The following is a 57,671-nucleotide window of genomic DNA, read 5'->3' on the forward strand; positions in this document are numbered from 1 at the left end:
TTAACAAATCAGCGAGTCCAAGTGCACACCGGTAAGCCGTATCATACTTTGTTTGGATAAAAATCAGCATGTCATCGTCCATGATTTGAAATGCCTCATTCGATTCCAACCTGCCTAATGCATACCTCAAATGTGTCACAAGCCGCTGATAGGAAATACTATCCTCATCAATTGAATGCTGAAAATAGCTTTCAATATGCTCGATCATTTCTTTGATCATCGTTGTATATTTTACGGTCTTTTTCATGGACTCCGTATTCATTTTGGCCGTATGAATATGAAGTGCCACATATCCTGCCTCATCGTCCGGCAGTTCGACCCCCAGCCGCTCCTTTACATAACGAATGGCATACTTTCCAATCTCATATTCCTGCTTATATAAGACTTTGATCTCACCAAGCAATTTATTATATAACACAATGCCTTTTTGAAGGCGTTCAATGGCGAAGGACAAATGATCAGTCAGTGATATGTGGATGTGATCACTGAGCGGCATCATGAGTTTACCTTCTGCATAACTGATGATATGCTCTGCCACCTCAATATGCGCTTCTGGCAATGTGGCAAGAATTTGTTTGAATTTCTCATTTTCTTCACGCACAACAAAGATTTTCTCTATTTTTTGAAGAGGAACGACGTCATTTTTCCCCTTCTGAAAAGCAATTCCGGGTCCCATCACAATTTTCTCCTGATCGCCCTCCTTTACAACCACTGCGTTGTTATTCAATATTTTATATATCTTCAAGGGGTATCCTCTCCCAGCAGATAACATTTCTTATGTGGGATTTTACCCTGTTTCACTTTTTCTGTAAAGGTAAGAGCGGACCAGCACGCGCCTCTCGCATCGTCTTCTCTTCAAGCATCATCAGACTTTGAATCAACCGCTTCTCTGCCCTGCGTTTCTTCTTATGTTCTTCTGCCAGCTTCTCCAGCTCTCTCTCTTTCACTACTTGAAAAAATCCGACATCCGCCGCGGCCACCTGAAACCCTTGCTGCTTCATCATCACACCAGGGTTCACAAGCACATTCATCATGAAACCAAACCATACGCTCAACCAGCTTTTTAATTTCTTCACTGAACATCCCTCCGCTTTTCTTAGAATCTAGCAGCTCTAGCAAAACAACTGCTCCTATCATATCCCGAGAAAAAAGAGAGGTTTGTCACAATCTGGGTGAAAAAATAAACTAGTTTTCAGAAGTTTTGTTGAAAAGTGCAGAAGATCATCATGTGCCTAGATGTTTCATTGAAAATTTTATGCACATGCTATCCCAAAGATAAGCACACCTTATCAACAGGGTTTATCCACATATCAACACCCTCTCACTAGATTTTGTGTATGTAAATTTTTTATTTTCCATATATGTATCTTAATAATCGAGTTATCAACAGACACTTGTGAATAAGTGCGACTTTATAAACAAAATAGTTCTTTGTAACTATGTAAAATAAGACCATTTTAGTAAAGGAATTGTTTTCAACATATTGAATACTTAATAACGGGCAGTGAATCTTTCCTATTTATCCACAAAAAGAAAGGCTATCTCCCTAAAAACACAGCTAGAAAGGGGAAAATTAATGAAAAAGGTAATATCTCGTTCTTCTGTTCTATTGTTCTCCACTATTTTTATTTTATCCACATTCTTTACCGGTCAACAGGCTGCTGCTGCTCCAACTAACAAAAAGGTGGAACTAGAAAAAGCAGAAATCTTCGGTGAAATCAATGTCAACTCGAAAAAACAAACCACTGTCATTGTTGAATTAAAGGAAAAATCCTTAGTTGAAGCCAAGCAAGACGGCGAAGCACAAACAAAAGCCTCCCTCAAAAAATCTCGAACAAAAGTAAAGAACGCAGCACTCAAAGAGGTAGATAAAGCGAGTGTTCGTCAAGAATATGAAAAAGTCTTCTCTGGTTTCTCTATGAAACTTCCTGCAAACGAAATCCCGAAGCTGCTCGCAGTTGATGGAGTAAAAGCTGTTTATCCGGATGTTACATATAAAACCGATGAAGTGAAAAAGGAAAGCATCCAACTTCCAAACGAAGATGTCTCCCCGCTTATGGATAAGAGCGCTCCATTTATCGGTGCACCAAAAGCATGGGATGCCGGCTATTCTGGAAAAGGGGTCAAAGTCGCAGTCATTGATACTGGAGTAGACTATACCCACCCTGATTTAAAAGGAAACTTCGGTTTATACAAAGGCTATGATTTTGTTGATAATGATTATTCTCCGCAAGAGACACCTAAAGGAGATCCTAGAGGCGAATCCACAGATCACGGCACACACGTCGCAGGAACGATCGCGGCAAATGGACAAATTAAAGGTGTCGCAAAGGATGCCACACTTCTTGCATACCGTGTACTTGGACCCGGTGGATCTGGAACAACTGAGAACGTTCTTGCAGGCATCGACCGGGCGGTTACAGACGGAGCAGATGTCATGAACCTCTCTCTTGGAAACAGTGTCAATAACCCTGATTATGCAACGAGCATCGCTCTCGATTGGGCCATGTCTGAAGACGTCGTCGCTGTTACATCCAATGGAAACAGCGGTCCGAACAACTGGACAGTCGGTTCACCTGGCACGTCAAGAGATGCCATTTCTGTCGGAGCAACTCAGCTTCCGTACAGCCTTTACAATGTGAAATTCCCGAACTATTCAACTGCAAAAGTCATGGGCTACTACCAAGAGAGTGATTTAAAAGCGCTTGACCAAAAACAAGTCACACTCGTCCAAGCTGGAATCGGTGACGAAAAGGCATTTGAAGACATCGATGTTAAAGGAAAGGTGGCCGTGATTGAACGTGGTGCCATTGCTTTTGTGGATAAAGTCGACAATGCAAAAGCAGCTGGTGCAATCGGCGTTGTGATGTATAACAATACCGATGGAGAGATCCCAGTCGATGTACCAGGTCTCGCACTTCCTACAATTAAACTGTCAAAAGCTGATGGAACAGCGCTTATCAAAGCCATTGAGGCTGGAAACAATACAACGGCTTTCTCCATTCAATTTGTCAAAGAACTTAGTGAGCAAGTCGCTGACTTCTCGTCCCGCGGACCTGTTGTGGATACGTGGATGATTAAGCCTGATCTATCAGCACCCGGCGTCAGCATTGTGAGTACGATCCCAACGCATGATCCTTCTCAGCCTTACGGATATGGTTCTAAGCAAGGAACAAGTATGGCTTCTCCGCATGTGGCAGGAGTAGCAGCGATCATCAAACAAGCAAAACCATCGTACTCAACTGGACAAATCAAAGCATTACTGATGAATACAGCAGAAAAACTGTTTGACGCAAATGGCAGCCCATTCCCTCATAACACACAAGGAACAGGCAGCGTTCGAATCATGGAATCACTTCAAGCGTCTTCTATCGTTTCTGATGCGAGCTATTCTTACGGCACTTTCTTAAAGGAAAAAGGCGTTCAAATCAAAACGAAGAAATTCAAGGTAGAAAACCTTTCAAAAGCACCGAAAACGTATACCATTGATTACAAATTCAATGGCAGCGGCATTAGTACAAACGGAACGAAAAAAATCACCGTCAAAGGGAATTCCACTGGATCCTTTACTTCCGCAGTACAGGTGAATTACGGAAAAACCAAAAAAGGGACGTACCAAGGCAGCATAACCATTCGCGAAAATGGCAGAAAGGTCACGGAAATCCCCACTTTATTGATTGTGAAAGAGCCAGATTATCCGCGCGTCACTTCTGTTTCCGTAGAGCCTGACAACCGTGCTGGAAGCTATGTTATTAGCAGCTACCTGCCTGGCGGTGCTGAGAACCTTGCATTCCTTGTCTACTCGACAGATGGAGAGTATTTAGGTGAAGCTGGTGTTTATCAACATGTTGATAAAGGAGAGCACCGCGTAAAATGGAATGGCACGATCAATCAAGGCCAGAAGCTTGAAGCTGGTGAGTATACAATGCTTGCGTATGCAAGTTTGAAAGGAAAATCAGATACCGTACAAACGAAGGAACCTTTCGAAATTTACCCTGAATAAATGTGAATCACAAGAAAAGCCTTGTATGAGCGGATAAGCTCATCAAGGCTTTTCGATCATATATGGAAGAAAGAGAAACTCATGTTGATATTGCTATCGATCGTTTCTTTTTTTACTGCTTTTTTTCTGACGATCACCTTGGTTTATTTTCTAACCTTTTTACATACGAAGCTGCCTCGTCCTTTTCATCAAGCATGCGAACTGACTCTTTATGCTTCCTGTATCTACCCGCTCAGCCTGCTGGTGTCAGCCGCCTTCTTCCTCACTATGATGCTCCTTTTCCCCTTTTACTGGCTGCGTGAACGTTAAATATACATACGTTATGCATCAAAGGCTTCTTTTAATAAACGATACGATGTGAGCCGGTCTTGCATGTGATATGTGATGGTCACAGCAATCAATTCATCTGTTCGATAAGCCTTCGCAAGTGTGGTCAGCTGCTTTTTCACAGAAACTGGTGTTCCAATGACCATCCTTTGACGATTGGCAGCCACTCGTTTTTGTTCATATTGACTATAGGAATACGCCTGTGCCTCTTCATATGAAGGAAAACCATCAAGATTCAGCCCCTGTTCATTGGCAAGTAAAGATAAATCTAAGCTGACAGCTAGTTTTTCTGCCTGCTCCTCTGTTTCAGCACATAAAACAAAGACTGCCAGACTGACACGCGGCTGATCACCGAATACTGAAGGTTCAAACCGATTGATATATTGCTCTACAGAATCTTCTCCGCCTTCACCATTAATAAAAAGAGCAAACGTGTAGCCTGCACCTGCTTTCGCCGCAAGCCTTGCACTCCCTCCAGAGGAACCGAGCATCCAAACTTCTGGCGCGGTCTCTACCTTCGGAGAAGCAGTCAAATGAGGCAGCGGGTAAAATTCATCCGCTAGATCGTGTAAATACACCTTCAATTCTTCTACTTGCTCAGGATATTGATCACCTAAACGCTTTCGCTCCCCATGATGAAGGGCAATAGATGAAATGGGCATACCGCCAGGGGCACGTCCAATCCCAAGATCAATTCTACCAGGAGCCAACGCTTCGAGAACCCTGAAGTTCTCTGCTACTTTATAGGCGCTATAGTGGGGAAGCATGACGCCGCCCGAGCCAATGCGTATATGCGACGTAACGGCTGATAAATGGCCGAGAAGCACCTCTGGACTCGATCCTGCAAGCCGATTTGAAAAATGATGCTCTGATACCCAAAAACGGTGATAACCCCACTTTTCCGCCTGCTTCGCCAGTTCAACCGTCTGCTTCAAAGCCTCAGCAGGCGTAGCACCTCCTATCAAAGGAGATTGATCCAGTATACTTAATTTCATCATGCTGCACCTCTTACAGAAATCCCCCTCTCTTAATGGAAAGGGGGTTGTCTTATTTATTTTCGATTAAAGCCCTTCTCTTTCACAAATTCTCCAAGGAAGGCACGCTTTGGCTGGCTAAAGCCTCGCAGCATCTGCTCAGACCAAGTATCTTTTCTCTCACCGTTTGTTCGTGTTTCATAATATGCGGAAATACGATCGTCGTATTCTTTTAAATAACGATCCACATGCGCTTCATCTTGCTGATATGAATTTTCATGATATATGAGTTCAACTGGCAGTCGTTCCTTTTGAGACGACTGATTAGCTGGATGCCCAACAGCTAGACCGAATAACGGCAGCACATAAGATGGCGTTTCAAGCACTTCAGAGACTTCTCTCAGCTGATTACGCAGTCCGCCAATATAGCAGATTCCAAGTCCCATTGATTCTGCGGCAACACTGACATTTTGTGCAGCCAATGCCGCATCAATGACGCTAATGAGAAAGGCTTCTGTATTCTCAAGCGCCTCCTGATGATTCTTCCCTGCTTTTTTTGCAATATAATCATGGCGTTTCAAGTCTGCACAGAAGACAAAGAAATGCCCATTCTTCTCAACGTAATGCTGATTCCCAGCCAGTTCAGCAAGCTTGGCCTTCTTCTCCTGATCTGTTACACCAATAATACTATACGCCTGTACGTAGCTTGATGTTGAAGCAGCCTGTGCACTTTTGATCAGTGTCAGTACCTCTTCTTCTGTCAAACGCTCGTCTGTAAACGAACGGATGGATCGATGATTTAATATGGTTTCTATCGTCTTGTTCAACTCGAAGACCTCCTTCACTTCTTCTATCATAAGGCAAAGACATAGGGCTTTTCAAAAATTAAAACTCGCAATAAAAAAGACAGCCTATACTTAGACTGCCCTTACCCGTTTTATTTAAATAAATAACTTTGATATTTCGTTAATTGAACACTTGCGTTATAGGCAATTCCGAAACCAATCAGAACGGACAAGACAGAGCTTCCTCCAAAACTGATAAATAAGAGTGGAATCCCTGTTACAGGCATCACACCTATGTTCATTCCAATATTCTGGAACGTATGGATCACAATCAAGGCTGTATATCCGACGCAGAAGAATGACGCAAATCGGCTATAAGGATGTATTCGGTCAATCAGTACGACCAGCCGGTAGATCAAGAAGAAGAACATGATCACAACAAACGCACAGCCAATAAAGCCAAAGGCTTCACCTATAATGGAGAAAATCATATCCGTTTGTGCTTCAGGAACGTAGACCTTTAAGTTTTTAATGCCATTCCCAAAAATCTGCCCTGCACCAATGGCCATAATCGCCTGTTCCACTTGATATTTATCAGATCCAGATGCATCCTGCGTCTGTGCTTGGTTGGCTGTCGAAGAACTATCAGGCAGCCAAGCGGTAATCCGGTTGATCTGGTACTGCTGAATGCCAATTGTTTTCGCAAAATCAGGGAATAAGATAATCACGGCTAAAACAGAGGCAACTAAAAACACAACCACTGAGCCGATGAGTGAGATCAGTTTCCAATTGACCCCTGATAAAAATACCATCACCACAACAATAAACATACAAACAGCCGCAGTCCCTGCATCCTGCAAGAAAATCAGTCCAACTGGTACAGCTGACACCCCAGCAATTTTTAATAGTAGAAAGATATCATCTTCTAATGTCCGTTTTCCTCTAGGTGTAGACTTTCCGATGACAGATGCGAGCATCATAATCAAACCAATTTTCATGAACTCTGAGGGCTGAAGTGTTCCAACCCCTGGTATCACAAACCAGCTTTTTGCACCATTTTTAATTGGAGCAAAATCATGACTTCCAATTTTTGCAGGAGCAACTTTCAGAAGAAGTAACAGCAGTATGCCACCTATAAAAATATAGAGACTTAGCTTCTCTAATTGCTCCAAATCAAAATAATTTATGGCTACAATACATATAACTCCGACCATATAGTATATGATCTGCCTCGTCCATGCATTAGATCCATACTGCCCAAATTGACCCGCAGCATAAATCGCAATGACACTGATGGCAAAGAAGGCTAAAAATATAAAAATCAAATCTCCTTGATAGTAAGGAGATGTATTCTGCTTGTTCATGAACTAACCACCCTTATTACAAAACATAAAAGCCCTTATTTATATTAGATTGAAATTTTCACAAAATCAACTCACCTTAAATATGACGGAAGATACATCCGAAAGGTTCCATTCAATTTTCAAAAAATGAAATACTTTTCATCCTAACAATAGGAAAAAATTCCTCTATACACTTTTCATTCAACCGATCTCAAGTCCTTTAAAAAGTTTATTTTACAGATTTTAAGGGGAAAATTCAATGACCTATGTGGCGATATGAAAAGTAAACATCAGATGAGATAAGCTGCACTGAGGAATGAGGATTAAAACCATTTTGTATGGAATAAGGCCCATTTTCCAATTATTACGTTTACTTCAAAGTCAATTATGGTATAATATTTGTAACAAAATGTTCACAATATATCCTAAAAACAGACACAATTGCATCCTGACCTCTCATTTGATTTGAACATCAACTTACAAAGGAGTTGGATACGATGGATATGTTCTTTGCGTACCTATGTATTGCAACGGCTACACCCCTGTTTTTATGGCTGGAAAACAGAAAGATTGCATTAGCATCTATTCCACCCATTATGATTATGTGGATTTTCTTCGGTCTTTACATGACAAGCAGTTTATCTCCAGCAGGACATACCTTCATGATCGCATTCTTTGCCATTAACGTGATTTTGGCTCACATTGCAGCGTTCCTCATCTACGGACTTCCATTCATTCGCAAAAGATTCAGCAGCAGATAGATATCGCCCAACTATTGGAAGCGTTATCACTATCATGATAAAAACCACTCACCTTCAAGAGATGAGTGGTTTTTTTATTATTTCTCTGAATGCTCAGACTGCTTTGGTGCAGACGGTGAATAACCGTCTTTACTGTTCTCTCCGTGGCTGTAGTGAGCCGCAAAGATCCAAACAGATCCGATGACGAAGATAATCGCACAGAACAGACCAAACAAAGTATTTCCGACTTGAACAGTTCCGTTCTCGCTCTCTGTCATGTGCATAAACATGAACAGCTGCAAGAATGCTTGAATGAACGCAAAACCAAAGATAATCCATAGTTTTGCGGAACTGCCAATTTCAGCTCCAATGGCAATCCAGAATGCTAAAATTGTCAGCACAATGGATAGAATGAAGCCAACTACGTGTTTCCAAGGGAAGTGTTCGTGCTCTGCTGAGGAATGTGTTTTTCCAGCCATATCACAAAAGCCCCCCTAATCCGATCAAGTAAACAGCTGTGAAGATGAAAATCCATACAACATCAAGGAAATGCCAGTATAGACTTGAGATGAAAATCTTCGCTGCTGTTTGTGGAGTTAATCCACGTTTTTTAATTTGGAACAAGATTCCGGTAATCCAGAAGATACCGATCGATACGTGTAGTCCGTGAGTTCCTAAGAGTACAAAGAATGCAGACCAGTACGCACTTGTATGGATGCTCGCACCCTCATGTACATAATGGAAGAACTCAAAAATCTCAAATCCAACGAAGCCTGCACCTAGAAGCAGTGTGAGAATCGTCCAGATGACAACCCCTTTTGTACTTCCACGACGCATTTCATGAACGGCAATCCCGCATGTAAATGAACTAACCAATAGCAGGAATGTCATGATCAATACAAGTTTCATATCAAACAGCTCAGCTGGTAAAACGCCACCAGCTGTTCTGCCATGTAGAACAAAGTAGGTCGCAAAAAGTGTTGAGAATAACACGATTTCCGCGCCAAGGAATATCCAGAAACCAAGGATGTTTAAACGTCCGGTTTCAGAGCGATATTCAAGCGGTGCATTTGCATAGCTGCTATCATTATGTCCCATTACTTCTGCGCCTCCTTATTCTTTTTCTCTGTTTCAATGACTTCTTCAACAGGAATATAGTAGCCATCGTCATATTCGAATGAACGTAAAATCATCGTTGCGAATACACCGATTAAGCCAATAACGCCAATCCAGTACCATTCAAATACAAGACCGAATGCACCAAGTCCAAAGAATGCAGACATGATCAGCGGTCTGCCTGAATTGTGCGGCATGTGAATTTTCTTGAATTCTTTTTCAGGATGAACGTCTACATTGTTTTGCTTCCAATGATGGAATGCATCTGGTGTTGTCACTTCTGGAAGTGCTGCAAAGTTATAATGCGGCGGAATTGCAGAAGATGTCGCCCAGTCAAGTGTACGTCCTTCTCCCCAGCTGTCTCCAGACACTTCACGTTTTGCGTGTCTCCAGCTGTAGTAAATGTTGTAGCAAAGGATGATGAATCCGATACCCATCATAAATGCACCAATTGTTGAAATAAAGTTTAGTGCAGTCCAGCCATCTTCTGGTCCATACGTATAAATACGTCTTGGCATTCCTTGCAGTCCTAAGAAGTACTGCGGGAAGAAACAGATGTTAAATCCGATCATGAATACCCAGAAGAACCATTTGCCGATTCTTTCGTTTAACTTGTAACCAAACATTTTTGGATACCAGAAAACAAGACCAGCAAAACAAGCAAATACAGTACCTGCGATTAATACATAGTGGAAGTGGGATACAAGGAAGTACGTGTTATGGTACTGGTAATCCGCAGCTGCCATCGCAAGCATAACCCCAGTTACACCACCGATTACGAAGTTCGGGATGAAACCAAGTGCCCAAAGCATTGGTGATGTAAAGCTGATACGGCCTCGATACATCGTAAAGAGCCAGTTAAAGATTTTCACACCTGTTGGTACAGAAATCGCCATTGTTGTAATCGAGAAGAATGAGTTAACCGCTGCACTGTTCCCCATTGTAAAGAAGTGGTGAACCCACACAAGGAAACTAAGAACAGAGATTGCCACAATCGAGACAACCATCGCTTTGTAACCAAACAACTGCTTTCTTGAGAACGTCGCAAAAATTTCTGAGAAAATACCGAAAGCCGGCAGGATAACAATATATACCTCAGGATGTCCCCAAATCCAGAATAGGTTCGCCCAAAGCATCGGCATACCGCCTGCTTCGAGTGTAAAGAATGCAGAACCGAATAAACGATCAAATGTCATAAGTGCTAAAGCAACTGTTAGTACAGGGAATGCAAAAACGATGATGACAGACGTAATCAATGTTGTCCATGTAAACATTGGCATACGCATAAGTGTCATACCTTTTGTACGCATTTTTAAGATGGTCACCATGAAGTTAATACCTGTCATAAGTGTACCAATACCTGCAATTTGGAGCCCGAGCAAGTAGTAGTTCTGTCCAGGTCCTGGTGAGAAATCATTTCCGGCGAGCGGCATGTAACTCGTCCAGCCTGCACTTGGTGATCCTCCAATAACGAAGGAAATGTTGAACAGCATTGCTCCGACCATGAATGTCCAGAAGCTAAGGTTGTTCAAATAAGGGAATGCAACGTCACGTGCACCAATTTGAAGAGGAACAACGACGTTGATTAAACCAATTAAAAATGGCATCGCCATGAATAGAATCATGATCGTACCATGCGTTGTAAAGATTTCATTATAGTGGTTTGAATCTAAAAACGTATTATTAGGAAGCGCCAGCTGCGCGCGCATCATCAGTCCGTCTACCCCACCGCGGAAGAACATAATCACAGCAGCAAGGATATACATGATTCCAAGCTTTTTATGATCAACTGATGTCAGCCATTCTTTCCAGAGCCATTTCCACTTTTTAAAGTAGGTTAAAACAAACACGATGGCAATGGAGGTAAGAGCGATAGAAATTTGCGCACCAAGAATTAATGGGTCTCCAGTTACAAAAAACTCATCCCATTTTAAATGCATAACGGCCTCCTCCTTTCCTTAGTCAGTTTATTCTGTTTCTAATTTTCTTTTATAGTTCTTCACATTCTCGAAAGGATCTGTCTTGGAATGCGGAGAAACTGCTTGGTAACCTAAACGTTTGCGTGCTTGGAGTGCATATTCAGAATCCTCTCCGTGCTTCGCAAAGGATAAATGTGTTGATGAGAATGTCTGCACATCTGCAGCATCAGGAAGCATCAAGTAGTCATACGTTTTCTTCGTTAACTTCGGTGCTTCTTTCTTTGTTTTATTTACCCATTTATCATAGTCAGACTGCGTCATCGCATTGACTTTGAATTTTTGCTGAGCAAAGCCCTCGCCTGTGAAGTTGGCGTTTCTTCCTTGATATGTGCCAACTTGATCAGCTTGAAGGTATTGTTCCATCTCCATTCCAGCCATCGCATACTTCTCCCCGCCTAGCTGAGGAATCCATAGTGATGCCATTGTATCAGCGGAAGTGATTTTGAATAAAACCGGCTGATCTTTTGGAATGTTTAAGTAGTTCACTGTCTCAATATTTTCCTCTGGATAGCTAAAGATCCATTTCCAATCAACAGCTGTCGCATAAACGACAAGAGGATCTTTATGGCTTGTTGCTTGAGGTGCCTCTTCCAAAGAGTAAATTGTTTTTACAGTTGGAACTGAAAGGGCAGCAACGATTAATATTGGGATCACTGTCCAGACAACTTCTAGAAGCGTGTTCCCGTGTATTTCTGGGTTATAAGAGGCGTTTCCAACGTCCTTACGCTCACGGTATTTAACCAAAATGATGGTAAACATTACAAATACCGCACCAACGATAAAGAGCATAAATCCGATAGATAAAAGGATTAAGTCTTTTTGTTGTGCTGCGACTGGTCCTTTAGGATCTAAAACAGCGATATTGCTGCAACCTCCTAATACAAAAACACTCACGAGCATCGCTAATAAAAGCATAGGTTTAATGGCTCTGAACAAGAAGATCACCATCCTTCCTTAGATAATGTATAAATTGCTGAATAATTGTGAAAAGCCATCTGCCTTCGAAAACTTTTCTTCCCTTTGTAATGCTATCAAAATCTGTTAGAGTTAGCTTCCCTTTTTTCAAAAGTTCATTTATTTTTCAACAGATTTCTTTTAAAATGTCATAAATTCGACATAAATTTATATTATTGCACACACAATAAATTTCTAGGATTTTGAAAAGTTGAGAGTTGAAGGCAAAGGACAAACAATCAAGAACTTTGTCAAATTTAGGTTTACCACAATAAAAAAGTTTGGTCAAATTTCAATTTAACTTAATGAAATTTTATCTAGGTAAACAATTTCAAAATAGGTATCCCCACATTTAACAAAAACCTTACTTATTTTAACGCAAGTTGATAAGAAAAGAAAGTATCGATCCTCTGACTATACGCTGTAAGAATTGGTAATCATGTTGAATATGTGGAATCCCACTTAATGACTTCCAGCAAAAAACCGGCTTAGCGCCGGCATTCTGCAATTATTCATCTCTTACTAAAATATCAGGGCGCCTATAGATGTCCCCTTCATGTTCAACGTCAATGTATGTCCACTTGCCTGTATAGGTTAAAAAGCGGTTCCCCTCTTTCTCTACGACCATCGTATCCTCTGATTTCAATCCAGGCAATGAAGGGTTCCATGTAAACACTTGCTGCAGCTGAATTTCTTCCTTCGATGAAGGCACTGCAATCATTTCTCTAGATACAAAGCCCGTTTTCCCTCCTTGATGAAGCTTTTTCCAGCTTTCAGGGAAGCCCTCTTTTTCATACTGAGCAATACCTGCTTTCAACACATCTCCCAAAGTCTTACCGGGGCGCGTAGCGGCATTCATGACCGTGTCAATTCGTGCAAGCCGCTCTTTGTTCTCTTCAAGCTCCTGTGGAAGCTGACCGAAGTAAACAGACCTTGTGACATTCGCCACGAGTCCATGCCGTTCAGCGCAAAGGACAACAAGCGCATGCTTTTGAAGTTTTTTGTCTGTTGGAATTGGATGACGGTATTGATGAATCCGGTCATCTGTTGCTACAAGCAGCACTTCAATCGTCATTCCCTGCGCGATCGCTTTTTGAGCCGCAAGCGAAGCGATTTGGTGCTCCGTCTGTCCTGGAACGATTTCTTTACAAACACTCTCTACAATGACCGCTGTTTCATGACAAAGCGTTTCATACTGGCGGAGCTGTGATGCAGAAAGAATGGATCGAACTTGCGACAAATCCGGCTCAACCGATTCGAATCCATCCATTTGAATGTCTGACCCGATTCGTTTGTCTTTTGTGAGTGTTTGAATGTGTGCCGTATCATCCTCAAACCAATCCATCGTCACCACTTGAAATGGGTGATCGATATACGCCATCTCTTCTTCAATGATCCGCTTTTCTTCCATTTGATTCACAATGAGGACGATGTCGTCTTTTAACACAAGCAGCTTGCAAACACCCTCTGGTGTATTTAACACGATATGATTTCTTCTTCCTCCTGTCAGCCAGGAGAAGTTATTTCGCTTTTGAATTAAGACACCGTCGAGCTGTTTTTCTTCCATTATTTTTCTTACTTGTTCAATCATCTAATCACCTGCCTATATGAGTGTATGAATGAAACGTTTAAAAGCTGTTTTCCCTTGCTCGGTTCTTTTAAACACACCCGCCTGTGAGAGAATTCGAGAAAAAATCATGCCGACTTCTTTTTGTAAAATGGCTTCTGTATTCTCCTCTGTAAAGGTGTTCTCTTCAAGCAGACGCTTTGCCCATGCTTCATGTTTCGTGATAGCAGGACGGGCTTTGATTTCTTCAAGGGGGTTTTGGGATAACAGCGCTTCTTTTAATTGGCTTAATTCCTCTGCTAATCTACCAGGAAGAACTGCAAGACCCATCACTTCAATTAATCCGATATTCTCTTTTTTAATATGATGGACTTCTTCGTGTGGGTGGAAAATTCCGTCCGGGTGCTGCTTGTTTGTGCGATTATTACGCAGCACTAGATCTAATTCATAGTCATCTCCATGGCGGCGTGCAATTGGAGTAATGGTATTATGCGGCGTCTCTCCTGTATGAGCTAGCAGCTCCACTTCTTCATCTGAATACATTTTCCACTCGTTTAAGATAAAGTCTGCGGCGTCTGCAAGCGTCTGCCTATCGCTGCTTCGAAGGCGGATCACAGACATCGGCCATTTCACAATCCCGGCCCTCACATTCGGAAAGGCACTCAGAGAAAAAATATCTTCAAGTTCCGCTTTCGCCATCGGAAATTCATGCGCACCGCCCTGAAAATGGTCATGACTTAATATACTTCCCCCGACAATCGGAAGGTCGGCGTTCGATCCGATGAAATAATGCGGGTATATATATATGAAAGAAAGCAATCGTTCAAAGGTCTTTTTGGTGATACTCATCGGCTCATGTTCGCCTTTGAACACAATGCAGTGCTCGTTGTAGTACACATAAGGTGAAAATTGTAGAAACCAAGATTCATCTGTGAGTGTCACAGGAATAATCCGGTGATTCTGTCTCGCTGGATGGTTGATCCGTCCCCCAAACCCAACGTTTTCTTTACAAAGGAGACAAAGAGGATATTGCTTTTGACTAAGTTTTTTGGCTTCAGCGATTGCTTTTGGGTCCTTTTCCGGCTTCGATAGATTAATTGTGATCTCCAGCTCGCCATCATCTGTTGGTGTAAACCACTGCACATTTTTGGCGATTCTGCCAGTATGAATATAGTGTGCGTGCTGCTGCATTTCATAGAACCAGCTTGTAGCCGCCTCTGGCCCTTCATGCTGGCGTTTCTCTTCAAACTTCGCGTAGATGACACTTGGAGGCGCCACCAAGCATCCCATGATTTTCGCATCTAGTAAATCGCGATACGTATCCGTCTCCTCAGGGATAAGGCCAGTCTCTACTGCCCAATCCAGCATTGGCATTAAGATGTCTTCAAGTTCCGCATCCCCTGAGACTGTTCTTGCCTCAGCTTCATCCAGCCCAAGCACCTCAAGCAGCCGATTTCTCGTATAATCGATATCTAGTGGTGTAATCAGCTCTTGATTGACTCCGTATTGAATCAGCTGTTCCAGTTTTCCAAAAATATCTACCGCCATTCTCTCTGTCCCCTCTCTTGCCTGCCTGTTACGCGTTATTTACTCTGGTAGCCGTCTGGATGCTTCTGAAACCAATCCCACGCACTTTGAATAATGGTGTGAAGATCAGCATATTGAGGTGCCCACCCTAATTCTTGCAGCGCTTTTTCAGAAGAAGCAATCAGCTTTGCTGGATCTCCCGCGCGTCTGTCAGCCACCTGTGCTGGAATCGCATGCCCCGTGACGTTTCTTACAGCATCTACTACCTGCTTCACGGAGAAACCTGTGCCATTCCCTAAGTTATATGTTGCACTTCCTTTTCCAGCACGCAGACGATCAACTGCTAAGATGTGCGCCTCTACTAAATCCATGACATGAATGTAATCTCTAATACACGTGCCGTCCTCTGTCTCATAATCATCACCGTAAATCATGATCTGATCTCGTTTTCCTAATGCCACTTGCAGAATGATCGGAATGAGGTGTGTCTCAGGCTGATGATCCTCTCCGACAAGTCCTTCTGTATGAGCGCCAGCTACATTAAAGTAGCGAAGCACGACGTATTTCATTCCATATGCCTGCTCAGACCACTGCAGCATTTTTTCAATCGCAAGTTTTGTTTCTCCATAAGGATTGGTTGGGTTCGTCTCATCCGTTTCAACGATCGGCACACGCTTTGGTTCACCATACGCAGCTGCGGTTGAAGAGAAAACGATGTGTTTCACATCAAATTCATTCATCACCTGAAGTAAAGCTGTTGCTCCCCCAACGTTGTTGTCATAGTACTTTAGCGGGTTTGTTACACTCTCACCTACAAGTGAATCTGCGGCAAAGTGCATAACCGCTTCTATTTGATGCGTTTTGAAAACCTGTCTTAAAAAATCTTGATCTCGTAAATCTCCCTCTTCTAAAACAGCTCCCTCCAAAACAGCTTCTTTGTGGCCTGTCTGCAAATTATCCACTACTACTACTTGTTCACCTTTCGCTAAAAGAGCCGCTACAGCATGACTGCCAATGTACCCTGCTCCTCCGCATACTAAAATCGTCATAACACTTCCTCCTTCGTGAGTTCTCTTGCGCCGCCTCCAATTCCAGCTATGTAAAAAGAGGCTTCAATACCTGTCTTCTCTTGATAAATCGTACCCGTTTCTTCTATAAACGATGCCAGCTGCTTTTCTTTTACAATACTGATCGTGCAGCCGCCAAAACCCGCGCCCGTCATACGGGAGCCAATCGTTCCAGGATGGAGCCAAGCGGCTTCTGCCAGAGTATCCAGTTCAAATCCAGTCACTTCATAATCATTCTTTAAAGAAAGATGAGATGCCTTCATGAGGGCGCCTAGCTTTTCAATTTTATCATCTTTCAAAAAATTTATCGCTCTCATCGTCCGCTCATTTTCTGTCACCACGTGCCTTGCACGTTTGCGGCATGTTTCATCCTGAATCAAGTGGGCATGATCGGCAAATTCATCAGCCGTGAGCTCACATAAGTGGGCAAGATCGATTTCTTTTCGCAAATCGTTTAAAGCGGATTGACACTCTGACCGACGTTCATTGTATTTGGAGTCTGCCAGTGTCCGCTTTTTGTTTGTATTGGCAATGACAAGCGCCAGCCCCTCTTGCCGAAACGGACTGTATTCAAAATCAAGGGTATCGCAATTGAGCAAGATGGCGTGATCTTCTTTTCCAAGAGCGATTGAAAACTGATCCATAATGCCGCAATTGACGCCAATAAATTCATTTTCTGCACGCTGCGAAAGGAGGGCAAGACGGGCATTTGAAACGCCGAATGAATGCCATTTATTGATAAAGACAGCGGTGACAAGTTCGATGGAGGCAGAGGAAGACAGCCCTGCGCCATTGGGAATATTTCCGCCGTATACTATGTCAAATCCTTCTTCTATCTTCATCCCTGCTTCGATAAACTGATGGAACACGCCCTTCGGATAATTCGCCCAGCCGTCTGACTCCAAGTAAGCGATTTCAAAAAGGTCGAATTCTTTCACACCATCGCCATCAAAGTTCAAGGAATACATTCTCACGCGGCCATCTGACCGCTTGGCACATGCTGCATATGTACCGAGAGTGAGCGCACAAGGGAATACATGACCTCCATTGTAATCTGTATGTTCACCAATCAGGTTCACTCTTCCCGGGGCAAAAAAATAGCGAAGTTCTTCTTCTCTATCCCCAAATTGCTGGTGAAATGCCGTGCGTAACATATCGATCATATCCATTCCCCTTTTCTCTTCTGATACTCTTATTTTAGTTGCCTGAACTGCGTAAGTTCAATGGTAAAAAAATCGTTAAAAAATACCCTTTTTTTGCTGTGAATGGTACGATGTGATATGAGGTGTACCATGATTCAAAATAGAAAAAGGTTGTTTTTTGCTGTGAAGGAGGTTTTCCAATTTGAAGAAGGAAGCATTTGCATTTCGTTTTCACCATTCTGATGTTACATTGCCGGCACAAATATGGTCTGTTGGCTGGGAGGTTCAATCATCTTCTTTATACAGCTGGAATGGCGTGGAGCGGAAGGATCAGGGCAAGTGCATCTTTCAGCTCACACTGTCTGGACACGGCATGATTGAAATCGGACAGAAGCGGTTCAAAGTCTTGCCAGGGCAGGCCTTTCTTGTGAAAAGCCCAAGTGCCTATCAATATTATTTTCCAGAAGACAGTGAGCATTGGGAATTTCTCTATTTGACGCTTTATGGGGAAGCCTGCGATCTTTGCTTTGACCAATTTATAGATCAAGGAAAGCAGGTCATGCGTTTTCATCCTAATTCCAAACCGATCCGCCTGCTGAAGAAAATTTATGATGAAGCCAGTGAAAGACGGATTACCAATCCATTTGAGGGGTCTAGCCTTGCTTATCAATTTGTCATGGAACTGTATTCATATTTGCCAAAGCTTGAGGGACAAATGGAGAAATGGCCTGAGCCTATCGTTCAAGCGGCCTTGTTTGCCAGCCATCATTTTCACGAGGAAATTGGCCCAGACGATATGGCAGCTGCGGCACGTTTATCCAAAAGTCATTTTACGAGGGAATTCAAAAAGGCCACTGGCTTCACACCTATTCACTACTTAACCAATATCCGGTTAGAGAAGGCGGAAACATTACTAAAAACAACGAAATACTCGATTGAAGAAATTTCCATACAGTGCGGCTACCGAAATGCGAATTACTTGAATAAAGTCTTTCGAAAGAAAATCGGCATGTCTCCAAAGCAACTACGGGAAACAAGCGATGCATAATAAAAAGCAGCCGCTTTATCATTGGCTGCTTCTTTTACGCTTTTGACAGGTCAACATGAATTCTCCCTTGTCTTAAAACAATGGTCATTTGCGTATCAGGGGTCATTAAGTTTTCTAAAATGTCCGTTGCCGTTTGAAGCGCAATGTCCATTCGGTTGATCTTTTCCTTTTCTTGTTCCGAAAACACTTCTGGATGTGCGGTCATTTCTTTGACTAGCCTCAGCACTTGTTCATGCTGCTTTTCTGCTTGTTGATATATGACATCATATAAGTCGTCTGGCCTGCTGCTCATTTCACATCACCTATCTTTTTTATGTGTTAAATCGCATCTTCTTTTGTTTTCTTGAAGACGAACCATTTACTGGCGACATAATTGACCACCACAATCACAAAGTTGACGAGAATTTTTGCGACGGTTTCATTGAGCGCCATTTGGCTCACAAATAAAATCATCAGCCCCAGATCTACACCTAGAGACATGAGACGAACACTAAAAAATGAAGAAAGTTCACGCATGAGGCTTTTTGTGTCACGAGCCTTTTGCTTGAAGACATACTTCTTATTGGTGATATAAGCAAAGAGAACAGCAAATACCCATGAAACAACCGTAGCTGTTTTGTAATCCATGGAAAACATCTCAACGAATAAATAGAAGCTGACGATATTGACAATGGTTGTACACACACCCATCACAAGATACATGACAACTTCTCGATACTTTTGAAAAAGGCTATACATGTCTTTCTTCATTCCTTCTTGGTGGTTTCTGTTTCTTTTAGAATACCATCTTAAGAAGAACTTCCCAAACGAACAATATGTACGTCCTGTAAAGATGAAATTTGTTCTACTCGATGGCAAATGTCAACACAATTGGTTTATATGAGTCAAATGTTTTAGGTCTTTTTCATTATTTTAATTTATAATCTTTCAACTGACTTTACAATTGTTTATTATTAGAAGTAAGATTTCAATATTTATGGGTTTTTTAGTCATTTTTTTAGGAACGTGGTAGGTGATAGATTTTACAAAATAGGTTAAATGTCATCATTTTTCGACAAAAATTTATTTTGTGCTGTTTTCAACCACACGTACAGTTACTAGACGGTTTGTTCAAGTCATTGGTTGCAGTGAATATGTCTTATTGAACTGGAGGATATTATGGATACGCAAGTGAAAAGAAGAGTTGACGAAGAGTGGGTTTATTTGATTCAGGAAGCGAAAAAAATTGGACTAGGCATCGAAGAAATACAAGCTTTTTTAACATCCAACGGTGATCAGAAGATGATAAACAAACCGTAAATCAACGCCGTTATCCTTTGTCTTTCAGACTGCTTTGGCTAAAAGTTCTGACCTGTCAATTGACCTTTTGAAAATCCTTTCATGACGATACGCTACAATAATTGAACACCTCTCCATACCAATCCCTTCACTCAATGGGGTTCTGTCTTTCTATATTAGGAGGACAGTCCACTTCCCGTTCTCTATATGATCCCTTTTTAGTTGCATTCATGAAAATTGTCCTTCTCTCGTTATAAAACCAAGCTGCCCACCCATATATTAACCATGAAAACAATGAGAAAGCAGAAAGGTGGGTAGAGCGTGAGTTCAGATTCCCTTTCGTATTATCACCAAAAAAAGGATCAGTATTATCATGGGGTAAACCCGGTCATCGTCAGTCGTATTCGCGCGGAATGGACGTCTTTATTGGATATCGGATGCGGCACAGGCAAGCTTGGAAAAGTCCTGAAACAAAAGGGCCGAACCATCTATGGCATTGAGTCATTTGAAGACGCAGCAAAAGAGGCTGAGCAAGAGCTAAATCATGTTCTCTGCGGAAATATTGAACAGATGGCTCTCCCTTATGACCATGAACAATTTGACTGCATTATTTTCGGAGATGTCCTCGAGCACTTATTGGACCCTTGGGCCGTTTTAAAAAAGGTGAAACCCTTCCTTAAAAAAGAGGGTGCCATCTTGTCATCTATTCCAAATATCGGCCACATTTCAACGGTTTTAGAATTACTAGCCGGCAGATTTACTTATACAGATGCAGGGTTAATGGATCAAACCCATTTACGCTTCTTCACGCTTCACGAAATACATGCACTCTTTCATTCAGCGGGTTTTCGCATTCGCGAATTCGAGGCTATTCGCGTACAGCATCCTTCCTATGCAGGCGTGTTGAATGACCTACATGAATTACTCATGAAACACGGCATTCGTTCTGATTTTCACGAGGCTGCTACAGCCTATCAATATGTAGTCGAGGCGGTTCCATTTCATGAGTAATCCGACCATCCTGTTTGTTTTATGTGTAAATGATGAATCGATGTTTCAGGCTTGTTTCCGGCAGCTCGCTTCGCTTCCGGCTCCTCATGGATACCATGTGGAGGTCTTACCAATCAGACAGGCATCAAGTATGACCTCTGCCTATAATGAAGCCATCACTCATCCAGCTCAGTTTAAAATCTACCTTCATCAGGATACCTTGATTGTCAAACAGCATATGCTGCTCGAGCTCATCCCCCTTTTTTTACAAAATCCATCACTTGGCCTGGTGGGCGTGATTGGAGCAGAAAGCGTGCCTGACAATGGAATTTGGTGGGAGAGTGCTGATTGCAGGGGTAAAGTCATTGAATATCGCCACGACACCTATCAGCTGCTTTCGTTTGAAAAAGACCGTCAGCAGCCCGAAGTGCAAGATTATATCAAAGCTGCGGCTATTGATGGTCTATTCATGGCAACACAATACGATGTGAGGTGGCGTGAGGACCTCTTTGATGGCTTTCATTTTTATGATGTCTCGCAGTCCTTTGAATTCACTCAGCAGGGCTATGAAGTTGGGATTGCAAAACAAGAAGAGCCTTGGTGTATTCATAAATGCGGAGATCATTTTGACGCAGAAGCGTATGAAAAAGCGAGAGAACAATTTCTTGCAAATTATCGATAGAAAGCACCCTTTTCGGGTGCCTTTTTTATGATATACTGTCATAAACAGCCAGATCGTCTCATATGCATTGGAGTACCTTGTCCCTAATTCGTACAAAGGAGGAAACAATGGCAGACAAAAAAGTTCATTATAAGAAGGTTGCCGCTTCAGAGGATTTTCGAAAACTTCTTGAGGAAAAACGCAGATTTATCGTACCGATGACGATTTTCTTTTTTCTCTTTTACTTTTCACTTCCGGTTGCTACATCCTACTTCACCTTTTTGAACACGCCGGCAATTGGCGCGATCTCATGGGCTTGGTTATTCGCCCTCACACAATTTGTCATGACCTGGGTTTTATGTGGACTTTATGCAAAAAAAGCGGCTAAGTTCGACAATTATGTAAGCGCTTTAAAAACTGAATCAAGAGGTGATGACGAATGAGCATGACCGCTTTTATTTTGTTCGTAGCGATCGTAGGTCTCACATTGGTCATCACATATTTTGCTGCAAAAAAAACAAGCAATGCGAGTGATTTTTACACAGCAGGCGGAGGTTTGACCGGGTTTCAAAACGGCCTTGCCATTGCTGGCGACTATATGTCTGCTGCATCCTTTTTAGGGATTGCTGGAATGATCGCGTTAAACGGATTTGACGGCTTTTTCTATAGCATTGGTTTTCTAGTAGCGTATCTTGTCGTTCTTTACGTTGTGGCTGAACCGCTACGAAATCTAGGGAAATATACGATGGCAGACATGATCGCTGCACGATTTAAGCGCCCTGCCATTCGAGGGGTTGCCGCCTTTAATACCATTACAGTCTCCACTTTTTATATGATTGCACAGCTTGTTGGAGCAGGTGCGTTAATCAAGCTGCTTCTTGGCATTGATTACTGGATCGCAGTGCTGATCGTGGGTGTCCTGATGACCATTTATGTCGTGTTTGGCGGCATGATTGCGACCAGCTGGGTACAGATCACAAAGGCTGTGCTTCTCATGCTTGGGACGCTCATTATTTCTCTGCTTGTGTTTGCAAAGTTTGATTTTAGTCTGCTAAAGATGTTTGAACAGATGAAAACTGTAACCCCGCTTGGTGAATCGTTTCTTCACCCGGGAAATAAATATGATGTGCCTTTAGAAACCTTGTCTCTTAACCTCGCCTTAGTGCTTGGGACAGCAGGTCTGCCGCACATTTTGATTCGTTTTTATACAGTAAAGGATGCGATTTCTGCGCGAAAATCGGTTCTTTCTGCTACTTGGATCATCGGGATTTTTTATTTAATGACGGTTTTCCTTGGCTTTGGTGCTGCTGCCTTTGTTGGAACAGAAGCGATCACAGCAGCAGATGCAGCCGGAAATATGGCCGCACCTCTTCTGGCACAAGCCCTTGGAGGAGATTTATTATTTGCCTTTGTTTCCGCTATCGCCTTTGCGACCATATTGGCAGTGGTGACTGGTCTTGTTTTATCCGCCGCGTCAGCTTTTGCCCATGACTTTTATAGTCAGATTATCCGCAAAGGAAAAGCGAGTGAGCGGGAGCAGGTGAAGGCGGCACGCTTTGCTTCAATCGGCGTGGCGATCCTCTCTATCATTCTTGCATTATTTGCCCAGTCCTTAAACGTCGCTTTTCTTGTGTCTCTTGCCTTCGCAGTCGCAGCGAGTGCGAATTTACCTTTAATTATCTTCACTGTTTTTTGGAAACGATTTAACTCTACGGGTGCTATCGCCGGAAGCTTAACAGGCCTTCTAAGCGCACTGATTATCGTCTCGCTCAGCCCAAGCGTCTGGGACCCATCAGGAGCAGCCATCTTCACAGGAGAGCCGCTCATCCCGCTGTCGAACCCTGGGATTATCTCGATTCCACTCGGATTCCTTGCCGCATACTTAGGCACGATATTCTCGTCTGAAAAAGCAGATGAAGACACCTTTTCGGAAATTCAAGTAAAGGCACATACAGGCATGCATATGGATACTGATTCATAAGGAAAAGCCGGCTGCTCAGCCGGCTTTTTTGTGTTCTTCTGTTCAAGTCTCAGTAAGGTATAAATTGGCTTTTCAACTTATTTTTATACTTCTCTAACCTGGCAACCCTTCTAAACGTGATGAGAGAGCAGCATGTAATGATGATTAACAGAATTTCATGAACTTCCCCTATGTTATCAACCACACTCTTCATTCCTATCCCTCCCCGTAATGAATCTATTTATCGTTATGTATTTCCTGCAAGATGTCATTCCTATGTTATCATGTTATACACATACTGGAAATTATTTAAAACGATAAGAAAGAAGTAGGATGACGTATGCAAAGGATTTATTCCGCAAAATTATTATTCGAATCCATCTCATCACCAAGCAGTATACCCGATAAAATCTTTGAAGAACGAATCGTCTTGGTAAAAGCTAAGAACCAACGTCAAGTGAAGAAAATAGTCAAACAAGCCTTCCCAGAGGAAACCTATGATAATGCAGAAGGTGGCCAAACTAACATAAAATTAGCAGCCATTCTAGATATTTTTGAGCTTGTAGATCACTTAGAGCAAAAATCACTACACTTGAGTGAAGTGTACAGCCGCCACCTTATTTTTGATGAAGAAACATCTGTTCAAGAAGCCATCGAGGCCTATGCTTTAGACAAATAAAAAAGCCGGCTGCTCAGCCGGCTTTTTAATAGCGCTGGAATAACTCTGGGTTTTTCGGAACGTTTTCTAAATAAACGATCTTCCCTTGGTCGTCCAGCTCTGCGATATCAATTCCTTCTGCTGTATAGACACGGCCATCAGAAAGCTTTCCGCACACGGCCCAGTTTGTTTCATACTTCCCATCTTCTCTTTTAACCCATCCATCCCACATATGCTTAATGTCATCATGTACGTGGAAAAATGTGTTCAAAAATTGTGTGAATGCTTGGATTCCAGGCTTCTGGGCGCCATTTAAGACAATCATGACATCGTCAGAAAACAATGCCAGCAATTCATCCAGCTGCTCCTGCCCTTTTCCTGCTTCATCGTATCGGCGAAAATATGTATCGAGCACTTCCATGTTCATTCTCCTTTATTTACCTGTCATTTCGAAAACAATCGAACTATATAATTGTACACATTTGTTTCTCTCCTGTCTATTTTCCCCGACATAAGAAAAGACATGAATTGATTCAATCCATGTCTCCCTCAGATCAAAGAGATGCTTTTTCTGCTTCAACAAGTGATTTCAGCTTTTCTGCTGCTTTTTTTGGATCGGTGCTCTGGCTAATGGCGCTAATGATGCTAATGCCATCTGCCCCCGCTTGTATGACTGGTGCAGCGTTGTCGTATGTGATCCCTCCGATACCCACAATCGGAATTTGAAGGCCATGACGGCGGACTTCAGTAATCAAAGACACCCCCTGGACACTGCGTGTATCCTTTTTCGTTTCCGTTGGATAGACTGGGCCCATCCCGACATAATCTGCTCCGTCTTTCATGGCTTGTTTCACTTCATCTAGGTTATGCGTCGACACGCCTAATATTTTATTACCGATCCTTTGTCTGACGTGTTTTGCGTTTGTGTCTTCCTGTCCAACATGAACGCCATCTGCATCTAGATCAATCGCTAGCTGTACATCATCATTCACAATAAAAGGAACATTTGCTTCTTGGCAAAGCGCTTGAATTTGACGAGCCAATTGTTTCTTCTCTTCACCCTGCAAGACTTTTTCACCCTTTTCACGAAATTGAAACATGGTGATTCCGCCTTGAATGGCCTCGTTCACAACATCAAGCGGCTGTCTCGTTGAATTTGCTGTTCCCATAATAAAATAAACCGATAATTGCTGTTTGATTTGCTCTTGATCAGCCTTTGTCATGTGAAACTCCCCCTAATTTCCCTAGTGTCAGAACATCATCGCCGGTTGTGTGTTCTAGTGCGTTTAACAATTCCATTTGAAAGGTCCCCGGTCCTTTATCCTTTGTGTGCAGAGCTGCCTTTTCAGCTGCCACACCATAAAACAGCAATGCAGCGGCCGACGCATGAAGCGGCCTTTCACCTGCTGCACAAAATGCTCCTATGATAGATGTCAGCAAGCAGCCGGTTCCCGTCACCTTGGTGAGCCATTCATGTCCATTATGAATGGACAGTACCTCATTTCCATCTGACACCACATCGACTTTTCCTGTGATCACCACTATTGTCTGAAGTACAACGGACGCTTGTTTGGCTAATGCCAATACATCTCCATTCGCCGCTTTCGCATCAACGCCTTTTGATTCCCAGCCATCCACTCCAAGTAAATGAGCCACCTCAGCAGCATTTCCTCTGACCACGGTCATTTTCACATTCTCTAACAGCTGTTTAGCTGCATTCGCTCGAAACGTTGTCGCACCGACGCCGACAGGATCTAACAAAACAGGTACACCTTTTTCATTGGCGGCTTGTCCAGCGAGAATCATGGCTTCCACCGTCTCCTTGGTCAGTGTGCCAATATTAAGCACAAGTGCATCCGCTAATTGCGCCATTTCAGCTACTTCTTCTTTGGCGTTTGCCATGACTGGCGAAGCACCTAAAGCAAGCAGTCCATTCGCTGTGAAATTCGTCACGACTTGATTCGTGATATTATGAACGAGTGGATTTTCCTCTCGAACCTTCTCCAATAAATGAGACGCGCGGCTTGTCTTCATCTGTATCATCCTCCCTTTTACTCTGCATCCCACACGTAAGATTTCGTATGCTTTAACCATTCTCTTGCCGCAAACGACAAATAGCGGTCTTTTCGCCAAATGACACCTAAATGCCACGGGATTGATGGGTTTAGGGAAATGACCTTTACTTTTTCAGGATCAAGATCACGGCAGATTCGTTCTGGCAGAAGTCCAATCCCTAAGTTTTCAGCTACCATTTCACTAATGAAATCCCACTGAGACGTTTCATAAATGACATTTGGCCGGAATCCCGCATTCATACATTCATTTAAAATCCGGCTGTGCAGAACAAAATCTTCTCTAAAGAAAATAAACGACTCTTCCCTTAAATCAGCTAAATGTACCTCCTCACGACCGGCCATCGGATGGGATGGATGCGTCACGAGCTTCATGTTCTCTTTAATAATGGTGTACGTATGAAAAATTTTATCATTTGCAGGCAGAACAATGACACCAATATCTAACGACCCATCCTCGACCCCTTCCTCTACTTTAATGGAGCCGTGCTCGACCAATTGAAATGTGACATCTGGATATTGCTGGCGGAATTCTCCCATGACATTCGGGAAGAAACTTGACCCAATCATCGGGGGCAGTCCGATTCGGATATGCCCTTTTTTCACATTCATTAAATCATTTAATTCGCTCGTTAAATTCTGAAATGACTGCGTGATTTCACTCGCCTGTGTATACATGGTTTGGCCGGCATCTGTCATTTCAACCTGCCGTCCATTTCGGTAAAACAACTGCACCCCCAGCTCATCCTCCAAGTTTTTGACCATCTTGGAAATGGTCGGCTGTGATACGTAAAGGGACTGCGATGCTTTCGTGAAGCTCTTTAATCTTGCCACTTCTAAGAAATATGTTAAATGTCTAATGTCCACATACTTCATCCTTCCTATAGACAAAAGGAATAATTACTATTCGATATATGTATTTTACCTATAACTAAACGTGCTGTACACTTTAAAGTAAGCTCATCAATTGGAACGTTGTCATGTTTTTGTGAAATAGTGAACAATTTATATAGAAAAAGGAGTGAACAGAAAGTGAAATTGCTCAAAAAGCCGCTGATTGCTGCCCTTCAGATTATGGTCTTGTTTATTTTTGCGAAATTCATGAATGTGCTGGCGGCCTTTTTGCATTTAAGAATCCCGGGCACGATCTTAGGCATTCTTGTCATTTTCTTATTACTTCATTTTAAGATCATTCAATTAAAATGGATAGAACTTGGCGCCGTATGGCTGCTCGGAGAACTGCTGCTTTTCTTTATTCCATCAGCAGTTGGTGTCATTGATTATGGAAAACTGCTTTCTCAATCTGGCACAAGTATTGTCCTTGTCGTCTTAATTAGTACGTTTGTGGTCATGCTCTCAACTGGTATCATGACGCAAATGATTGCGAAACGAAAGGAGCGAAAAAAGCTATGTTAGTTGGCGGACTATTTCTGATCTTAACAGTTCTTTTATATCTCGGATCAAAAGCGGTGTACAAACGGCATCCAAAGGTTTATGTCTCACCATTACTTGTCACTCCGCTTGTTCTTGTCGTCTTGCTGTTAATCGTCAACATTCCTTACGATGCTTACAATCAAGGCGGGAAATGGCTCACGAATATGCTGCAGCCTGCGACTGTTGCTTTTGCCATTCCTTTATATAAGTATTTTCATATCCTGAAGAAGCATGCAGTGGAAATTCTTTTGAATGTGGCTTGCGGCTCTATCATTGCGATTTTATCAACGGCATTTATCGCCAAGTTATTTCATCTGGACACAGGCCTTATTGAGAGCCTTGTCCCAAGATCGGTCACAACGCCTGTAGCAATGAGTGTGTCAGAAATGATCGGCGGCATGCCGTCTGTTACGGCTGTCTTCGTCATTTTAACCGCACTGTTTGGATCGATTATCGGTCCAATGGTGATCCGTTACTTCCGCATCGATAATGACATTGCCATGGGCGTCCTGCTTGGAACAGGTGCACACGGTGCAGGAACATCGAAAGCCTTTGAAATGAGCTCCGTCTCAGGGACGATCTCAAGTGTATCGATGATTATTTCAGCCATTATTACATTATGTGCAGCGCCGCTCCTCATGTCGTTTGCCTTATAGAAAAAAGCCATTCCTTATCGGAAATGGCTTTTTCTTATGCTTGTATGAAGACAACCTTTAAATAGTTTCCTTCGGGATAATCCTTCGTTGTACGAAAATCCTCAGGAAGTGTATATTCTTCAAGAATCCGATAGGTTTTCCCTGATTCTTTAAAGGCCTGCGCAATAAATCCTTTGAACTTCTTCATGCCAAATGCACTGCTATTCGTTGATGCCACAATGACGCCGTTCTCAGCTGTGATTTGGATGGCTTCTTTTAATAGCTTCTTATAATCCTTCGCCGCACTGAATGTGTGCTTTTTCGTTCGTGCAAAGGAAGGCGGATCTAAAATGACGAGATCATAGGTCCAGCCTTTTTTCGCTGCAAACGGAAAATATTTAAAGACATCCATGACTTTGATATCCTGCCCGTCCACATCAATATCATTGACTTCAAACTGCTCAGATGTTTTTTTCAAGCTACGGTTTGCAACATCCACACTTGTCGTACGGCTCGCTCCACCAAGCGCAGCTGCTACTGAGAAAGCGCCTGTGTAGGAAAACGTATTGAGCACAGTCTTTCCCTTTGCATAACGATCTCGAATCGCTTTTCTCACATGACGCTGATCAAGGAAAATGCCCGTCATCGCACCATCATTTAAGTAAACTGCTACGTTCATGCCGTTTTCTTTCACGATGAGAGGAAATTCACCTTTCTCTCCCTTCACAAAATCATCATCTTCAATATACTGTCCAGACGTATCAAATCGTTTCTTCTCATAAATACCTTTATAGTCTGGATAGACGTGCTCAAGTGCAGCCAATACTTCTGCCTTTAATGTATAGACTCCTTCGCTATACCATTGGATGAGGTAGAATCCGTCGTAATGATCAATCGTGACGCCGCCAATTCCATCCCCTTCTCCGTTGAACACACGAAAAGCAGTCGTCTGTGCATCACGAAATAAATGCGTTCTGCTTTTCGCTGCCTGCTCAAGCCTAGAGACAAAAAAAGCTTGATCTATTTTTTCGTTTGCATCAAAGGTCAGTACCCAGCCGATTCCTTTATTTTGCACACCATAATACCCTTTTCCTAAAAAAGTGCCCCGCTCATCTACCCATTCAATGAGCTCGCCTTCCCGTACACCGTTCACATGCGATACTGCATCTTTAGAAATGAGCGGATATCCCTTCTTCACTTGTTCCGCAAATGTTTGTTTTAATGAGATTTTTTTCATTTGTGTCATCCTTATCCTAAATTGACTCTCTCTATCCTACCATATGAATGTATACGTTACTTCTATTATGATAAGATGAGGAGAAAAATATCAACATGACATAGAGGAGGCACTTCGTTTGACGACATTACGCTTAGATCATACAGGTATTATGGTTTCGAATATTGATCAGTCGATTGATTTTTATGAAAAAGTGGTGGGGATGAAATTAAAGGACCGCATCACTCATACAAATGGAGTGATTGAGCTTGCATTTCTCGGTTTTAAAGATGAAACCGAAACGGAAATTGAGCTCATCCAAGGCTACAGCAGTGACCTGCCATCTGAAGGGAAAGTCCATCATCTCGCCTTCACAACAGACAATATTCATGCTGAATTCAATCGTATTCAAAAGCTGCAAATTGAATTAATCGATGAAGAAATCACAACATTACCAAATGGATATTGCTACTTCTTTTTCAGAGGACCAGACCAAGAATGGATCGAATTCTTCCAGCGCTAATATTTCCTAGGAAATCGGGCCGCTAAATCTATCTTCCATTTATTCACAAAGAAAAGAGTAAGAGCATATACATGCCCTTACTCTTTTTTATAACACCTTACTAAGAAATGATTTTGTACGCTCATGCTGCGGGTTTCCAAAGAGAGCCTCCGGTTTATCTTCCTCGACAATATATCCGCCATCCATAAAGATGACACGGTCTCCTACCTCTCTTGCAAAGCCCATTTCATGTGTCACTACAATCATGGTCATGCCTTCCACAGCTAATTGTTTCATTACAGCTAATACATCCCCTACAACTTCAGGATCAAGAGCTGATGTCGGCTCATCGAATAATAGTACTTTCGGGTCCATTGCCAAGGCTCTTGCAATGGCAACACGCTGTTTTTGTCCACCGGATAATTGGTTAGGGTAGCTTTGGGCTTTGTCTTTTAAGCCGACCTTTTCAAGCAAGTCTAACGCTTTTTCGGCCGCTGCCTTCTTTTCAATGCCTTTTACCTTTATCGGTGCGATCGTAATGTTTTCTAAAACGGTTTTATGAGGAAATAAATTAAAGTGCTGAAACACCATGCCTACTTCTTGTCGTACTTTATTGATATTCACCTTCGGGTCTGTAATCGTGTGTCCGTGGACAACGACTTCTCCAGCAGTGATATCTTCTAATTTATTGAGGCATCTTAGAAACGTGCTTTTCCCTGATCCAGAAGGACCAATGACACACACTACTTCCTTTTCCTCGATGACTGCATTAATATCCTTTAACACTTCGTGATCGCCAAAGGATTTCTTTAAGTTTTTCACCGTAATCATACTCATTTGATATCAAATCTCCTTTCTGCGTAGCTAGCCAGTAGAGAAAGTAAATAAATGATCACGAAATAAATGACACCGACAATGAGCCAGACATTCAATGGATCAAATGTAGCCGATGCTTGAACTTGTCCTCGCTGCATAATATCGGCAATCCCGATAATAGATAAGAGAGATGTATCTTTCAAGCTGATGATGGCTTGGTTTGTAATCGCTGGGAGCATGCGGCGGAAGGCCTGCGGAAGGACGATAAAACGCATGTTTTGTCCCCCTGTAAAGCCTAATGAGCGCGCAGCTTCTGTTTGCCCTTTATCAATGGACTGAATCCCTGCACGAATAATTTCAGAGAAATAAGCCCCTGCATTAATCGCTACTGTAATAATCCCTGCTGGCACTCGATCAAGCGAAATGAATTCCAGTGTATTCAAACCAAAATAAATGAAGAATAGCTGTACGATAAATGGTGTGCCTCGAATGGCATTCACAAAGACGAGTGCGATGAAATTTAAGATTTTAAATGGTGACAGACGGAATAATGCCACAATTAACCCGATGATAAAACCTAAAATGATGGCAACAACAAAGATATATAAAGTGGTTTGCAGACCATCCATTAAATATGGAAATGCATTAATAATTGTATCCATGTTTCTCCCTCCCTAATTCACATACGGCTGACACATAAAGAAAGCGCGCTCGGAGCGCACCTCGCTTGTGTTATGACTTCAAATATTTATCAATAATTTTGTCATATTCACCGTTTTTCTTTAGGTTCTCCAGACCTTTATTGATTTTCTTCAATAGGTCTTGATTTTTCCCCTTCATGACAGAGATACCATACTGATCTCCATTCAAGCGGTCTCCAACTGTTTTCAATTTTAAATCTTGTTGTGCGATCGCATACGTAATGACAGGATAATCCTCAATTAAGGCATCTGCATTTCCGTTTGATACTTCTTGGAACATAGATGGGCTGTCATTAAATTGAACGACTTCATACCCATATTTATCTGCGTTATCAGATGCAAACTTTGCACCAGTCGTCCCGTTTTTAACAGCTAGCTTTTTCCCCTTTAAATCATTAATTGATTTGATGCTGCTGTCCTTTTTCACAACAACTGTCAGCCCAGCGTCAAAGTAAGGATCTGAGAAATCTACTTTCTTCTTACGCTCATCTGTAATACTCATCCCGCCCATTCCAACATCAAGCTGTCCTGCCTGCATTGCTGGAATGATACCTGAGAAGTCCATAGCTTCCAGCTTCACTTTGAAACCTTGATCTTTTGCGATTGCATTAATTAAATCAACGTCTATGCCTTCATATTTACCGCCCTTTTCAAATTCAAATGGCGGATACGTTGTATCTATCCCAATTTTATATGTGCCTTTGCCTTCTCCCGAACCACTGTCTGATTTTGATCCACAGGCTGCCATGACAAGCACAACAATTAGTCCCATGATCAATAACATCGATTTCTTCATAAAACACGACCCCCATTGTCAGTTTTGTCTAAATATTCGCAATAACAATAATACTATAACACGCTAAAGCTATAGTGTGTGATATTTTTTATCAATACCAAAGATCCATACAATTCTAGATCAATAGTCTCTTTAAATTTTACTTTTTTGCGAATAACTCATTTTATTCTAAAAGAAGAGTCATTCACAATTATAATGTAAGATAATCTTACAAAAAAATGAGGCATCACCTTGATTAATGATGTTTTTTTCTAGTATACGAAAGCAAACTCAACAACCGGCTTCCTCGCTTTATTGATATTGTAATATATTTTTTTCAAAACCCTCTTTTTACCTAAAAATATGTAAGCGTATACATAATGTCGCCTTCTCCCTATTTCTTTCACTACTGGTTTAATTTACATCAAAAAACATGTTTTACAAACTGCATGAGAGAGCTTAAAATATAAGAATATACTGGAATATGGAAAGTTGATTCAAAAGAACGGATTTTGATAGATGAAGAAAGGAGGATATGAATTGGCAGAAGCAGGTGTTTTGTCGTCCGTAGATGTAGCAAATATGCTCAATGATTGGTATGTCATGATGAAGAAAAGAGAGATACAAGGTGCCATCCAGTTAAAAGAAGACATTCTTCAAGCGTTTGATCGAATGGAAGAAAATCAAGACGTCTTACTTTACTATCAACTGCTAGAGTACCGTTTTAAAGATCTAATAGAAGATACAGCTTCGTTAGATCATAGTCTTTTTGTTGATGAAAATGCCATCCGTACGGATGATATGCTCAGCTATTATTTCTATTTCTTTAAAGGGATGTATGAAATGCGCAGAGGCAATCAGGATACGGCATTTCACCATTTAAAATTGGCCGAGGATAAATTAGATCTCGTGCACGATGACATTGAAAAAGCCGAATTTCATTATAAAACAGGGTGTCTTTACTATAATATCAGGTCCACGCTTCTCTCCATCCACCACTTAAAGATGGCTTCATCTATTTACGACGCAGATCCATGTTATGTGAAAAAATCAATCAGCTGTCAAATGATGCTTGCTTTGAATTATGCGGATCAGTCAAAATATGATGAGGCAGAATCGTTGTTCGAAGAAGTGATTCATTCACTAGAAAAGATGGAAGATCCAGATTTACTTGGACACGCCTATTGCAATGCAGCCTTTATTAAAAGTCTAAGAAATGAATACAGTGAAGCTGTGCCACTCCTTGAAAAGGCTTTAATGATAGAATCATTCGAAACTTCTTCTCCAGGCGGCTATTTACTTGCCATGTACGCCTACACAAAAGCACTATTTAAGCTGAAAAAGCCAGGTTTGTTCCACTATTATGTACAGCTTTCACTTCAAAAAGCAGAAAATTTAAAACAACGAAACATTTCACTTAAATTATCCATTTTAGAAACACTTATGATTCAGCCAGACAACATGATTGAGCAAATCAAGTCTTATTGTGATCAATTAGAATCGATGAATTTCCTTGTTGATCTTGAAGCTATTTGTCAGGATGCAGCTGCTTACTTAATGGATCTTGGACTTCATGAAGAATCCTCTTATTTTAGAAACAAGGCATTATCCTTAAAAACTTGTTAAGAATATGGAGTGATGTATGATGAAGAAATGGCTTATCACAAGTGCGATTTTTACCCTCTTGATAACAGGTGTTTCTATTGGTGCTTCCGTTCAAAAAGACAGCAAATCTGCACTATCTCAAGATATCATTCAAAAGAGGGATCGTGGAACCAACCCTTAATATGAAAAAAGCAGCTGTGAACAAAACAGCTGCTTTTTTATGTGTTAATCAATTTCTCGTTTGATATTTTGCATTTTTTCATCTAAGTAATGGGCAATATCTGCGGCTTCCTTCAGTTCATCAGTCAGTTGATGAGGAACATCGTTTTGCAGTTTATAATAGATTTTATGCTCTAGACTCGCCCAAAAATCCATCGCTATGGTCCGCACCTGAATCTCAACCTTCACATACTCCACACGATTCGTTAAGTAGACAGGAATCTCAACAATTAAGTGAAGGCTTCTGTAGCCATTTGGTTTCGGATGTTGAATGTAGTCTTTCACCTCAAGGATCTTTAAATCCTCTCTTTGCCTCAATACATCCATAATATTATAGATATCTTGAATAAAAGAACAGATGATGCGGACACCTGCGATATCATGGATATGCTCCTTGGCACATTGTGTCGTGATGTCGCATCCTTTTCTGGCTAGTTTATTCACTATGCTTTCAAAGGATTTGATCCGTGATTTTGTATGCTCTATTGGGTTGTGTCCATGGATTAAATTATACTCCTGGCTGATAATTGAAAACTTTGTATCCATTTCATCTAATGCAAATTTATATACTAATAGTTCATTTTTCCAGTCTTCCATGACATTTTTCAAATCTTCTACATGAGTTGCTGACATATTCATTTTCTTTGTCATCTCCTTTTGGGAAACGGCAACTGTACCGCTTTCCGTTTACTAGACGGAGAGAGGACTCGAATGGTTTTAAAAAATACGCAGTTAGCCTCTTTGTTTGTAATATGTCAGCGCCAGTGCAAGAGCCAGCACAGAACCTTTCACAATATCCATTGCATAATAAGGAACAGACATCATCACAAGCCCATTTTGTAAGATTCCGATGAGTACAGCTCCGATAAAAGTACCAAATGCGTTTGGCTTACCTGCTCCCATGACGGAAAAGCCAATAAAAGCAGCCGCTACTCCATCCATTAAATATGGTGCCCCAGCATTAATTTCTGCTGTCATCACCCTTGATGCCAGCACAATACCTCCAATCGCTGCAAATAACGCAGAAAGCAGATAGGCCGCAATTTTGTATTTGTTCACATGAATGCCAGACAATCGAGCCGCTTCTTTATTCCCACCGATGATGTACATGAATCGGCCGTGCTTTGTGTAGGTCATGAAAACATGCGCAAATAGAACAATGGCAGCCATAATGAGAATGATATATGGCACCTGTCCGATTTTGCTGAAAAAGGCAGGGATCGTTCCTGTTGAAAACGTACCATCAGGCAGCACCATATTTTCAGAAATGGTCGCCCCTTTCGTATACGTTTGAGCCAGCCCTTGAATGATAAACATCATGGCTAATGTCATGAGCATATCTGGAATTTTCATTTTGACGATCATCCATGCATTTAACAATCCAACAATGATAGAAGCCGCTAGTGCAGAAAGGATTGCAATCAGTGGGTTTTGCGAGAACCATACGAACATAGAAATGACAATGGCATTTGACAGCGTAGCGACTGATCCAACTGATAAATCAAAACCGTTTACTGCCAATGAGATGGTTAAACCCACCGCAATGATGGTCACTATTGAGATAGACCGTAAAATATTAATGATATTTCCCGATTGCAAAAACGCTGGATTCGCTGCCGCAAATACCACAATCAACACAACAATGGTTAAAATCGTCCCATATCGATAAAAGAAATCAAACAGATGAAAGGATGGCCGCTGTTTTTTGATTTGCTGCACAGGGGCTGGAATTTGTTGTTCGCTCATGATTGTCCTCCTGTTGAATGATATAAAAGCTCCTCTTCAGTCGTCGGTGCAGTCATTTCCCGGGCAATGCTGCCATCATATAACACGTATACTCGGTCAGCGATACCTGCAATCTCTGACAGCTCACTCGACGCATAAATGACAGATTTTCCGCGGGCGGCAAGCTCTGCAATCAAAGTGAAAATATCTTTTTTCGCTCCAACGTCTACACCTTTAGTTGGTTCATCAAAGAGATACACATCTGCCTCAGCCAGCAGCCATTTTCCGATGGCAACCTTTTGCTGATTTCCACCAGATAGGTGCTTCACCTTTGCTTCAAGAGACGGCGTTTTGACACCAAGCCGTTTGACGATGTCGCCTGCTTCCCGCTTTTCCTTCGAACGATGTAAGAAGCTGAATACCCGTGAAAATGAATGAAGACTTGCAGCCGTTAAATTCCACCCCACGCTCTCTTCGGTCAGAACCCCTTCTTTTCTCCGCTCTTCAGGCACAAGGGCTATTCCAGCTCTCACAGCTTGATGAGGCGATGTGATGTGAATGGTTTGACCATGCAGCTGCACAGTCCCCGTCTTTTTTTCTGAGGCACCGAAAAGGGCTTTGCACAATTCTGTTTTTCCAGCACCGACAAGTCCTGCGATCCCGAGAATTTCTCCTTTCTTGACATAAAAGTGAATGTTGTTTAATTTGTGTTGATCATTTAAGTCTTTCACTTCAAGCACAATAGGTGCATCCTTCAAAGGTTTGCGAGACGGGAATTGTTCCTCTAATGGCGCACCTAGCATTTCTTCAATGACTTGCTGCGGATTTGTGTCTTTGACAAGGTGGGCTGCAACATCCGTTCCATTTCGCATCACTGTCAGTTCATCACAGATGGTGAAAATTTCGGGCATGCGATGGGAGATAAACACGATCCCTGTCCCATACTGTTTCAGCCGATCAATCATTGAGAATAATTTGCTTGTTTCTGCATGACTAAGCGGAGCTGTTGGTTCATCTAAGATTAAAATGCTGCATTGAATGGAAACGGCCTTAGCAATGAGCACCATCTGTTTTTCAGCAAGGGTCAGATCGCTGACAAGTCGTTTTGTGGAGATGTCGATGTCCATTTCTTTTAATAGCTGAGCCGCCTTGCGATGCAGCTCTTTCCAGCTGACAAATGTTTTTTTCTCAATCTCATGCATCATCATATTCTCGCCAACACTTAAGTAGGGAACAAGAGCCGTATCCACTTCTTGATGAACCGTCTGCACACCATATGAGGATGCATCCTTTGGGGTTTGAATGGTTGCCGCCTGGCCATTGATGTGGATGGTTCCGTCGAAGTGGGAATGAGCGCCAGAAAGAACTTTCATTAACGTGGACTTCCCAGCACCATTCGCTCCAATTAGTGCATGGACCGTCCCTTTTTTTAATGTGAAATTCACTTGATCTAAAGCTTTGACCCCTGGGAATTCAATTGAAATATTTTTCATACGAACAAGCGGCGCTGTCATAGGTGTCCTCCTTTTCTTGATATCATCTGAAAAACGAAACACCCTCTATGGAAAGAGAGTGCACGTCGCTTATTTTGTATAATGCTTCTTCAAGGTCTTCATCCAGTCTTCCTCAAAAGCAGTCGATGAACCGAATCCCTTCACCTCGTCTGCAAGATTGACCATGTTAATGGCTTTTCCTGCTTGTTGAAGCTGCTTTTGCGAGATGAGAGAGGCCTCAAGGTCATAGGAAGATGGTGTTTTCTCACCAGCTATTTTCTTCGCAAGAATCCTCACGTCGACTGCGCCGATGAGCTTCGGATCAACCGCTGCTGTGTACTTCCATGGACTGTCCTTCGCTGTCATTTCTTGAAGATCAGCATTTGACACATCAATCCCATAAATCTTCACTTCTGTTCTTCCTGCTTCCTTTAACGCTCTTGCTGCCCCAATGGCAAAGGCATCCCATGTGGCAAAAATAGCGTCCAGTTTGCCCTTTGGATACTTATTCAGCATGGCTGCTACTGCATTTTGCGTTTGAACAGACGTATCAGAAGAGGCTACACCAAAGCGGTCAAGCTCCTTGATCCCTGAATGTTGTTTAAGCGTTTCTTGATAGACCTTGTTTCGTCTCACCATTGGCGGGAATCCATCTACCCACAGGTACGCAATATTTGCTTTTCCTTTAAAATCAGACACGAGCGCGTCTAATGATTTTTTCGCTAATTGTTCGTCATCTTGAGACGTCACTGTGACCCCTTTGATGTCCTTTAGCTTAGGATTCGAATCAAACGCTACAACCGGAATGCCTTTCGCTGTGATCTTTTTCACATCAGCCACTGTCGCCTCGTCGTCCCCGTGAGAGATGATAAAGCCATCATAATTTTCTTCCAGCGCCTGAGAGATGGCATCATGGAATTTTGCTGTATCACCATTTGCGGTGTAGACATCTACCGTAAAGCCGAGTGCTTCACCTTCTGCCTTCGTTCCAGCTAAAAATTGAGCTGTATGATCGTCTCCTCCAATTTTGCGGATCACTTTAATTTTTGCCCCCTGTCCCTTTGCAAATCGCTTCGGTACATTGTCAAAAGAGACTTTTTCGTTTGCATTTGCCTTTGAGCCTGCACTTGATCCAGTGCCGCAGCCAGATAATAGGACGGTTAATGCCGTTAATAAGACAAGAAATGATGTAAAATGCTTACGCTTCATTGCTGTTCCTCCTCAAGTTGTTTTAAATTTTTCACATCGGAAAACTAGGTAAAAAAGTGGAAATACGCCTGTCAAACAGGCATTTGATTCGAAAAAGAGACGAAAAAAAGCCTCTCTTGGAAAGAGAGGCTTTATCACCGTTGCATGAAACATGTATCGGGAAGTCTTCCTCTCTTATCTGTCAAAGCTGTAACAGCTTTGCAGGAATTAGCACCAATTTCTACAATAGAAACGGTTGCTGGGCGTCATAGGGCCAGTCCCTCTGCCTCTCTTGATAAGAGATCCGTTATGAAATTTGTTTTCGTTGAAATGTCTTCTTTACTTTAATGTGATGTCACATCAATGTCAATGACTTTTTTGAAAATTTCTAAAATATCATCAGCTTCCGATAATTTTCTTAGCAGGTGATGATTTCTTCAGACGGAAATCATATTTTTTCTCATTCACAAATTGTGGGTTGAGATGGGCTGATCCTTTATCTTGACCGCTTTTAGAGAGATAGGTTTTGTAGCCTTCCATCCATTTCCCGCGCCAAATCCACTGTGATGCTTTCGCACCTTTGCGGTCATCATAAACGTTCTTCTGGAAGGTATTCTTTTGGTTCACTTGATAAAGATTCACGACTAAGTAATGCGAGGCGCTAGCCGTCATGATATTATTCGTGATTCGATTGTTCACCGCTTGATACTGCATTAGCAATTGGCCGCCTTCTAAGCCGGCTGTGTCATTTTTGTACAAAATATTATGTGAAATCGTCGTATTGGTTGTACCGCCACGCTTCTTATCATAGCCGCCAATAGAAATGCCTGTATAACGGTTTAAATATACTTGATTGTGTTCGATGCGGATGCGATCTGCCATTTTTCCTTTATGTTCGCTTGTGACTTCAATCCCCAGGTCATTGTGATGTGAGATGTTATGATCGATCACAATGTCTTTGCCGCCATCAACATAAATTCCGCCAGCGGAGATGTCGGTGCCGTAGGCTGGATTCCCTGCACTCGTAATCTCATATACTTTGTTTCTAGAGACGACACCATTTCTAACTTGATCATACTTTTTAGAGGGTGCTACGTTCTCGAAACCAATTAAATCAATGCCAATATTGTCAGTGTGCCGGACCGTGTTATGTGTCACACGGAACTTTTTGACGTTTCCATTTAGCACAAGCGCTTCGCTGAAGCCCAGTTTTAATTTTTCAACGGTATTTCCTTTGATTTCAATGTCTTCTATTGCTGCAGGAGCTTTTGTCCCATAGACAGCAATTCCATGTGCATTTCCATTTTCATGTTTCGTCTGAATGTCATACACTCGGTTATTGAGCAATTTAACGCCTTTACCGCTTCCTTTGATGAAAATACCAACTGGTGTTAAATCTTCTTTATTCGTCTTAAGATGTCCTACAGTCAGGCCTTTGAGGGTGATGTAGCTCTTTTGATCGACCGTGACAAGACCGCCATCGGCTTGATTTCCTTTAAGGGATGCCCCGCTAATCACAGGTTTTTCTTTTCCGTAAGCTTGAAAGACAACGGGTGCTTTCTTTGTTCCGGAATGACGGACAATCAATTTCTCTTTGTATGTACCGCCTCTCATGTAAATGGTTGTCCCAGCCTTCGCCATACTTGCTGCTTTTTTCAGCGTGCGGAAAGGTTTTTGCTTTGTTCCCGGGTTTTTGTCGTTTCCGTTTACCGCTACGTAATAAGATGTGCTTTGCTTAGCACCAGCTTCCTCTGTCATCGCCTGACAGCCAAAACTGATCATGGACATGAATACAATGAGTAAAATGCTTGGTATCGCTCGTTTCATCTTGTTGTTTGCTCCTTTCCCTTCTCTTCTTCCTTTATCGGTTAAAAAAAAAGAGGATTAAAATATGACAATGTCCCTTGCAATGTACTAGTCAAAAGGTGTATGGTTGAAAGAATATCTTACAGGAAAACCATTCGTTTTTAAATTGTCAGATTAATCAGTTAATAATGTATTTGGATTTTATTTCTTTTTTAAAAAGGGGGGACATAAGCCAAACTGACAGCAGAGAGAAGGAAAGCGCTTTAACAGATTTTTCTTGTCTGAATTCCAGAAAACCTATTGCTAATATTTTGTGAAGGTATAGAATAGAATCATAATTATTTCATATTATTAGAATTTTCAAATAATCAAACAGCAAGGAGATTTACAATGCCAAAACAACCCATCCGCGTTGAACTTAGTTCAACAAAAAAACCAAAACCTCAATCTGATCAACTTGAATTCGGAAAAATCTTCACAGATCACATGTTTGTGATGGATTATTCAATTGATAAAGGCTGGTATGATCCAAGAATCATTCCTTATCAGGCTATTCCAATGGACCCAGCTTCGATGGTCTACCATTATGGTCAATCTGTTTTTGAAGGCTTAAAGGCTTATGTTTCTGAGGATCAAAAAATTCTCTTATTCCGTCCGGAAAAGAACATGGAACGCTTAAACAGATCCAATGACCGCCTGTGTATTCCGCAAATTGATTCAGAAACAGTATTAGAGGGCTTAAATGAACTCATTCGCATTGATAAGGATTGGGTACCTGATGCAGAGGGCACTTCCTTGTATATTCGTCCATTCATTATTTCCACTGAGCCGTATTTAGGCGTTGCACCGTCTAGCACGTATAAGCTGATCATTATCTTATCTCCAGTGGGATCATACTATAAAGAAGGCATTCATCCGGTCAAAATTGCTGTTGAAAATGAGTTTGTCCGTGCCGTTAAGGGTGGAACAGGAAATGCCAAAACAGCTGGAAACTATGCATCAAGCCTTAAAGCACAGCAAGTGGCTGAAACGAAAGGATTTTCACAAGTTCTTTGGCTTGATGGAGTCGAGAAAAAATACATTGAAGAAGTCGGCAGCATGAATATCTTCTTTAAAATCAACGGAGAAATCGTGACGCCTGAATTGAACGGCAGCATTTTAGAAGGCATCACACGTAACTCTGTACTTGAGCTGTTAAAGCATTGGGGAATTCCAGTCACAGAGCGCAAAATTTCAATTGATGAGTTAATTGAAGCACATCAATCTGGCGAGCTTGAAGAAATCTTTGGGACTGGAACGGCAGCCGTGATCTCTCCTGTCGGGGAATTAATTTATCATGATCAGCCATATGTGATCCAAAATGGTCAAACAGGCGAAGTATCCAAGAAATTGTATGAAGCCATTACTGGCATCCAAAAAGGAACACAGCCAGATATCTTCGGCTGGACAGTTGAAGTTGACTCGGTCGTCAAGCAAGCATAATCATGTAAAAGAACCTTTCATTCACGAAGGGTTCTTTTTTGTTTATTAACCTCTCCAATATACCTTATAATGGTAATAAATTAAGGAGGGATGGTATGTTTTTTACTTATCTATTAGCGTTCATTGGGATCTGTATCGGATCGATGATCGTCGCTACTGGTTTCGACGATTCACCGTTCCTCACCCGATTTCTATTTAAGGCGTTTGGGATTTCTATCCTTGCTCTTTCCATCTCTTTTGTAAAGGTTAGACGAAAGAAGTTACAGAAACAAAAAGCGAAAAAGACTTAGTTGACTCGTCTCCTTGCCATCAAATCGTGCACCAAAACAAGACCGATACCGCAACAATTGCCCCGACGTATATCCACTGTTTCCCCTTGATGCTCCGCTTTCTTTCGATCAGTAAAAAAATCTCTGGCAAAAAGATGATCATGATTTCTAGGATAAAGACAAGATAGTAAACAAGCGGCATCGGCTGGAAATCAAACTTTCTTGCATCTCCTCCAATCGTTGCGAAATACATCAATAGATTGGTCACTGGAATGGTGAAACAAACAAGCAGACGGAGAACATAGATCCACACATAGCCCTTATGCCGAATGAGACCAACAAATGAAGCAATAAGGCCATACAAAAACAAGATCACTGTGCCATAACTCATGATAGGCTGTACGACAAACCCGTAAAGCATTAAACCAATTGCAACCATATTCCAACAGTCCTTTCTTTGAAGCCATACATGCTGTTTTTTCTATCATACACTTCTTTCTCCAGTTTCCATATGAAGAAATCATAAAAAATGACCCCATAAAAGGGGTCACTCATTATGTGTTAAGCATTGACTGATTTGAAGAATTGCGGTAAATATTCACGATGCGCTTCAAGCATTTCATCTAAAATTTGCTTTGCAATCTCGTCAGATGGGACGAGCGGGTTGATTGTCATCGCAACAAGAGCCGTCTCGTAATCTCCAGTCACAGCTGCTTCGGCTGCCACACGCTCGAATGATTTGATTTGTTGAACGAGCCCTCTGACAGCTACAGGCAGATCACCTGTCGCGATTGGCTTTGGTCCGTCCTTCGTAATGATACAGTTTACTTCAACCGCTGATTCAGCCGGAATGCTGGCAATCGCCCCTCTGTTCACTGTATTAACTGGTTGAATGTCATGCTTATCATTATAGATGGAGCTGATTAAGTTACAAGCCGCATCGCTGTAATAGGCCCCGCCTCTTTTTTCGAGCTGCGGTGGTTTAATCGACAAATCAGGATCTTTATAGAGTTCAAATAGTTCCCGCTCAACCTGCTGTACAACCTCCGCTCGTGTTCCTTTTTCTTGAGCCGCCTTTTGTTCTTCTTCCAGCATATCTTTCGTTTTATAGTAATAGCGGTGATACGGACATGGGATGACCCCTAATCCTTTCACAAAAGAAGGTTCCCAGTTTTTCGCTTCAATGTTTTTCATGGACCACTGGCTGTTTGGATTTCCTAGTTCATCAAGCACTTGATCCATAATGCTGACCCCGTCTAAATATACGTCTAATCCATAGACCATGTGATTGAGACCGGCAAACTGTACCTCAATGCGTTCTACATCCACTTCAAGCGCCTTAGCGATTCCCATTTTGATCCCAATCGGCACATTGCATAGACCGACGACTTTTTTGAGATTCGTGTAGCGTAAAACAGCTTCTGTGACCATGCCGGCTGGATTCGTAAAGTTCACAAGCCATGCGTCTGGGCAAAGCTCTTCCATATCCTTCACAATGTCTAAAATGACTGGGATGGTCCGAAGGCCTTTAAATAAACCGCCTGGTCCATTCGTCTCCTGACCGATGACGCCGTATTTAAGCGGTATTCTCTCATCCTTTGCCCGTGCTTCCAGAAGTCCTACACGAAATTGTGTCGTCACAAAATCTGCGTCCTTCAAGGCTTCCCGGCGGTCAAGAGTCAGGTGTACCTCAATCGGCAGACCTGCTTTTTCGACCATACGTTTCGCCAGAGCGCCCACGATGTTTAACTTTTCCTGACCCGCTTCAATATCCACAAGCCATAATTCCTTTACAGGCAATTCATGATATCGTTTAATAAACCCTTCGACGAGCTCAGGCGTATAGCTCGATCCACCGCCTATTGTGACAATTTTGATTCCTTCTTTCATGAATTGACACCTCCGAGTTGCTTCATTTTTTCATGGAGCTCAATGATTTCTGCTGCGAGCTCCTTAACGGTCATTGCGTTCATGAGATGATCCTGCGCATGAATCATTAGGAGGCTAATATCCGTCTTTTCGCCCCTGATTTCTCCTTGGATCAGCTCTGTCTGTGCGTGATGCGCCTCATTTAACGCGTCTTGTGCTTCCTGCATTTTTTGCTTCGCCTCATCAAAATTACCTTGCTTTGCACACGTAATGGCTTCCATCGCTGAGCTTCTGCCATTCCCGCCGTGCAGGATGAGTTGAAACACAATTTGTTCCATTTCCATCGGCCGCATCCCCCTTGTTCCCTCTATTACATGCTGACGACATTTTCATCAGTTGATGCTTTTGTTTCTAGCTCACTTTCTTCTTTCAATTTCTGCTTATCCCACATTCTAAAGAATGGGTAGTATAGAGCAAATGACAACGCAAGGTTAATCAGCTGCATGACAGCACCAGAGATTTTACCTCCTGTGGCGAGATAGCCTGAAATGATTGGCGGCATAGTCCATGGGACAGCAATCCCTGCCGGTTTTGCCACAAGGCCTGTGCTCATTCCGATATATGTGGTGATGATCATCATGATTGGCGTAAGGATAAACGGAATGAGAAGCATTGGGTTCATCACAATCGGCATTCCAAAAATGATCGGTTCGTTGATGTTAAAGATGGCTGGCCCAATGGCAAGGCGGCCAAGCTGTTTCATTTGTTTACTTCTGGCACGTAAGATCATGGTCAGCACCAAAGCAAGCGTTGCACCGCTTCCGCCGACGTTGATGAAGATTTCAAAGAACTGTGCTGTGAAAATATTCGGCAGCACTTCTCCTGCTTGGAATGCAAGACGGTTCTCATCCATTGCACCGAGCCAAATTGGCCCCATAACGCCCCCGACAATAGTTGCTCCGTGAATACCACATGCCCATAGGAGCATTTGCACACCCATCGCAACGATACTGCCGCCTAAGCTACCACCAAGAATGGAAAGCGGTGTGCCAATTAAGACCGTGATGATATTATGAATACTCTCAAAAGGTGTCATCTCAATCACAAGTCTAGCGACCCAGATCAGCGTGATGACCACAAAACCTGGAATAAGTGCAATAAACGATTTACTGACTGCTGGCGGTACACCATCAGGCATTTTGATGACGATATTCCGCTGTACAATAAAGCGGTAAATTTCGGTTGAAAGCATGGCAATAATCATGGCAACGAATAAACCTTTACTGCCCATCAGTGTGACAGGAATTCCCCCGCCCACTAGGATAGCTTCTGTTGAGCCTTCAGGTGTGAAAGGTACTTGATATGGAGTAGCCAACAGGAAAGCCGCAACAGCGATCGCACCAGATGATAGTGCATCAACCGCATACTTTTCAGCTAGCCTGTAAGCAATCCCGAAGGTCGCAACAAGTGCCATAATGTCAAAGGTTGCATTAACAGGATAGGATAGTTTCGTGGCCCATTCTGCTCCGAAGATACTTGCCATAAAATCGCTGTATCCTGGGATCGGAAGGTTGGCTAAAATGAGAAACAGTGAACCGACAATAATGAGAGGCATCGTTAAAACAATTCCGTCACGCAATGCTTGTAAATGTCTTTGAGCGGCAATCTTCCCTGCAAACGGCATGACCTTCTCTTCTAGAAATCGGTTGAATCCATTCATCCCCTCCGCCCCCTTTATCCGTTCACTAGCTGTTCAGCAGATTTTAAAACCTCGGCGCCATTACATACGCCATAATGCACGGTATTAATTACGTCTACTGGTATTCCTTTTTCTTCTCCAAGCTTTTTCATTTGTGGTAATAAATATCGAACCTGAGGTCCTAATAAAAGCACATCGGCTTGATCAATATGATTTTTCGCAGAATCTCCAGATACTGCCCAAATACGATAATCTTTTCCTTGTTCTTGTGCGCTTTTCTCCATTTTTGTGACAAGTAAGCTTGTGGACATACCTGCTGCGCAAACCAATAAGATATTCATGTGTAAACGCCCCCTTTTCAAAGTGTGAAGCTATTCTTTACACATTCATCATATTATGAAACCGCTTTCATAAACACCCATACTTTTTCCTTTAGGAAGCGGAAAAAGTTAATATCACACAGTTAGTTCTTGTACGAAGGAGCCTTTTTATACATGATATCAAGCATGTCTTCAAATGTATCACAGGCGATCAGGTGCTGAATGAATTTCACATTATGCACAAGCTCCCCCAGCAGGCGGTACATGCCTTTTAAATCTTTGGCATTCTCTTTTTCGACACAAAGCAGACAGACAAATTGAACCTTTTTCTCTCCCCAAATGATTGGTTTTTCTAATGTACAAATCGCCCAAAACGTCTCATCTGTCAGCGGCGTCATCGGGTGCGGAATCGCCGTATAATGTCCAAAAGAGGTAGGAGCAGCCTCTTCTCTTTCCATAACAGATGGTGTGAGCTCAGCTGGCGCTAATCCCATATCGATGATTTTTTGCGTTAAAAAGGTGATGACCTCTTCCTTTGTGTGAAAGGCGCGCTTTGTAAAAACCAATTCCTTTTTCATATATTGCGAGGCCAATGTCACCCTTGTTTCACTCGTCAGGGCTTCTTCAATTTTTAAAAAATCGCCGCCTCCCAAAATGGTGTTCACTTGAATGACTGGAACCGGTAATTCCATATGAATTGGAATCGTTGTAATAATCAAATCCAGGGCATGTAAAGAGACATGTGGAAGTGAATATAGCTCTGCTGTTCCTAAAATGGTCAGCTTTGACCCAAATTGTGAACGCAAACGATCCTGCAGCAGCCTTGCACTCCCTGCACCAGACGCACAGACAATGAGACACCGCTTCGGCGGGATCTCCATTTTCCTCCGCTCTAAAGCCGCACCAAAATGAAGCGCCATATATCCGATTTCGTTCTCATGAATACTCAGCCCCTCCTCTTCTTCAAGGACCCTGCTGGCGATAATCCCCGCTTCAAAGGCAAGTGGATACCCGGCTTTTATTTCATCAAGCATCGGATTTCTTAAGTTCATTCCATATTTACATCGGTTGATGGCAGGCTTTAAGTGCAGACTCAATCCAATCATTAGTTCCGTATCGCCGGCTAAATCAAGCTGCAATTTTTGATCAATGGCCTTCAGCATGAACTGTACAAGCCGGCTCGTGTCATCATCGACAATTTGTTTTTGACCGCTCGAGGAAAAGGACTGTACCATTTTGGCTGTTCCTAGTAAATGAATGGTGATATAGACGATTTCCTCTTGTGGAAATGAGACACCCAGCAGCCCTTCAAGACGCTCCACCATTTTTTTAGCGACCCTGTATTCCTTTGCCCGCGGAATTTCGCTGATTTCCTCTGGAAGAACAGATACATAGTTTCCGTGTCTAATTCGTTTGCAGGCAATAGCAACATGAACAATTAAATTATTCATGCAAATGTCTGATAGATTCATGCCTTCCTCATTGATATAATCGATCATTGTTTTCTGAATCAATTCGAGTTCATGCTTTGGCAAAATGGTAACAGCTGTGTTCAGCATCGTTTGATAAGAACGACGTTCATTGAATAAATATTCTGACATGCAATAACGAATTTTCATCTCTGATCCCTTGATCCGACAGCCTTTGCTCGGCTTCGCTTCCAGCTTCAGATCAAAGGGCTCCAGCTTACGTTTGACCGATTTCACATCGTTGCTCATCGTCGATTTACTAATAAACAGCTGCTCCTGTAAATCCTCCAGCTTCACATAGGATTCTGCCAAAAGAAGCCTTTTTAAAATAAACCGAACTCGCTCCTCTGGCAGCACAGCAAGCGGCTCTTCCTGCTCAACCTCCTCCTTCATAAAACGGCGAAAGGCATTCTCATCGTTGATCAACAGCTCATAGCCAGCTCCTCTTACAGCTGTTACAGCTGCTTGATAAGGGGCAAGACGGTCGTTCAGTTCCTTTATGTCTGTACGAATGGTGCGGCTTGTCACTTGTAAACTGGCAGATAGTGCAGCGCTTGTGAGCGGGGTCTCAGCTGCCATGAGCTGACTTAAGATGTGCGCCAGTCTTTTACTCAGCATCAGATCGGCCTCCTTATGTAGGGTGGAGAATCTGCCTTGTCTGGACAGGTTGTAAACGCTTGCAGTTCTCTTCATTACTCATATTCTACTGAAAAGAAATAAAAATTGCCATCTCATTTATATGACAAATGCCCCTATTTATACAACTAACCATATCTAATGTCCTATGAATCTTTTTGAAAGAAACTTGCGAACCACGAAAAAAAGGCGTACACCATCGTGTATCCGCCTTCTTTATGAAGAGATCATCTGGGTAAAGACAACCAATCTTTTTTCATGCGTGCCTGCAGCATGATCAAATGTCCCTGTACAAGTGATTAAATTGAGATTCCGTGTAAAGGCGTATCCAAAAAACGCATTAGGCTTCTCTTCACGCGGATAGCTTCTAACTTTTATGACTTCAAAGCTTCGCTTTTTTCCCGATGAGGACGTAACGATCACCTTGTCTCCCTTTTTCAGCTCCTTTAATCGATAAAAAACCGATGGCCCCCATTTATTATCTACATGGCCATTCATGACGGCATTCCCTTTATCTCCTGGTTTTGGACCATCTTTAAACCAAGCTGTGTTGTCTGTATCCCGAGGGACACCCATACTGCCATCCTTTAATAAAGCTGTTTTCTCCACTTTTGCTTTGACATCAATAGCGGGAATGGCGATTTCAGATGGTACTATACCAGATGGCTCGTCTTTAAATGTTTCGTGTGAGTGGTTCTGTTTCTCAGCTTGATGTGTGGTCATTTCCTTAGAAGCTGATATGTTTTTTGAGGATGACGATTCATCCATTGACTGTGATGAACAGCCTGTGATGATGAGAAATGAAAATATGCTGAGCAGCCAATTCTTCATCTAAGCCGGCCTCCTTTTGAAGAAAGGAACGGCACGATTGTGCACGTTCCCGTCTGTCTTTATGAGTTAGAATTTGATGCCTTACGGCGATTAAGGAAGAATGCACCTGCCACGCCGCCTGCGAGGATCAAACTTGCGATCATTCCCACAAATGCTTCATAGGACATGCCTAAAGGACCGGCTGTGCCCCCCATACCTGTTTTCGGCATTTCATTAGGCATGTTCGATTTGAACAGCTCAGGATGCTGGTCAACAATCGCTGCTGCGACATCCTGACCAACCATGAACATATGACCATAAGCCTCTCTCACTGTCGGGTAAAGCTGATCATATTCACCACTATGATAAGACGTATATGTTTTGATCAGCTCATCAATATGTGTTTTCAAACCAGCTTCTAAATCAGCTGCCTTCAAACGTCCATCTGTCGCTTGATCTAGGAATTTCGCTTGCTTCATTCGATACGCATCTAAATCTTTGACAGCCTTTTCTTTTGCTTGATGATCCCCTGATGCATCCGCTTTGACATAATCAACTAAGTAACCGATATGGCTTGACCAAATGTCTTTGAATTGTTTGCCTGCATCCTTACCATAAACAGATGCAATTGCAGCAGATAAATCATTTGTGTTTTCATTTAAAGCCGCTGCTGCTTGCTCAAAGTCCTTACTGCCATCATTTCCTTTTTGCATGGCAACTACTGCGAGTGCCAAATGCTCTGAAAACAAGTAGTTTAAATCTTCACGAAGATCCGCTGCTGGTGTATCCACTGACTTTTGATCAAATTTCCCAGGAAATTGATCTGTGATGGCCCATGACACGCCTTTTCCTACCTCAAACATATGATGAATGGATTTTCTCACCGTTTCATAGGTCGTATCAAAATCCTTTTCATTATAGCTGTCAAACGCTTTTAGCAGTTCGTTCACATGCATCTTCAAGCCTTCTTCAAGCTCACTTGCTTTCAGTCTCCCGTCTGTTGCTTGATCGAGCATATCGGCTTGTTTCATTCGATATTGGTCAAGCTGCTTGATCGCTTTCTTTTTACCTGCATCATCTTTTTTCGCTGTGGCTTGTACATAGTCAACAAAGTAGCCGATATGACTTGACCAAATGTCTTTGAATTGTTTGCCTGCTTTTTTACCATACACAGAGGCTATTGCATCTGATAAGTCATTCGTGTTGTCATTTAAAGCCGCCGCTGCTTGATCGAAGTCTTTACTGCCGTCAATTCCTTTTTGCATCGTGATCACCGCTAAATAGGCATGCTCTGAAAACAGCTGATCTAGTGCTGCTCGAAGATCTGTTGCTTTATTTGAAACCTCTTGTGACGAAGACGTCTTCTTCGCCTCCCCATGCATATGTCCTTCGTGTGCACTTGCGCTTTGAGCCGCTGGGAATAGTAACGCTGCGCTCAGTGGAATGGTTAACATTGCTTTCTTCATGTTCATCTTTTATTTCCTCCTCTTTCCGTTTGTTATGTACTTAACGGAGAGAGGGATGAAATGGATCATTCGATTCTATTATTTTTTTTACAACACAGGATCTGTATGTTTGCATAAAAAAAAGCCGGATTATCCGGCTGATACGTTACGACGTTTAGATGCTTTTCGCTCTTTATATATTTTCCTCACCACTGGATAAATCACAGGTGCCCATTTGACAATTTGTTTCAGCCATTTTTTCATTTCTCCCGCGCCTCCTTATTGTCATTCTTAAAGGACGATTCCCCATCTTGTCATGAAATAAACAGGTGCGGGAGAGCAGGAGTTAAATCACGCCTTGTGCGATCATGGCATCTGCCACCTTACGAAATCCTGCAATATTTGCTCCAACCATGATGTTCCCTGAGTGTCCATATTCGTCCGCTGTCTCTGTACACTGACGATAAATAGACTGCATCATTTGTTTCAGCTGATCATCTACTTCTTCAAATGTCCAAGACATTCTTGCACTGTTTTGCGCCATTTCCAGTGCTGAGACACCTACTCCGCCAGCATTCGCTGCTTTTGCTGGCGCAAACAAAATACGATTCTCTTCAAATACTTTGACTGCCTTAAGAGTGGACGGCATATTGGCTCCTTCTCCAACAGCGATGACACCATTTGCCACAAGCTGCTGTGCATGCGCCTCTGATATTTCATTTTGTGTTGCACATGGCAGCGCAATATCACAAGGAACGGACCAAATTTGTTCGCAATCTTCAATTAATTCAGCATGCGGGTGAATGTCTATGTATGCCCCAATCCGCTGATTCTCGACTTCCTTCAACTGTTTGATGGTCTCCAGTGAAATCCCTTGAGGATCATAAATCGCTCCGCTTGAATCACTGCAAGCCACAACCTTACCGCCTAATTCCATTACTTTTTCCATTGCATAAATAGACACATTTCCTGAGCCTGACACAACAACTGAACGCCCTTCAAATTGGAGCCCATGTGCTTTCAGCATTTCCTCCATGAAGTACACCAGTCCGTAGCCTGTCGCCTCTTTTCTCGCTAAGCTACCTCCGAACCCAGGGCTTTTCCCCGTGAGTACACCCGCTTCATAAGCACCGCGCATTTTCTTATACTGTCCGAACATATAGCCAATTTCGCGTGCTCCTACACCAATATCACCTGCTGGCACATCTTGATCAGGTCCGATATATCGGCCGAGTTCACTCATAAAGTTTTGAACGAAACGCATGATTTCTCCATCAGACTTGCCTTTAGGGTCAAAATCCGATCCTCCTTTCCCTCCGCCGATCGGCATACCAGTCAGAGCGTTTTTAAAGATTTGTTCAAACCCTAAAAACTTGATAATGCTTGCATTGACGGTTGGATGGAAACGAATGCCTCCTTTATAAGGACCGATGGCACTATTGAATTGAACCCTAAACCCTCGATTGACTTGTACTTTGCCCTCATCGTCTACCCATGGCACTCGAAATACCACAAGCCGCTCAGGCTCAATGAGCCGTTCTAAAATGCCCTGTTTTTCATACTCTGGATGCTTCGCAAAAACTGGGACGAGTGATTCCAGAATTTCTTTTACCGCTTGCTGGAATTCCTCCTCGCCGGGATTTCGTTTTTCCACCTCTTCTAACACACGGTGGATGTAGCTTTGTGCTGTTTGTGCTGCTCGATCTAAGGTCAACATGTCGCATCTGCCTCCTTGTAGATATCTCCACACTTTTAATTGTTAGATTTTCTAACGCATATTGAGATTAATTTAACACCAATTGTAAAATCTGATCAATATTGATAACAGATGAAAATGATGCCGAATTGAGATAGATCAAGCAGCCTCAGCATTTAACTTTAAAAATAAGCGCTCAAGGAATGACTAATGTGCTAGAAATGAACAAGCGGATGTTTCTCGTCCCGTTTTCTTTGACAAATACATGAATCATGATGAATTTCTAGCTTGTTTTCCAACGAAAAAAGGGTCAAAAGTTTGATCGGATGCACTCAATCTTTTCGAAGCTTCTCGCCTCTTTTTCGATCAGGTAGCACGACACAAAGCCAATATAAAATAGAAGACGATGGAAAGTTAATGAGACCGACAATACCCCAGAACCACTTGTAACGCCCTCTTTTCTTTGCATCCATAAATAAAAGAAAGCCCTGTGCAAACAATAACGGCAAGACGCACAATAAGATGATCATTTCCGTCTGACTCATAAGGAAGACCCTCCTTTGATATGTTGATATTCCTTGTAGCCAACAATAAAGCAGATGGGTATGCTCACTATTTGGAGAAGAATGAAGATGATAGGCAAATGGGTAATGGCAGCTGCAAAGAGTGCCAGAATGGTCAAACTGATCAAAACGTATGCCAGCACTTCTTGTTTAAAACGCCTTTTCTCTTGTTCCTTCGCCTGTTTCAACATCATCATGACAGCTTGCTCACTTGGCTTTTCCACTTCAATTTGTTCATCTAGCTGCTGCAGCTCTTCTTTTAAACGTTCGGTCAAACGATCTTCCTTCATACATCCCACTCCTTTCGAATTTTCTTTAATCCATGATGAACCCTCGATTTCACAGTGCCTTCTCTCATTCCAAGCATTGAAGCGATTTCTGGGTAGGTAAAGCCATAATAATAGTGCAGAATAATTGGTGCTCGCTCCTGAGCCTTTAATTCATTTAAAGCATCCCACATGTCATGCCATGTGTTCCCCTTTTGCTGAACGTCCCATTTGAAACGGCGTATGGCCTCCTGATTTGCTTTTCCTTCTCTCATTTGTTCACGTTTTCTTTTCTTCTGGTGATCTAAAAATTGCCTAGATGCAATCGAAATGAGCCAGGTTGAAAATAAAGAATCTCCTCTAAATGAAGAAAGTTTCATATACGCTTTCAGCATCGTTTCTTGCATGATTTCCTCTGCCAGCTCTTGTTGAAGGGTCAGCTTCAGCATATATCGGTAAAGGAAGGAATAATGATGTCGATAAAGGGCTGTAAACGCAGCATCATCGCCCTGTTTTGCCCGCTGAATCAATAATGCCTCTTCTGTCTGCTCCAAACACGCCCCTCCTTCCTTTTCTTCTCTTACTCATGAGACGACACGAATGACAATACCGTTTAAAATAGACCTTATTTTTTAGCATAACTTCTATGAAACCCATTTTATATGCCATTTTTTCTTATGTAATGATTATGGCATTCCTTCTTCTCTAACAAAATGATGCGTTTTGATTTTCTAGCAAATGGAGAGCCTCCTCTCCATAATCATGATGTCATCCACATACCTATCGACAATGGTCCTTATCTCATGAAGATGAAATAAAATAATCATTGGCTTAGCTTCCTAGAAAATCATGGAATACGCTGCGCCTATCCTTAGCCGATGATACCTTTTTGCATGCTATGCTCTTCCTACATTCCGAATGAGGCGATGCTTGTGAAGGAAGGAGGATTGGGTGAATCACAGCTTATTTTGGAAACGTTTTCATTAAAACAAAATAGAGAATGGAGATGTTGACTTTGAAGAGAAAATTTCCAATGTTAGCCGGTGTATTAGCTGTTGGTCTCGTCACTTCATTATTTGCACCAAACGGGGAGGCAAAGGCAGCAGCCAAATACCCAGAAAGCCCTTCTATAATGGCCAACTTTAATCAACAAGGCTTCTCCACATTAAATGGCGGCACAACAGGCGGTGAGGGCGGTAAAACCGTCACAGTCAAGACTGGAAATGAATTATTGGCTGCCCTCAAAAATAAAGGAACAAACGAAAAATTAAAAATTGTAGTAGACGGGACGATTACCCCTTCTAATACATCAGCCAATAAAATCGATGTGAAAGATACAAATAATGTTTCGATCGTCGGTAAAGGGACGAACGGCGAATTTAATGGGATTGGTATTAAAGTATGGCGTGCCAATAACATCATCATCCGCAACTTGAAAATCCACCACAGCAAAATCGGTGACAAAGATGCGATCGGGATCGAAGGCGGTTCTAAAAACATATGGGTCGACCATAATGAACTGTATAACACATTGAATTCTGGGAAGGATGACTACGATGGTTTATTTGATGTGAAAAATGACTCTGACTATATTACCTTCTCGTGGAACTATGTACATGACAGCTGGAAAACAATGCTCATGGGCAGCTCCGATAACGATAACTACAATCGAAAAATTACGTTCCACAACAACCGTTTTGAAAACCTGAACTCTCGTGTACCGTCTATGCGCTTCGGGGAGGGCCATGTCTATAACAACTATTACAAAGGCATCTTGGCAACAGCGATTAACTCACGTATGGGCGCAAAGATGAGAATTGAACACAACGTATTTGAAAACACCAATAATGCCATTGGAAGCTGGGACAGCCGTCAAGTAGGAACATGGCATGTCATCAACAACTCTTATATTAACAGCACAGGCAGTCTGCCAACATCTTCAACAGGTACGTATAACCCTCCTTATAACTACTCTTTGCTTAACGTGAACAATGTGAAATCAGAAGTGATCTCAAATGCAGGTGTTGGTAAAGTAAACCCTTAAACCACAAAACGTTCGGACAGAGATTTCCTGTCCGAACGTTTTTGTCATTTCATTTATATTGTAGAAAAAGGACGATCCATTTCGTACAGTTTTTGATAACGCTTGTTTTCTTTTAGTAAATCCTGATGCTGACCCTGCATCTCAATGCGTCCGGCTTCAATAAACATGATGCGGTCACACGCCTCACAGCCAGTCAGATGATGGGTTATCCAAATAACTGTTTTCCCTTTTAACACACGGAAGATGGTTTCAAGCAATTCACGCTCTGTCCGTGGATCAAGCCCGACGGTCGGTTCATCTAATACAACAACCGGCGTATCCTGCAGCAAAATCCGAGCTAATGCCATACGCTGTCTTTCTCCACCTGAAAATCGAACCCCTGTCTCCTGAACACCTGTGTGATAACCTTCTGGCAAAGACTCGATGTAATCATGCAGTTGCACTTGTCTAGCTGCTTCTTTTACCTGCTCTTCTGTCGCCTCTGGAGATCCTAAACGGATATTGTTTAAAACAGACGTATCAAATAAATAAGGCTGTTGATTGAGCACAGACACATAGGCAGACACCTTCTCTTGAATGCTTTGAACCGGTTTTCCTTGAATGCTGACAGCTCCTTGATTTGGAACGACTGCCCCTTCTAACAATTTTAAAATGGTCGATTTGCCTGCACCGCTTTTTCCTAATAGTGCGAGTGATTCCCCTTGCTTCAGAGAAAAGGACAGGTCTTGAAGTACATATTGATGCGTGTCATACCGAAAGGACACTTGATTGAAACAGACCGCTTCATCGTGAGAAAGGGTTGACTGATTCACTGCCTCGCTCTCAGTTTCTCCTTCATATGACTGCTTTTCATAATGATGTAATCTGCTGACAGCATGCTGATAGACAGGGATATCACCTGCTGCATCTGACAGCGGAAGAAAGGCTTCTGTTAATGGAAACAGCACAAGTACAAAGGCTGCAATCAGGGTGTGTGACATGGATCCTGACTGAACGACCGATCCGCTCCAATACACGACAAGTACGACAGCTCCTCCAATGATCAGCTGTGCAAAAAATTGGCGCAGGCGGATAAACCGGTGCTTGGCTGCTTCAAGCGCTAACAGCTGCGCTTCTTTTTGTTCATAACCATCAACAAAATCTTTCTGCCTGCCGCTGAACAACCAGTCACTAACGCCCATGACTGCATCTGTTAAATGGCTGTACAGTTCATTTCTGCCTTTTTTCATTTGAATTTGTCTTGCCCGGTTCACAAGCACTGTGACGTATGGGAAAACGAATACGAGGAGTGCCATATAAAGCAGCATCAGTCCAGCAAAAGGCCATGAGAAAAGGCCAAGTGCTCCAATGGATGCGGCATATAAAAGCAGTGCACCGATGGATGGAAAGATGGTTTTTAAATAGGCATCCTGCAGTCTCTCCACATCATCTGACAAGAGGCCAAGCATTTCACCTGTCCCCAGCTTTGTCTGTTTGGCACTTCGTTCAGCCATGTCATACAGACGCACACGCATTTTTTCAATCATTGTCAAAATGAGCTGATGGCTCGCCAGCCTTTCTGCATAGCGGGCAGCAGAGCGCGAAATACCAAAGGTACGTACAGCCACGATTGGGACGTAGACCATGAGTATATTCTCAGGTCTTGTCGCGGCTTTTGAAATGAGAAAGCCCGACGTGTACATCAGCATAGAAGCAGAGAATACCGCAATGGCTCCTAAAAATAAAACCAAGGCAAACAGCTTTCGATTCTCCTTGATATAAGGTATAAACCAGCCTTTACTGATCATGTGTGACCGCCCCCATTTGCTCCTGTACCAATTCATAATACACGCCTTTTCTTTGCATTAATGATTCATGTGTCCCCATTTCTGCGACGGTTCCTTGATCCATGACAATGATTTCATCCATGTCCGGCATCCAATGGAGTCTGTGTGTCGCTAAGAACACAAGTTTATGTTCAAACAGTGGAAGCATTGTTTTTTTCAATTCATACTCTGTTTCAATATCGAGATGCGCCGTTGGTTCATCTAACAGCATAATCGACCGCTGGCCCAGCACAGTTCGAGCAAGGGCAATTCTTTGCGCCTGTCCGCCGCTTAGCCCTCTTCCCTGTTCTCCAATGACCTCATCCAGGCCATTTGGCAGCTGCGTGACAAGCTGAGTTAAACCAGCCTCATGCACAGCTCTTTCCACTTCTTCATCTGTTGCATTCGGTTCATAAAAACGAATGTTTTCTCTTAATGTCATGTGAAATAAATAGGGATGCTGCGGCATATAGACAACTTCCTTTTGCCATTCCTTCATCTGTAAATGAACAAGCGGCTGGCCGTTTAGCGTGATTTGACCCGAAGACGGTTCAACAAAGCCGCCGAGGACATCGGTTAACGTCGATTTCCCTGAACCACTGGCACCAATAATGCCGATTTTTTTCTTCCCTTTGACAATGAGATCTACATCCTGAATGGAATAAGGGGCATGTTCATCATGCTGGACACAAACATCTTGCAGCGTGAGCACGGATTGTGCATCCCACTTGTCCAGCTGCACAGATTGTGTCTCCTGCGTGCGGAAGCGCTTTTCTTCTAAAATGACCTGCATAGCTTCATTCGCTTCTTTTCCATTTAACGTCGCATGATAATCATTTCCTACTTCACGTACCGGCAGGAAATACTCTGGCGCCAGCATAAGCGCCGTCAAAGCCGGCAATAAGAGAAGCTCTCCTTCAATTAATCGCAAGCCAAGAAAAACAGCGACGGTTGCAATTGATAGCATGGAAAAGAAATCGAGCGCAAACGAT

General features: G+C 42.4%; 60 protein-coding genes and 1 riboswitch (2 of these 61 running past the window's edge). Of the genes, 17 read left to right on the forward strand and 43 right to left on the reverse strand.

Annotated features, from left to right (window positions below):
• Both QSJ46_RS03555 and QSJ46_RS03560 read right to left on the reverse strand, forming a co-directional pair.
• Nucleotides 1–745, reverse strand: the 5' portion of a protein-coding gene (locus tag QSJ46_RS03555) for a PRD domain-containing protein (RefSeq protein WP_039182354.1). Its footprint begins 89 nt before the window's first position; the window shows 745 of its 834 coding nt (coding positions 1–745); it begins with the start codon at nt 743–745; its stop codon lies beyond the left edge, outside the window.
• Between the two features lie 52 nt (nt 746–797).
• Entirely contained in the window at nt 798–1,076 is a 279-nt protein-coding gene (locus QSJ46_RS03560; protein ID WP_107162882.1) for a hypothetical protein, read from the reverse strand.
• A 500-nt stretch (nt 1,077–1,576) separates the two neighbouring features.
• On the opposite strand from QSJ46_RS03560, the gene QSJ46_RS03565 reads away from it, so the two are divergent.
• A complete protein-coding gene (locus QSJ46_RS03565; protein WP_285604287.1) occupies nt 1,577–4,003 on the forward strand; it encodes a S8 family peptidase in 2,427 nt (808 codons plus the stop codon).
• A 320-nt stretch (nt 4,004–4,323) separates the two neighbouring features.
• Here QSJ46_RS03565 and QSJ46_RS03570 read toward each other — a convergent pair whose 3' ends face one another.
• From QSJ46_RS03570 to QSJ46_RS03580, 3 genes are all read right to left on the reverse strand, one after another.
• The gene (locus QSJ46_RS03570; RefSeq protein WP_285604288.1) at nt 4,324–5,328 is read right to left on the reverse strand and encodes an LLM class flavin-dependent oxidoreductase; all 1,005 of its coding nucleotides are present in this window, start codon (nt 5,326–5,328) and stop codon (nt 4,324–4,326) included.
• Between the two features lie 53 nt (nt 5,329–5,381).
• A complete protein-coding gene (nfsA, locus tag QSJ46_RS03575; RefSeq protein ID WP_285604289.1) occupies nt 5,382–6,131 on the reverse strand; it encodes an oxygen-insensitive NADPH nitroreductase in 750 nt (249 codons plus the stop codon).
• A gap of 110 nt (nt 6,132–6,241) precedes the next feature.
• Nucleotides 6,242–7,453 (reverse strand): FtsW/RodA/SpoVE family cell cycle protein, encoded by a 1,212-nt coding sequence (locus tag QSJ46_RS03580; RefSeq protein WP_047203655.1) that lies wholly within the window; start codon nt 7,451–7,453, stop codon nt 6,242–6,244.
• Between the two features lie 476 nt (nt 7,454–7,929).
• Here QSJ46_RS03580 and QSJ46_RS03585 point away from each other — a divergent pair, with 476 nt between their 5' ends.
• Entirely contained in the window at nt 7,930–8,193 is a 264-nt protein-coding gene (locus QSJ46_RS03585; RefSeq protein ID WP_008345491.1) for a spore morphogenesis/germination protein YwcE, read from the forward strand.
• 77 nt (nt 8,194–8,270) lie between these two features.
• Here the strand turns inward: QSJ46_RS03585 and qoxD are convergent, their stop codons facing one another.
• From qoxD to QSJ46_RS03625, 8 genes are all read right to left on the reverse strand, one after another.
• Nucleotides 8,271–8,651, reverse strand: coding sequence for a cytochrome aa3 quinol oxidase subunit IV (qoxD, locus tag QSJ46_RS03590; protein ID WP_007497818.1), 381 nt, complete (start codon nt 8,649–8,651; stop codon nt 8,271–8,273).
• Between the two features lies 1 nt (nt 8,652).
• Nucleotides 8,653–9,270 carry a cytochrome aa3 quinol oxidase subunit III gene (qoxC, locus tag QSJ46_RS03595; protein WP_039182371.1) on the reverse strand — a complete coding sequence of 206 codons (618 nt, stop codon included), beginning with the start codon at nt 9,268–9,270 and terminating at the stop codon, nt 8,653–8,655.
• Nucleotides 9,270–11,228: a cytochrome aa3 quinol oxidase subunit I gene (gene qoxB, locus QSJ46_RS03600; RefSeq protein ID WP_007497822.1), complete on the reverse strand. Its 1,959-nt coding sequence runs from the start codon at nt 11,226–11,228 to the stop codon at nt 9,270–9,272. Before qoxB ends, qoxC begins: the two co-directional genes overlap by 1 nt.
• A gap of 27 nt (nt 11,229–11,255) precedes the next feature.
• Nucleotides 11,256–12,212 carry a cytochrome aa3 quinol oxidase subunit II gene (gene qoxA / locus QSJ46_RS03605; protein ID WP_106025645.1) on the reverse strand — a complete coding sequence of 319 codons (957 nt, stop codon included), beginning with the start codon at nt 12,210–12,212 and terminating at the stop codon, nt 11,256–11,258.
• Between the two features lie 517 nt (nt 12,213–12,729).
• Nucleotides 12,730–13,812, reverse strand: coding sequence for a M24 family metallopeptidase (locus QSJ46_RS03610; RefSeq protein ID WP_285604290.1), 1,083 nt, complete (start codon nt 13,810–13,812; stop codon nt 12,730–12,732).
• A gap of 12 nt (nt 13,813–13,824) precedes the next feature.
• Nucleotides 13,825–15,336, reverse strand: coding sequence for a UDP-glucose--hexose-1-phosphate uridylyltransferase (galT, locus tag QSJ46_RS03615; protein WP_285604291.1), 1,512 nt, complete (start codon nt 15,334–15,336; stop codon nt 13,825–13,827).
• A gap of 35 nt (nt 15,337–15,371) precedes the next feature.
• Entirely contained in the window at nt 15,372–16,364 is a 993-nt protein-coding gene (gene galE / locus QSJ46_RS03620; protein WP_047203660.1) for a UDP-glucose 4-epimerase GalE, read from the reverse strand.
• Nucleotides 16,361–17,545 carry a galactokinase gene (locus tag QSJ46_RS03625; RefSeq protein WP_047203671.1) on the reverse strand — a complete coding sequence of 395 codons (1,185 nt, stop codon included), beginning with the start codon at nt 17,543–17,545 and terminating at the stop codon, nt 16,361–16,363. The genes galE and QSJ46_RS03625 overlap by 4 nt, the downstream gene beginning before the upstream one ends.
• A 181-nt stretch (nt 17,546–17,726) precedes the next feature.
• Between QSJ46_RS03625 and QSJ46_RS03630 the strand changes: the two genes are divergently transcribed.
• A complete protein-coding gene (locus QSJ46_RS03630) occupies nt 17,727–18,572 on the forward strand; it encodes an AraC family transcriptional regulator (RefSeq protein ID WP_285604292.1) in 846 nt (281 codons plus the stop codon).
• A gap of 34 nt (nt 18,573–18,606) precedes the next feature.
• Here the strand turns inward: QSJ46_RS03630 and QSJ46_RS03635 are convergent, their stop codons facing one another.
• Nucleotides 18,607–18,864, reverse strand: coding sequence for a hypothetical protein (locus QSJ46_RS03635; protein ID WP_285604293.1), 258 nt, complete (start codon nt 18,862–18,864; stop codon nt 18,607–18,609).
• Between the two features lie 26 nt (nt 18,865–18,890).
• The gene (locus QSJ46_RS03640; RefSeq protein WP_039182392.1) at nt 18,891–19,322 is read right to left on the reverse strand and encodes a GtrA family protein; all 432 of its coding nucleotides are present in this window, start codon (nt 19,320–19,322) and stop codon (nt 18,891–18,893) included.
• A gap of 408 nt (nt 19,323–19,730) precedes the next feature.
• Between QSJ46_RS03640 and QSJ46_RS03645 the strand changes: the two genes are divergently transcribed.
• The 6 genes from QSJ46_RS03645 (at nt 19,731) to QSJ46_RS03670 (ending at nt 24,140) form a co-directional block, all read left to right on the forward strand.
• On the forward strand, nt 19,731–19,871 hold the full coding sequence (locus tag QSJ46_RS03645; protein WP_008345506.1) for an anti-repressor SinI family protein: 141 nt from the start codon (nt 19,731–19,733) through the stop codon (nt 19,869–19,871).
• Between the two features lie 300 nt (nt 19,872–20,171).
• Nucleotides 20,172–20,861: a class I SAM-dependent methyltransferase gene (locus QSJ46_RS03650; protein ID WP_144489854.1), complete on the forward strand. Its 690-nt coding sequence runs from the start codon at nt 20,172–20,174 to the stop codon at nt 20,859–20,861.
• Nucleotides 20,854–21,522, forward strand: coding sequence for a glycosyltransferase family protein (locus tag QSJ46_RS03655; RefSeq protein WP_107162873.1), 669 nt, complete (start codon nt 20,854–20,856; stop codon nt 21,520–21,522). The genes QSJ46_RS03650 and QSJ46_RS03655 overlap by 8 nt, the downstream gene beginning before the upstream one ends.
• 107 nt (nt 21,523–21,629) lie before the next feature.
• Nucleotides 21,630–21,944, forward strand: a complete 315-nt coding sequence (locus QSJ46_RS03660) for a DUF485 domain-containing protein (protein ID WP_024423845.1) — start codon at nt 21,630–21,632, stop codon at nt 21,942–21,944.
• Nucleotides 21,941–23,482 carry a solute symporter family protein gene (locus QSJ46_RS03665; protein ID WP_285604294.1) on the forward strand — a complete coding sequence of 514 codons (1,542 nt, stop codon included), beginning with the start codon at nt 21,941–21,943 and terminating at the stop codon, nt 23,480–23,482. Before QSJ46_RS03660 ends, QSJ46_RS03665 begins: the two co-directional genes overlap by 4 nt.
• Before the next feature lie 319 nt (nt 23,483–23,801).
• Nucleotides 23,802–24,140, forward strand: a complete 339-nt coding sequence (locus tag QSJ46_RS03670) for a DUF4288 domain-containing protein (RefSeq protein ID WP_047203664.1) — start codon at nt 23,802–23,804, stop codon at nt 24,138–24,140.
• A gap of 25 nt (nt 24,141–24,165) precedes the next feature.
• On the opposite strand, the gene QSJ46_RS03675 is transcribed toward QSJ46_RS03670, so the two are convergent.
• From QSJ46_RS03675 to cidR, 4 genes are all read right to left on the reverse strand, one after another.
• Nucleotides 24,166–24,540 carry a nuclear transport factor 2 family protein gene (locus QSJ46_RS03675; protein ID WP_107162871.1) on the reverse strand — a complete coding sequence of 125 codons (375 nt, stop codon included), beginning with the start codon at nt 24,538–24,540 and terminating at the stop codon, nt 24,166–24,168.
• 133 nt (nt 24,541–24,673) lie between these two features.
• The gene (gene thiE / locus QSJ46_RS03680) at nt 24,674–25,342 is read right to left on the reverse strand and encodes a thiamine phosphate synthase (protein ID WP_107162870.1); all 669 of its coding nucleotides are present in this window, start codon (nt 25,340–25,342) and stop codon (nt 24,674–24,676) included.
• Nucleotides 25,329–26,153, reverse strand: a complete 825-nt coding sequence (thiM, locus tag QSJ46_RS03685) for a hydroxyethylthiazole kinase (protein ID WP_107162869.1) — start codon at nt 26,151–26,153, stop codon at nt 25,329–25,331. The genes thiE and thiM overlap by 14 nt, the downstream gene beginning before the upstream one ends.
• A gap of 17 nt (nt 26,154–26,170) precedes the next feature.
• Nucleotides 26,171–27,058, reverse strand: coding sequence for a cidABC operon transcriptional activator CidR (gene cidR / locus QSJ46_RS03690; RefSeq protein ID WP_039182411.1), 888 nt, complete (start codon nt 27,056–27,058; stop codon nt 26,171–26,173).
• A 165-nt stretch (nt 27,059–27,223) separates the two neighbouring features.
• Here cidR and QSJ46_RS03695 point away from each other — a divergent pair, with 165 nt between their 5' ends.
• Nucleotides 27,224–27,607, forward strand: coding sequence for a CidA/LrgA family holin-like protein (locus QSJ46_RS03695; protein WP_080967207.1), 384 nt, complete (start codon nt 27,224–27,226; stop codon nt 27,605–27,607).
• Nucleotides 27,601–28,281: a CidB/LrgB family autolysis modulator gene (locus QSJ46_RS03700; protein WP_047203669.1), complete on the forward strand. Its 681-nt coding sequence runs from the start codon at nt 27,601–27,603 to the stop codon at nt 28,279–28,281. Before QSJ46_RS03695 ends, QSJ46_RS03700 begins: the two co-directional genes overlap by 7 nt.
• Nucleotides 28,282–28,315: 34 nt before the next feature.
• Here QSJ46_RS03700 and QSJ46_RS03705 read toward each other — a convergent pair whose 3' ends face one another.
• The gene (locus tag QSJ46_RS03705) at nt 28,316–29,497 is read right to left on the reverse strand and encodes a class I SAM-dependent rRNA methyltransferase (RefSeq protein ID WP_269773700.1); all 1,182 of its coding nucleotides are present in this window, start codon (nt 29,495–29,497) and stop codon (nt 28,316–28,318) included.
• 118 nt (nt 29,498–29,615) lie between these two features.
• On the opposite strand from QSJ46_RS03705, the gene QSJ46_RS03710 reads away from it, so the two are divergent.
• Entirely contained in the window at nt 29,616–29,999 is a 384-nt protein-coding gene (locus QSJ46_RS03710) for a glyoxalase GlxA (protein WP_024423854.1), read from the forward strand.
• An 87-nt stretch (nt 30,000–30,086) separates the two neighbouring features.
• Here QSJ46_RS03710 and QSJ46_RS03715 read toward each other — a convergent pair whose 3' ends face one another.
• From QSJ46_RS03715 to QSJ46_RS03725, 3 genes are all read right to left on the reverse strand, one after another.
• Complete coding sequence (locus QSJ46_RS03715; RefSeq protein ID WP_039182423.1) at nt 30,087–30,815, reverse strand: amino acid ABC transporter ATP-binding protein; 729 nt, start codon at nt 30,813–30,815, stop codon at nt 30,087–30,089.
• Nucleotides 30,812–31,456, reverse strand: a complete 645-nt coding sequence (locus QSJ46_RS03720) for an amino acid ABC transporter permease (RefSeq protein WP_024423856.1) — start codon at nt 31,454–31,456, stop codon at nt 30,812–30,814. The genes QSJ46_RS03715 and QSJ46_RS03720 overlap by 4 nt, the downstream gene beginning before the upstream one ends.
• A gap of 70 nt (nt 31,457–31,526) precedes the next feature.
• Complete coding sequence (locus QSJ46_RS03725; RefSeq protein WP_024423857.1) at nt 31,527–32,291, reverse strand: transporter substrate-binding domain-containing protein; 765 nt, start codon at nt 32,289–32,291, stop codon at nt 31,527–31,529.
• A 519-nt stretch (nt 32,292–32,810) separates the two neighbouring features.
• On the opposite strand from QSJ46_RS03725, the gene QSJ46_RS03730 reads away from it, so the two are divergent.
• Both QSJ46_RS03730 and QSJ46_RS03735 read left to right on the forward strand, forming a co-directional pair.
• Nucleotides 32,811–33,896 (forward strand): Rap family tetratricopeptide repeat protein, encoded by a 1,086-nt coding sequence (locus tag QSJ46_RS03730; protein WP_224929818.1) that lies wholly within the window; start codon nt 32,811–32,813, stop codon nt 33,894–33,896.
• Nucleotides 33,897–33,915: 19 nt separating this feature from the next.
• Entirely contained in the window at nt 33,916–34,056 is a 141-nt protein-coding gene (locus tag QSJ46_RS03735) for a hypothetical protein (RefSeq protein ID WP_181286088.1), read from the forward strand.
• A gap of 44 nt (nt 34,057–34,100) precedes the next feature.
• Here QSJ46_RS03735 and ywaC read toward each other — a convergent pair whose 3' ends face one another.
• The 5 genes from ywaC to QSJ46_RS03760 all read right to left on the reverse strand — a co-directional run bounded on the left by ywaC (nt 34,101) and on the right by QSJ46_RS03760 (nt 40,327).
• Nucleotides 34,101–34,733, reverse strand: a complete 633-nt coding sequence (ywaC, locus tag QSJ46_RS03740) for a GTP pyrophosphokinase YwaC (RefSeq protein WP_039182427.1) — start codon at nt 34,731–34,733, stop codon at nt 34,101–34,103.
• Nucleotides 34,734–34,826: 93 nt separating this feature from the next.
• Complete coding sequence (locus QSJ46_RS03745; RefSeq protein ID WP_039182429.1) at nt 34,827–35,840, reverse strand: ABC transporter permease; 1,014 nt, start codon at nt 35,838–35,840, stop codon at nt 34,827–34,829.
• The gene (locus QSJ46_RS03750; RefSeq protein ID WP_285604295.1) at nt 35,837–37,333 is read right to left on the reverse strand and encodes a sugar ABC transporter ATP-binding protein; all 1,497 of its coding nucleotides are present in this window, start codon (nt 37,331–37,333) and stop codon (nt 35,837–35,839) included. Before QSJ46_RS03750 ends, QSJ46_RS03745 begins: the two co-directional genes overlap by 4 nt.
• 69 nt (nt 37,334–37,402) lie before the next feature.
• A complete protein-coding gene (locus tag QSJ46_RS03755) occupies nt 37,403–38,521 on the reverse strand; it encodes a sugar ABC transporter substrate-binding protein (protein ID WP_041087658.1) in 1,119 nt (372 codons plus the stop codon).
• A 171-nt stretch (nt 38,522–38,692) separates the two neighbouring features.
• Nucleotides 38,693–38,802: riboswitch (SAM riboswitch) on the reverse strand.
• A gap of 97 nt (nt 38,803–38,899) precedes the next feature.
• Nucleotides 38,900–40,327: a DUF1565 domain-containing protein gene (locus QSJ46_RS03760; RefSeq protein WP_285604296.1), complete on the reverse strand. Its 1,428-nt coding sequence runs from the start codon at nt 40,325–40,327 to the stop codon at nt 38,900–38,902.
• A 369-nt stretch (nt 40,328–40,696) separates the two neighbouring features.
• Here QSJ46_RS03760 and QSJ46_RS03765 point away from each other — a divergent pair, with 369 nt between their 5' ends.
• Nucleotides 40,697–41,788: a branched-chain amino acid aminotransferase gene (locus QSJ46_RS03765; RefSeq protein ID WP_039182437.1), complete on the forward strand. Its 1,092-nt coding sequence runs from the start codon at nt 40,697–40,699 to the stop codon at nt 41,786–41,788.
• A 95-nt stretch (nt 41,789–41,883) separates the two neighbouring features.
• Nucleotides 41,884–42,078 (forward strand): hypothetical protein, encoded by a 195-nt coding sequence (locus QSJ46_RS03770; RefSeq protein ID WP_058838465.1) that lies wholly within the window; start codon nt 41,884–41,886, stop codon nt 42,076–42,078.
• Nucleotides 42,079–42,097: 19 nt separating this feature from the next.
• Here QSJ46_RS03770 and QSJ46_RS03775 read toward each other — a convergent pair whose 3' ends face one another.
• From QSJ46_RS03775 to sigY, 13 genes are all read right to left on the reverse strand, one after another.
• Entirely contained in the window at nt 42,098–42,496 is a 399-nt protein-coding gene (locus tag QSJ46_RS03775; RefSeq protein WP_047202963.1) for a hypothetical protein, read from the reverse strand.
• Nucleotides 42,497–42,618: 122 nt separating this feature from the next.
• Nucleotides 42,619–43,947 (reverse strand): 6-phospho-beta-glucosidase, encoded by a 1,329-nt coding sequence (locus QSJ46_RS03780; protein WP_047202962.1) that lies wholly within the window; start codon nt 43,945–43,947, stop codon nt 42,619–42,621.
• Nucleotides 43,944–44,270: a PTS lactose/cellobiose transporter subunit IIA gene (locus QSJ46_RS03785; RefSeq protein WP_039182451.1), complete on the reverse strand. Its 327-nt coding sequence runs from the start codon at nt 44,268–44,270 to the stop codon at nt 43,944–43,946. Before QSJ46_RS03785 ends, QSJ46_RS03780 begins: the two co-directional genes overlap by 4 nt.
• A 26-nt stretch (nt 44,271–44,296) precedes the next feature.
• Nucleotides 44,297–45,646, reverse strand: coding sequence for a PTS cellobiose transporter subunit IIC (celB, locus tag QSJ46_RS03790; protein ID WP_024423868.1), 1,350 nt, complete (start codon nt 45,644–45,646; stop codon nt 44,297–44,299).
• A gap of 14 nt (nt 45,647–45,660) precedes the next feature.
• Complete coding sequence (locus tag QSJ46_RS03795) at nt 45,661–45,966, reverse strand: PTS sugar transporter subunit IIB (RefSeq protein ID WP_003214824.1); 306 nt, start codon at nt 45,964–45,966, stop codon at nt 45,661–45,663.
• A gap of 122 nt (nt 45,967–46,088) precedes the next feature.
• Nucleotides 46,089–48,032, reverse strand: a complete 1,944-nt coding sequence (locus QSJ46_RS03800) for a BglG family transcription antiterminator (protein ID WP_285604297.1) — start codon at nt 48,030–48,032, stop codon at nt 46,089–46,091.
• A 234-nt stretch (nt 48,033–48,266) separates the two neighbouring features.
• Complete coding sequence (locus QSJ46_RS03805; RefSeq protein WP_285604298.1) at nt 48,267–48,881, reverse strand: class F sortase; 615 nt, start codon at nt 48,879–48,881, stop codon at nt 48,267–48,269.
• Nucleotides 48,882–48,940: 59 nt separating this feature from the next.
• Nucleotides 48,941–50,332 carry a copper amine oxidase gene (locus QSJ46_RS03810; RefSeq protein WP_285604299.1) on the reverse strand — a complete coding sequence of 464 codons (1,392 nt, stop codon included), beginning with the start codon at nt 50,330–50,332 and terminating at the stop codon, nt 48,941–48,943.
• Between the two features lie 123 nt (nt 50,333–50,455).
• Complete coding sequence (locus QSJ46_RS03815) at nt 50,456–50,569, reverse strand: hypothetical protein (protein WP_223250414.1); 114 nt, start codon at nt 50,567–50,569, stop codon at nt 50,456–50,458.
• Nucleotides 50,570–50,651: 82 nt separating this feature from the next.
• Nucleotides 50,652–52,022 carry an NADP-specific glutamate dehydrogenase gene (gdhA, locus tag QSJ46_RS03820; protein ID WP_285604300.1) on the reverse strand — a complete coding sequence of 457 codons (1,371 nt, stop codon included), beginning with the start codon at nt 52,020–52,022 and terminating at the stop codon, nt 50,652–50,654.
• A gap of 311 nt (nt 52,023–52,333) precedes the next feature.
• Complete coding sequence (locus QSJ46_RS03825; protein ID WP_285604301.1) at nt 52,334–52,546, reverse strand: transcriptional regulator; 213 nt, start codon at nt 52,544–52,546, stop codon at nt 52,334–52,336.
• Nucleotides 52,543–52,854: a YxlC family protein gene (locus QSJ46_RS03830; RefSeq protein ID WP_047202956.1), complete on the reverse strand. Its 312-nt coding sequence runs from the start codon at nt 52,852–52,854 to the stop codon at nt 52,543–52,545. The genes QSJ46_RS03825 and QSJ46_RS03830 overlap by 4 nt, the downstream gene beginning before the upstream one ends.
• Complete coding sequence (sigY, locus tag QSJ46_RS03835; RefSeq protein WP_107162858.1) at nt 52,851–53,384, reverse strand: RNA polymerase sigma factor SigY; 534 nt, start codon at nt 53,382–53,384, stop codon at nt 52,851–52,853. The genes QSJ46_RS03830 and sigY overlap by 4 nt, the downstream gene beginning before the upstream one ends.
• Nucleotides 53,385–53,836: 452 nt before the next feature.
• Between sigY and QSJ46_RS03840 the strand changes: the two genes are divergently transcribed.
• The gene (locus QSJ46_RS03840; RefSeq protein WP_285604302.1) at nt 53,837–54,874 is read left to right on the forward strand and encodes a pectate lyase family protein; all 1,038 of its coding nucleotides are present in this window, start codon (nt 53,837–53,839) and stop codon (nt 54,872–54,874) included.
• Nucleotides 54,875–54,927: 53 nt separating this feature from the next.
• On the opposite strand, the gene cydC is transcribed toward QSJ46_RS03840, so the two are convergent.
• Both cydC and cydD read right to left on the reverse strand, forming a co-directional pair.
• Nucleotides 54,928–56,661: a thiol reductant ABC exporter subunit CydC gene (gene cydC / locus QSJ46_RS03845; RefSeq protein WP_285604303.1), complete on the reverse strand. Its 1,734-nt coding sequence runs from the start codon at nt 56,659–56,661 to the stop codon at nt 54,928–54,930.
• Nucleotides 56,651–57,671, reverse strand: partial view of a thiol reductant ABC exporter subunit CydD gene (gene cydD, locus QSJ46_RS03850; protein WP_285604304.1) — the 3' portion only. It continues 716 nt past the right edge of the window; only the last 1,021 of its 1,737 coding nucleotides appear in the window; its start codon lies beyond the right edge, outside the window; it ends in the stop codon at nt 56,651–56,653. The genes cydC and cydD overlap by 11 nt, the downstream gene beginning before the upstream one ends.

This window comes from Bacillus sp. YKCMOAS1, assembly GCF_030268125.1.
In the GTDB taxonomy this organism is placed as follows: domain Bacteria; phylum Bacillota; class Bacilli; order Bacillales; family Bacillaceae; genus Bacillus; species Bacillus safensis.

Coding starts and splice junctions, on each gene's coding strand:
- QSJ46_RS03565 (WP_285604287.1), top strand. CDS start 1,577: ATGAAAAAGGTAATATCTCGTTCTTCTGTTCTATTGTTCTCCACTATT.
- QSJ46_RS03570 (WP_285604288.1), bottom strand. CDS start 5,328: ATGATGAAATTAAGTATACTGGATCAATCTCCTTTGATAGGAGGTGCT.
- QSJ46_RS03580 (WP_047203655.1), bottom strand. CDS start 7,453: ATGAACAAGCAGAATACATCTCCTTACTATCAAGGAGATTTGATTTTT.
- QSJ46_RS03585 (WP_008345491.1), top strand. CDS start 7,930: ATGGATATGTTCTTTGCGTACCTATGTATTGCAACGGCTACACCCCTG.
- qoxD (WP_007497818.1), bottom strand. CDS start 8,651: ATGGCTGGAAAAACACATTCCTCAGCAGAGCACGAACACTTCCCTTGG.
- qoxC (WP_039182371.1), bottom strand. CDS start 9,270: ATGGGACATAATGATAGCAGCTATGCAAATGCACCGCTTGAATATCGC.
- qoxB (WP_007497822.1), bottom strand. CDS start 11,228: ATGCATTTAAAATGGGATGAGTTTTTTGTAACTGGAGACCCATTAATT.
- QSJ46_RS03610 (WP_285604290.1), bottom strand. CDS start 13,812: ATGATTGAACAAGTAAGAAAAATAATGGAAGAAAAACAGCTCGACGGT.
- galT (WP_285604291.1), bottom strand. CDS start 15,336: ATGGCGGTAGATATTTTTGGAAAACTGGAACAGCTGATTCAATACGGA.
- galE (WP_047203660.1), bottom strand. CDS start 16,364: ATGACGATTTTAGTATGCGGAGGAGCAGGGTACATTGGCAGTCATGCT.
- QSJ46_RS03625 (WP_047203671.1), bottom strand. CDS start 17,545: ATGATCGATATGTTACGCACGGCATTTCACCAGCAATTTGGGGATAGA.
- QSJ46_RS03635 (WP_285604293.1), bottom strand. CDS start 18,864: ATGAGCAGCAGGCCAGACGACTTATATGATGTCATATATCAACAAGCA.
- QSJ46_RS03640 (WP_039182392.1), bottom strand. CDS start 19,322: ATGAAGAAAGACATGTATAGCCTTTTTCAAAAGTATCGAGAAGTTGTC.
- QSJ46_RS03645 (WP_008345506.1), top strand. CDS start 19,731: ATGGATACGCAAGTGAAAAGAAGAGTTGACGAAGAGTGGGTTTATTTG.
- QSJ46_RS03655 (WP_107162873.1), top strand. CDS start 20,854: ATGAGTAATCCGACCATCCTGTTTGTTTTATGTGTAAATGATGAATCG.
- QSJ46_RS03660 (WP_024423845.1), top strand. CDS start 21,630: ATGGCAGACAAAAAAGTTCATTATAAGAAGGTTGCCGCTTCAGAGGAT.
- QSJ46_RS03665 (WP_285604294.1), top strand. CDS start 21,941: ATGAGCATGACCGCTTTTATTTTGTTCGTAGCGATCGTAGGTCTCACA.
- QSJ46_RS03670 (WP_047203664.1), top strand. CDS start 23,802: ATGCAAAGGATTTATTCCGCAAAATTATTATTCGAATCCATCTCATCA.
- QSJ46_RS03675 (WP_107162871.1), bottom strand. CDS start 24,540: ATGGAAGTGCTCGATACATATTTTCGCCGATACGATGAAGCAGGAAAA.
- thiE (WP_107162870.1), bottom strand. CDS start 25,342: ATGACAAAGGCTGATCAAGAGCAAATCAAACAGCAATTATCGGTTTAT.
- thiM (WP_107162869.1), bottom strand. CDS start 26,153: ATGAAGACAAGCCGCGCGTCTCATTTATTGGAGAAGGTTCGAGAGGAA.
- QSJ46_RS03700 (WP_047203669.1), top strand. CDS start 27,601: ATGTTAGTTGGCGGACTATTTCTGATCTTAACAGTTCTTTTATATCTC.
- QSJ46_RS03705 (WP_269773700.1), bottom strand. CDS start 29,497: ATGAAAAAAATCTCATTAAAACAAACATTTGCGGAACAAGTGAAGAAG.
- QSJ46_RS03715 (WP_039182423.1), bottom strand. CDS start 30,815: ATGAGTATGATTACGGTGAAAAACTTAAAGAAATCCTTTGGCGATCAC.
- QSJ46_RS03720 (WP_024423856.1), bottom strand. CDS start 31,456: ATGGATACAATTATTAATGCATTTCCATATTTAATGGATGGTCTGCAA.
- QSJ46_RS03725 (WP_024423857.1), bottom strand. CDS start 32,291: ATGAAGAAATCGATGTTATTGATCATGGGACTAATTGTTGTGCTTGTC.
- QSJ46_RS03735 (WP_181286088.1), top strand. CDS start 33,916: ATGAAGAAATGGCTTATCACAAGTGCGATTTTTACCCTCTTGATAACA.
- ywaC (WP_039182427.1), bottom strand. CDS start 34,733: ATGAATATGTCAGCAACTCATGTAGAAGATTTGAAAAATGTCATGGAA.
- QSJ46_RS03745 (WP_039182429.1), bottom strand. CDS start 35,840: ATGAGCGAACAACAAATTCCAGCCCCTGTGCAGCAAATCAAAAAACAG.
- QSJ46_RS03750 (WP_285604295.1), bottom strand. CDS start 37,333: ATGACAGCGCCGCTTGTTCGTATGAAAAATATTTCAATTGAATTCCCA.
- QSJ46_RS03755 (WP_041087658.1), bottom strand. CDS start 38,521: ATGAAGCGTAAGCATTTTACATCATTTCTTGTCTTATTAACGGCATTA.
- QSJ46_RS03760 (WP_285604296.1), bottom strand. CDS start 40,327: ATGAAACGAGCGATACCAAGCATTTTACTCATTGTATTCATGTCCATG.
- QSJ46_RS03765 (WP_039182437.1), top strand. CDS start 40,697: ATGCCAAAACAACCCATCCGCGTTGAACTTAGTTCAACAAAAAAACCA.
- QSJ46_RS03770 (WP_058838465.1), top strand. CDS start 41,884: ATGTTTTTTACTTATCTATTAGCGTTCATTGGGATCTGTATCGGATCG.
- QSJ46_RS03775 (WP_047202963.1), bottom strand. CDS start 42,496: ATGGTTGCAATTGGTTTAATGCTTTACGGGTTTGTCGTACAGCCTATC.
- QSJ46_RS03780 (WP_047202962.1), bottom strand. CDS start 43,947: ATGAAAGAAGGAATCAAAATTGTCACAATAGGCGGTGGATCGAGCTAT.
- QSJ46_RS03785 (WP_039182451.1), bottom strand. CDS start 44,270: ATGGAAATGGAACAAATTGTGTTTCAACTCATCCTGCACGGCGGGAAT.
- celB (WP_024423868.1), bottom strand. CDS start 45,646: ATGAATGGATTCAACCGATTTCTAGAAGAGAAGGTCATGCCGTTTGCA.
- QSJ46_RS03795 (WP_003214824.1), bottom strand. CDS start 45,966: ATGAATATCTTATTGGTTTGCGCAGCAGGTATGTCCACAAGCTTACTT.
- QSJ46_RS03800 (WP_285604297.1), bottom strand. CDS start 48,032: ATGCTGAGTAAAAGACTGGCGCACATCTTAAGTCAGCTCATGGCAGCT.
- QSJ46_RS03805 (WP_285604298.1), bottom strand. CDS start 48,881: ATGAAGAATTGGCTGCTCAGCATATTTTCATTTCTCATCATCACAGGC.
- QSJ46_RS03810 (WP_285604299.1), bottom strand. CDS start 50,332: ATGAACATGAAGAAAGCAATGTTAACCATTCCACTGAGCGCAGCGTTA.
- QSJ46_RS03815 (WP_223250414.1), bottom strand. CDS start 50,569: ATGAAAAAATGGCTGAAACAAATTGTCAAATGGGCACCTGTGATTTAT.
- gdhA (WP_285604300.1), bottom strand. CDS start 52,022: ATGTTGACCTTAGATCGAGCAGCACAAACAGCACAAAGCTACATCCAC.
- QSJ46_RS03825 (WP_285604301.1), bottom strand. CDS start 52,546: ATGAGTCAGACGGAAATGATCATCTTATTGTGCGTCTTGCCGTTATTG.
- QSJ46_RS03830 (WP_047202956.1), bottom strand. CDS start 52,854: ATGAAGGAAGATCGTTTGACCGAACGTTTAAAAGAAGAGCTGCAGCAG.
- QSJ46_RS03840 (WP_285604302.1), top strand. CDS start 53,837: ATGTTGACTTTGAAGAGAAAATTTCCAATGTTAGCCGGTGTATTAGCT.
- cydC (WP_285604303.1), bottom strand. CDS start 56,661: ATGATCAGTAAAGGCTGGTTTATACCTTATATCAAGGAGAATCGAAAG.